54 protein-coding genes, 1 tRNA gene and 1 other annotated feature (2 of these 56 cut by a window edge) are annotated in these 57,671 nt (G+C 46.9%); of the genes, 35 read left to right on the forward strand and 20 right to left on the reverse strand.

Annotated features, from left to right (window positions below; translation table 11 throughout):
- A protein-coding gene (locus tag KNP91_RS12750) for a GNAT family N-acetyltransferase (protein ID WP_214850320.1) crosses the window boundary here: on the reverse strand, positions 1-121 show its 5' end (the start). The gene continues 722 nt to the left of window position 1, outside the view; only the first 121 of its 843 coding nucleotides appear in the window; it begins with the start codon at positions 119-121; its stop codon lies beyond the left edge, outside the window.
- 110 nt (positions 122-231) lie between these two features.
- On the opposite strand from KNP91_RS12750, the gene KNP91_RS12755 reads away from it, so the two are divergent.
- A complete protein-coding gene (locus KNP91_RS12755; protein WP_012369463.1) occupies positions 232-495 on the forward strand; it encodes a hypothetical protein in 264 nt (87 codons plus the stop codon).
- Positions 496-562: 67 nt separating this feature from the next.
- On the opposite strand, the gene KNP91_RS12760 is transcribed toward KNP91_RS12755, so the two are convergent.
- Positions 563-1,474 carry a hypothetical protein gene (locus tag KNP91_RS12760; RefSeq protein ID WP_214850322.1) on the reverse strand — a complete coding sequence of 304 codons (912 nt, stop codon included), beginning with the start codon at positions 1,472-1,474 and terminating at the stop codon, positions 563-565.
- Positions 1,475-1,661: 187 nt separating this feature from the next.
- Here KNP91_RS12760 and nfsA point away from each other — a divergent pair, with 187 nt between their 5' ends.
- The 5 genes from nfsA (at position 1,662) to KNP91_RS12785 (ending at position 5,607) form a co-directional block, all read left to right on the forward strand.
- A complete protein-coding gene (gene nfsA, locus KNP91_RS12765) occupies positions 1,662-2,408 on the forward strand; it encodes an oxygen-insensitive NADPH nitroreductase (protein WP_214850324.1) in 747 nt (248 codons plus the stop codon).
- Between the two features lie 14 nt (positions 2,409-2,422).
- On the forward strand, positions 2,423-3,640 hold the full coding sequence (locus tag KNP91_RS12770) for an LCP family protein (RefSeq protein ID WP_214850326.1): 1,218 nt from the start codon (positions 2,423-2,425) through the stop codon (positions 3,638-3,640).
- 79 nt (positions 3,641-3,719) lie between these two features.
- A complete protein-coding gene (locus KNP91_RS12775; protein WP_012369467.1) occupies positions 3,720-4,430 on the forward strand; it encodes an SDR family oxidoreductase in 711 nt (236 codons plus the stop codon).
- Between the two features lie 177 nt (positions 4,431-4,607).
- Entirely contained in the window at positions 4,608-5,153 is a 546-nt protein-coding gene (locus tag KNP91_RS12780) for a TlpA family protein disulfide reductase (protein WP_012369468.1), read from the forward strand.
- A 4-nt stretch (positions 5,154-5,157) separates the two neighbouring features.
- Positions 5,158-5,607 (forward strand): hypothetical protein, encoded by a 450-nt coding sequence (locus tag KNP91_RS12785; protein WP_012369469.1) that lies wholly within the window; start codon positions 5,158-5,160, stop codon positions 5,605-5,607.
- An 87-nt stretch (positions 5,608-5,694) separates the two neighbouring features.
- Here KNP91_RS12785 and KNP91_RS12790 read toward each other — a convergent pair whose 3' ends face one another.
- Complete coding sequence (locus KNP91_RS12790) at positions 5,695-5,904, reverse strand: DUF3006 domain-containing protein (RefSeq protein WP_012369470.1); 210 nt, start codon at positions 5,902-5,904, stop codon at positions 5,695-5,697.
- Between the two features lie 257 nt (positions 5,905-6,161).
- On the reverse strand, positions 6,162-7,535 hold the full coding sequence (gene nhaC / locus KNP91_RS12795) for a Na+/H+ antiporter NhaC (protein WP_214850329.1): 1,374 nt from the start codon (positions 7,533-7,535) through the stop codon (positions 6,162-6,164).
- Positions 7,536-8,037: 502 nt separating this feature from the next.
- On the opposite strand from nhaC, the gene argC reads away from it, so the two are divergent.
- The 7 genes from argC to argF are packed head-to-tail and all read left to right on the forward strand — an operon-like array spanning position 8,038 to position 17,185.
- Positions 8,038-9,069 carry an N-acetyl-gamma-glutamyl-phosphate reductase gene (gene argC / locus KNP91_RS12800; protein ID WP_214767338.1) on the forward strand — a complete coding sequence of 344 codons (1,032 nt, stop codon included), beginning with the start codon at positions 8,038-8,040 and terminating at the stop codon, positions 9,067-9,069.
- 14 nt (positions 9,070-9,083) lie between these two features.
- Positions 9,084-10,301: a bifunctional glutamate N-acetyltransferase/amino-acid acetyltransferase ArgJ gene (gene argJ / locus KNP91_RS12805; protein ID WP_285801108.1), complete on the forward strand. Its 1,218-nt coding sequence runs from the start codon at positions 9,084-9,086 to the stop codon at positions 10,299-10,301.
- Positions 10,298-11,071 (forward strand): acetylglutamate kinase, encoded by a 774-nt coding sequence (gene argB / locus KNP91_RS12810; protein ID WP_214850336.1) that lies wholly within the window; start codon positions 10,298-10,300, stop codon positions 11,069-11,071. The genes argJ and argB overlap by 4 nt, the downstream gene beginning before the upstream one ends.
- Entirely contained in the window at positions 11,037-12,179 is a 1,143-nt protein-coding gene (locus KNP91_RS12815; protein ID WP_214850340.1) for an acetylornithine transaminase, read from the forward strand. Before argB ends, KNP91_RS12815 begins: the two co-directional genes overlap by 35 nt.
- The gene (locus tag KNP91_RS12820; RefSeq protein WP_214850343.1) at positions 12,176-13,231 is read left to right on the forward strand and encodes a carbamoyl phosphate synthase small subunit; all 1,056 of its coding nucleotides are present in this window, start codon (positions 12,176-12,178) and stop codon (positions 13,229-13,231) included. The genes KNP91_RS12815 and KNP91_RS12820 overlap by 4 nt, the downstream gene beginning before the upstream one ends.
- Entirely contained in the window at positions 13,218-16,250 is a 3,033-nt protein-coding gene (gene carB, locus KNP91_RS12825; RefSeq protein ID WP_214850345.1) for a carbamoyl-phosphate synthase (glutamine-hydrolyzing) large subunit, read from the forward strand. Before KNP91_RS12820 ends, carB begins: the two co-directional genes overlap by 14 nt.
- Positions 16,247-17,185 (forward strand): ornithine carbamoyltransferase, encoded by a 939-nt coding sequence (gene argF / locus KNP91_RS12830; protein WP_214767349.1) that lies wholly within the window; start codon positions 16,247-16,249, stop codon positions 17,183-17,185. Before carB ends, argF begins: the two co-directional genes overlap by 4 nt.
- A gap of 52 nt (positions 17,186-17,237) precedes the next feature.
- Here argF and KNP91_RS12835 read toward each other — a convergent pair whose 3' ends face one another.
- Together KNP91_RS12835 and KNP91_RS12840 are read right to left on the reverse strand one after the other, a co-directional pair.
- Positions 17,238-18,047 carry an MBL fold metallo-hydrolase gene (locus tag KNP91_RS12835; RefSeq protein WP_012369480.1) on the reverse strand — a complete coding sequence of 270 codons (810 nt, stop codon included), beginning with the start codon at positions 18,045-18,047 and terminating at the stop codon, positions 17,238-17,240.
- A 171-nt stretch (positions 18,048-18,218) separates the two neighbouring features.
- A tRNA-Gly gene (locus tag KNP91_RS12840) sits at positions 18,219-18,292 on the reverse strand.
- A gap of 172 nt (positions 18,293-18,464) precedes the next feature.
- Here KNP91_RS12840 and KNP91_RS12845 point away from each other — a divergent pair.
- Together KNP91_RS12845 and KNP91_RS12850 are read left to right on the forward strand one after the other, a co-directional pair.
- Positions 18,465-19,010, forward strand: coding sequence for an imm11 family protein (locus KNP91_RS12845; protein WP_261966374.1), 546 nt, complete (start codon positions 18,465-18,467; stop codon positions 19,008-19,010).
- On the forward strand, positions 19,007-19,426 hold the full coding sequence (locus tag KNP91_RS12850; protein WP_214767353.1) for a hypothetical protein: 420 nt from the start codon (positions 19,007-19,009) through the stop codon (positions 19,424-19,426). Before KNP91_RS12845 ends, KNP91_RS12850 begins: the two co-directional genes overlap by 4 nt.
- Before the next feature lie 41 nt (positions 19,427-19,467).
- Here KNP91_RS12850 and KNP91_RS12855 read toward each other — a convergent pair whose 3' ends face one another.
- Both KNP91_RS12855 and KNP91_RS12860 read right to left on the reverse strand, forming a co-directional pair.
- A complete protein-coding gene (locus KNP91_RS12855; protein WP_214850347.1) occupies positions 19,468-20,439 on the reverse strand; it encodes an alpha/beta fold hydrolase in 972 nt (323 codons plus the stop codon).
- A 10-nt stretch (positions 20,440-20,449) separates the two neighbouring features.
- Positions 20,450-22,129, reverse strand: coding sequence for a formate--tetrahydrofolate ligase (locus tag KNP91_RS12860; RefSeq protein ID WP_214766441.1), 1,680 nt, complete (start codon positions 22,127-22,129; stop codon positions 20,450-20,452).
- A 167-nt stretch (positions 22,130-22,296) separates the two neighbouring features.
- Between KNP91_RS12860 and KNP91_RS12865 the strand changes: the two genes are divergently transcribed.
- The 5 genes from KNP91_RS12865 (at position 22,297) to KNP91_RS12885 (ending at position 26,523) form a co-directional block, all read left to right on the forward strand.
- A complete protein-coding gene (locus tag KNP91_RS12865) occupies positions 22,297-23,187 on the forward strand; it encodes a carbohydrate ABC transporter permease (protein ID WP_214850349.1) in 891 nt (296 codons plus the stop codon).
- Positions 23,184-24,071 (forward strand): carbohydrate ABC transporter permease, encoded by an 888-nt coding sequence (locus KNP91_RS12870; protein WP_012369486.1) that lies wholly within the window; start codon positions 23,184-23,186, stop codon positions 24,069-24,071. The genes KNP91_RS12865 and KNP91_RS12870 overlap by 4 nt, the downstream gene beginning before the upstream one ends.
- 142 nt (positions 24,072-24,213) lie before the next feature.
- Positions 24,214-24,473 (forward strand) — a binding site (T-box leader).
- 67 nt (positions 24,474-24,540) lie between these two features.
- Positions 24,541-25,515, forward strand: a complete 975-nt coding sequence (gene asnA, locus KNP91_RS12875; protein ID WP_012369487.1) for an aspartate--ammonia ligase — start codon at positions 24,541-24,543, stop codon at positions 25,513-25,515.
- A 175-nt stretch (positions 25,516-25,690) separates the two neighbouring features.
- On the forward strand, positions 25,691-25,912 hold the full coding sequence (locus tag KNP91_RS12880) for a hypothetical protein (RefSeq protein ID WP_214850368.1): 222 nt from the start codon (positions 25,691-25,693) through the stop codon (positions 25,910-25,912).
- 17 nt (positions 25,913-25,929) lie between these two features.
- Entirely contained in the window at positions 25,930-26,523 is a 594-nt protein-coding gene (locus KNP91_RS12885) for a DedA family protein (protein ID WP_012369489.1), read from the forward strand.
- 40 nt (positions 26,524-26,563) lie between these two features.
- On the opposite strand, the gene KNP91_RS12890 is transcribed toward KNP91_RS12885, so the two are convergent.
- Entirely contained in the window at positions 26,564-28,027 is a 1,464-nt protein-coding gene (locus tag KNP91_RS12890) for a potassium/proton antiporter (RefSeq protein ID WP_214766438.1), read from the reverse strand.
- A gap of 190 nt (positions 28,028-28,217) precedes the next feature.
- On the opposite strand from KNP91_RS12890, the gene KNP91_RS12895 reads away from it, so the two are divergent.
- The gene (locus KNP91_RS12895; RefSeq protein WP_012369491.1) at positions 28,218-29,504 is read left to right on the forward strand and encodes an ABC transporter substrate-binding protein; all 1,287 of its coding nucleotides are present in this window, start codon (positions 28,218-28,220) and stop codon (positions 29,502-29,504) included.
- 49 nt (positions 29,505-29,553) lie between these two features.
- Here KNP91_RS12895 and KNP91_RS12900 read toward each other — a convergent pair whose 3' ends face one another.
- The gene (locus tag KNP91_RS12900) at positions 29,554-30,846 is read right to left on the reverse strand and encodes an NCS2 family permease (RefSeq protein WP_012369492.1); all 1,293 of its coding nucleotides are present in this window, start codon (positions 30,844-30,846) and stop codon (positions 29,554-29,556) included.
- Between the two features lie 208 nt (positions 30,847-31,054).
- On the opposite strand from KNP91_RS12900, the gene KNP91_RS12905 reads away from it, so the two are divergent.
- From KNP91_RS12905 to KNP91_RS12955, 10 genes are all read left to right on the forward strand, one after another.
- Positions 31,055-32,812 (forward strand): sensor histidine kinase, encoded by a 1,758-nt coding sequence (locus KNP91_RS12905; RefSeq protein WP_214850387.1) that lies wholly within the window; start codon positions 31,055-31,057, stop codon positions 32,810-32,812.
- Complete coding sequence (locus tag KNP91_RS12910) at positions 32,812-33,516, forward strand: response regulator transcription factor (RefSeq protein ID WP_012369494.1); 705 nt, start codon at positions 32,812-32,814, stop codon at positions 33,514-33,516. Before KNP91_RS12905 ends, KNP91_RS12910 begins: the two co-directional genes overlap by 1 nt.
- A gap of 25 nt (positions 33,517-33,541) precedes the next feature.
- Positions 33,542-34,249 (forward strand): purine-nucleoside phosphorylase, encoded by a 708-nt coding sequence (deoD, locus tag KNP91_RS12915; RefSeq protein WP_012369495.1) that lies wholly within the window; start codon positions 33,542-33,544, stop codon positions 34,247-34,249.
- Between the two features lie 101 nt (positions 34,250-34,350).
- Complete coding sequence (locus KNP91_RS12920) at positions 34,351-35,733, forward strand: aldehyde dehydrogenase (RefSeq protein WP_012369496.1); 1,383 nt, start codon at positions 34,351-34,353, stop codon at positions 35,731-35,733.
- Positions 35,734-35,802: 69 nt separating this feature from the next.
- Entirely contained in the window at positions 35,803-37,020 is a 1,218-nt protein-coding gene (locus KNP91_RS12925) for a CDP-glycerol glycerophosphotransferase family protein (protein WP_214850390.1), read from the forward strand.
- Complete coding sequence (gene tagD / locus KNP91_RS12930) at positions 37,017-37,406, forward strand: glycerol-3-phosphate cytidylyltransferase (protein WP_012369498.1); 390 nt, start codon at positions 37,017-37,019, stop codon at positions 37,404-37,406. Before KNP91_RS12925 ends, tagD begins: the two co-directional genes overlap by 4 nt.
- Positions 37,407-37,476: 70 nt before the next feature.
- Positions 37,477-38,604 carry a CDP-glycerol glycerophosphotransferase family protein gene (locus tag KNP91_RS12935; RefSeq protein WP_353048733.1) on the forward strand — a complete coding sequence of 376 codons (1,128 nt, stop codon included), beginning with the start codon at positions 37,477-37,479 and terminating at the stop codon, positions 38,602-38,604.
- A 162-nt stretch (positions 38,605-38,766) separates the two neighbouring features.
- Entirely contained in the window at positions 38,767-39,474 is a 708-nt protein-coding gene (locus KNP91_RS12940; protein ID WP_012369500.1) for a Crp/Fnr family transcriptional regulator, read from the forward strand.
- A gap of 443 nt (positions 39,475-39,917) precedes the next feature.
- Positions 39,918-40,388: a cytochrome c oxidase subunit II gene (locus KNP91_RS12950; RefSeq protein ID WP_012369502.1), complete on the forward strand. Its 471-nt coding sequence runs from the start codon at positions 39,918-39,920 to the stop codon at positions 40,386-40,388.
- Entirely contained in the window at positions 40,389-42,080 is a 1,692-nt protein-coding gene (locus KNP91_RS12955) for a b(o/a)3-type cytochrome-c oxidase subunit 1 (protein WP_251136044.1), read from the forward strand.
- Between the two features lie 102 nt (positions 42,081-42,182).
- On the opposite strand, the gene KNP91_RS12960 is transcribed toward KNP91_RS12955, so the two are convergent.
- From KNP91_RS12960 to KNP91_RS12980, 5 genes are read right to left on the reverse strand one after another with little or no spacing between them, the layout of a single operon-like run.
- The gene (locus KNP91_RS12960) at positions 42,183-42,812 is read right to left on the reverse strand and encodes a response regulator transcription factor (RefSeq protein ID WP_012369504.1); all 630 of its coding nucleotides are present in this window, start codon (positions 42,810-42,812) and stop codon (positions 42,183-42,185) included.
- Positions 42,809-43,834, reverse strand: coding sequence for a sensor histidine kinase (locus KNP91_RS12965; protein ID WP_214766421.1), 1,026 nt, complete (start codon positions 43,832-43,834; stop codon positions 42,809-42,811). The genes KNP91_RS12960 and KNP91_RS12965 overlap by 4 nt, the downstream gene beginning before the upstream one ends.
- Positions 43,831-44,550, reverse strand: coding sequence for a cell wall-active antibiotics response protein LiaF (liaF, locus tag KNP91_RS12970; protein WP_214766419.1), 720 nt, complete (start codon positions 44,548-44,550; stop codon positions 43,831-43,833). The genes KNP91_RS12965 and liaF overlap by 4 nt, the downstream gene beginning before the upstream one ends.
- A 59-nt stretch (positions 44,551-44,609) precedes the next feature.
- Positions 44,610-45,233 (reverse strand): PspA/IM30 family protein, encoded by a 624-nt coding sequence (locus tag KNP91_RS12975; protein WP_012369507.1) that lies wholly within the window; start codon positions 45,231-45,233, stop codon positions 44,610-44,612.
- A gap of 58 nt (positions 45,234-45,291) precedes the next feature.
- The gene (locus KNP91_RS12980; RefSeq protein ID WP_012369508.1) at positions 45,292-45,672 is read right to left on the reverse strand and encodes a lmo0954 family membrane protein; all 381 of its coding nucleotides are present in this window, start codon (positions 45,670-45,672) and stop codon (positions 45,292-45,294) included.
- A gap of 271 nt (positions 45,673-45,943) precedes the next feature.
- Here KNP91_RS12980 and rsgA point away from each other — a divergent pair, with 271 nt between their 5' ends.
- A complete protein-coding gene (gene rsgA, locus KNP91_RS12985; protein WP_214766415.1) occupies positions 45,944-46,993 on the forward strand; it encodes a ribosome small subunit-dependent GTPase A in 1,050 nt (349 codons plus the stop codon).
- A gap of 75 nt (positions 46,994-47,068) precedes the next feature.
- Here the strand turns inward: rsgA and abc-f are convergent, their stop codons facing one another.
- The 3 genes from abc-f to pflB form a co-directional block, all read right to left on the reverse strand.
- Entirely contained in the window at positions 47,069-48,739 is a 1,671-nt protein-coding gene (gene abc-f, locus KNP91_RS12990) for a ribosomal protection-like ABC-F family protein (protein WP_214766413.1), read from the reverse strand.
- Between the two features lie 271 nt (positions 48,740-49,010).
- Complete coding sequence (gene pflA, locus KNP91_RS12995) at positions 49,011-49,733, reverse strand: pyruvate formate-lyase-activating protein (protein ID WP_041261815.1); 723 nt, start codon at positions 49,731-49,733, stop codon at positions 49,011-49,013.
- A 24-nt stretch (positions 49,734-49,757) separates the two neighbouring features.
- Positions 49,758-52,007 carry a formate C-acetyltransferase gene (pflB, locus tag KNP91_RS13000; protein WP_214850401.1) on the reverse strand — a complete coding sequence of 750 codons (2,250 nt, stop codon included), beginning with the start codon at positions 52,005-52,007 and terminating at the stop codon, positions 49,758-49,760.
- Positions 52,008-52,354: 347 nt separating this feature from the next.
- Between pflB and KNP91_RS13005 the strand changes: the two genes are divergently transcribed.
- From KNP91_RS13005 to KNP91_RS13015, 3 genes are read left to right on the forward strand one after another with little or no spacing between them, the layout of a single operon-like run.
- Positions 52,355-52,786: a hypothetical protein gene (locus KNP91_RS13005; RefSeq protein WP_214766409.1), complete on the forward strand. Its 432-nt coding sequence runs from the start codon at positions 52,355-52,357 to the stop codon at positions 52,784-52,786.
- A gap of 28 nt (positions 52,787-52,814) precedes the next feature.
- Positions 52,815-53,990: a DEAD/DEAH box helicase gene (locus KNP91_RS13010; RefSeq protein WP_012369514.1), complete on the forward strand. Its 1,176-nt coding sequence runs from the start codon at positions 52,815-52,817 to the stop codon at positions 53,988-53,990.
- Positions 53,987-54,628 carry a hypothetical protein gene (locus KNP91_RS13015; protein ID WP_012369515.1) on the forward strand — a complete coding sequence of 214 codons (642 nt, stop codon included), beginning with the start codon at positions 53,987-53,989 and terminating at the stop codon, positions 54,626-54,628. Before KNP91_RS13010 ends, KNP91_RS13015 begins: the two co-directional genes overlap by 4 nt.
- 58 nt (positions 54,629-54,686) lie before the next feature.
- Here KNP91_RS13015 and KNP91_RS13020 read toward each other — a convergent pair whose 3' ends face one another.
- A complete protein-coding gene (locus KNP91_RS13020; protein ID WP_214850409.1) occupies positions 54,687-56,480 on the reverse strand; it encodes a GGDEF domain-containing protein in 1,794 nt (597 codons plus the stop codon).
- A 135-nt stretch (positions 56,481-56,615) separates the two neighbouring features.
- Positions 56,616-57,671 carry the 3' portion of an ABC-F family ATP-binding cassette domain-containing protein gene (locus KNP91_RS13025; RefSeq protein WP_012369517.1) on the reverse strand. Its footprint extends 840 nt past the window's final position, so only the last 1,056 of its 1,896 coding nucleotides appear in the window; its start codon lies off the right edge, out of view; its stop codon occupies positions 56,616-56,618.

The following is a 57,671-nucleotide window of genomic DNA, read 5'->3' on the forward strand; positions in this document are numbered from 1 at the left end:
GCTGGTGTTCGATCGGTGGGTAGGAAAATGATGACGGGGAAGACGGAGTGGTACGGAGTAAGCGATGGACCAAACGCCGTTGTGGATGAGATAATTGGTCGTACGATAAAATGTTCAACACGTGCACGTCCTTTCAGAAAAAATGAAAGCCAGTGCATTTAGTATAACAAAAAATATGGTATTTTAATGTATTAAATTGAAATTAAAGGTAAATAATCAGGTGGTGATGAGATGACGAGACTACTGATGGCGACAGGTCTTTTTTTGATCCTGATCGGTATGAATCCTGTTCACGCACAGGAAATTGAAAAAAAAGAAACGACAGTCCGGCAATCTACCACATACGGCAGTTACGGGACGATGGATGAGATTATCACGGATCAAAAGGAACCGACATATGACGGATTCGACTCTCCAAACGATATGGCTTTTTTATTCGCCTGCATTGCTTTGCTTGCGACAGTTGGATTAGGAATCGTAAATGCGACAGATTAAAGAAAAAGACGATTAGTTCTCAGGACTTGCCGAAGAACGTTTCGTCTTTTTTTGCAGGGATTTCAGCTTAAAAGTGAATATGTTTACGTCGTCCGACCCGTTCAATCCGATCATGTTCATCCTTTAATCCGGCTTGTTCAAGCAAACTAAGATAATACCGGAAGGGCGTCGAACGATGTGAGAAATAAGGAATATACTCCGTAAACAACATCGTTTCAGCACGTTCGAGTTCACGTAAAGCGATCAGCGCATGCAGTTCGGCAAAACGGATTTCTTGATACAAGACCAGCATGTCCGCATCGACACGAACTTTCGCCCGGAGTTTTTTGGCATGCGTGTTTAATAAGGCAACATAAGCCTCCCGTTCACTGACGTCCGTACAATGTGTGAGGACGGCGAGGAAGAGGTCGCTTCGTTCCGTGTCGACATCGATCGGTACCTTGACGGCAGTATAGATGGCGCGTTGCATCCAAGTCTGATCCGATGCGTCCAGTTTGTAATAACCGACCAGTTCTTCGAACAGTTCGACTTGTGTGACCTTAATCAATCGGAAGGGATCGTTACTTAAAAAAAGCGGTTCTTCTCCGGCGGCTGAAGAAAGTAAAAAAAAGAATTCTTCAAAAGCAACCCGTGTTCCGTTTTTTCGACCGATATAATGGCGTAAATGTTTCAGCAGGCGTTTCGCCGTCACGTACCAATTTTTTTGTTCGCGGACGGAGACCAGCTCATTCGGCTCCAAGTACTGTAAATCATATGCGAGTTGAATGAATTGTTCTGTTTGCTCGATCGCCTGTTCGACAGTCGGTTGATCTTGTTCTTTCTGTAATCCTTTATACTTCGCAAACTGGGATAACATCAAATCAAGATCTTTTTCTTCGATGACTTGTTTCGGAAGTTGACGATAGATTTCTACGATGATGTCGCGAAGGGTCGTATCGCCATATTGTTCAAGTAAAAGACGCAGTTTACGAATTCTCATGATCGCCCTCCTTCGACAAAAAAGACACAATAGTAGTTCTATCCTTTTCCCGATTTTTTTAAGAAGTAATCGGCAGTGCATGGAATTCAAAAATGATTGTTTCGGAACACGGGTAGCTAACATTTGCACTTCCGGAAAGGTTTGCCTATCGTTAAGAGAATCATTAACAAAAAGGGAGCGATTATTCATGAATGAAACAATCGAACATTTACTTAACCACCGGTCTATCCGTAAATTCAAGCCTCATCAATTAGATCAAGAGACAGTCGAAACGCTCGTCCGTTCGGCCCAGTCTGCCTCTACGTCTTCTTATCAGCAGGCCTATGCCATCATCGGCGTGGAGGACGAAGCACTGAAACGACAATTGGTCGATGTAGCGAGCGGTCAATCTTACGTCGCTGAGAACAGTTACTTTTTCGTTTTTTGTATCGATTATCATAAACACATCCTGGCAGCGAAAATCGCATCCGGTTCCGTGGACCGGACGGTCGAAACGACGGAAGCCTTGATTGTCGGTGCGGTCGATGCCGGTTTAGCCGCCCAAAATCTAGTCATTGCAGCGGAATCGTTAGGATACGGCACCGTCTATATCGGTTCATTACGAAATGACGCTGCCAAAGTGAGTGAACTGTTGGGCTTGCCGGATCATGTCGTTCCGTTATTTGGAGTCGCAGTCGGTATTCCCGACCAACAGCCGGGGAAAAAACCCCGCCTTCCGATGGATGCGGTCTTCCACCGGAATACGTATACTAATGACGACACGATGCGTGAATTGTTGTCGCAATATGAAGGAGAAACGTCTACGTATTATGGAGAACGAACAGATGGACGCCGGACGGAAGGATGGGTCTATCAGATGGCTGCTTCGATGAGGGAGCCGAAACGGACATATATGCATGACTTTTTACAGGAAAAACACTTAGCCCGAGATTGATACGGAGGTAACCTATGGAAGAATTTCATTCAGGACGTTCCCGTTTAGAGCGCAGACGTCAGGAAGAATTGCGTGAATCAGAGAAGATGGAGCAGGGGAAAGCATCCCGCGAATCCATGGATCAAAATCATGAAAGAGAACAATCTGCCAGTCAACGGTATTTAGATGAGCCGTCGGAAAGAACGCCTGCCCGGAAAGAGGTATCAAGACCATCTGCAAAGCGCTTGCAGGCCGGAGCCGGAATCATCGTGCGTTCAGGAACAAGACTGGCGAGTATGGCCTTGAATCGTTTCAGCCAACGTCGTGCTTCAAGGAGCAACAGAACGAAAGAGCCGGTGCGTGAAGCAGAAGCTGAACAGCGGTTGAAAAAACAGCCTGTTCCGAAAAAGAAACGTCGCTTCAAGTCAAAGCTGTTCGGTTTATTATTACTCGTCCTGATTGCAGCCGTTCTTTTTAGTTCACAACCGTTTACGTTTCTTCTGATCGGAAGTGACGCCCGGCCGGGAGAATCATTACGCGGTTCGAGATCAGATTCACTGTCCGTCATGCAATTCGTACCGCTCTCACGGACGATTCAATTGACGTCGATTCCTCGTGATACGTATACGCCGATTGCCTGTGAAAACGGCAAAAAGGATAAGATCACCCATGCCTTTGCATACGGCGGCGAAGGTTGTACGAGCAGTGCAGTCAGCGGACTTCTCGATCAAGACATTGACAGTAAAATCGTCATTTCATTTGACAGCTTCATCGGATTGATTGATGAAATCGGAGGAGTCGATTTAGTGTCGACAGGAACGTTCTCGGAACAAGATGCGAGTGGAAAAGCCAATCAGTATTCGTTCCAAAAAGGAAAAGAATATCACATGGATGGGGCAATGGCGTTAGCCTATTCCCGTCACCGTAAAACGGATACAGACGTGGCACGGGCAAACCGACAGTCGGAAGTCATCCAAGCCGTGGCGACACATTTGATGAAACCGACGGGATGGTCGAGTATTCCCGGCGCACACCGGTATATGAAGGAAGAAATGAATCTCGATGTCAGCGTCCGTCAGATGATGACGGCGGGGCTATCGCTCGCGTTGTTCTCGAAACGGGAACACCTTGAAGTCGAAGGTGTCAGTGAGCGGATGAATGGTATTTTCTATGACTTCCCTAAGGAAAAAGAATTGAAGGACTTGCGTGCGAAACTCGACACGACGTTTTATGGGACATTAAAAAACGATTAATTTTTCAAAACGGGTTTGTTCTTTCTCGAACAGTGGAAATTAGTAAAGGTGACTAAACTATCGAGGAGGGACCTATCATATGAAAGTATTAGTTGTAGGTGCATCAGGTACAATCGGAGCTCGTGTCGTCAAGTCGCTCGCTAAAGGTCATCAAGTCACGGTTATCGTCCGCCATCAGCATTTAGTGGAACGATTTGAAAAACTTGGTGTTAAAGCGCACTATGTCGATATCGAAACAGAACTCGAAAAAGTCATCGAACAGGGTGTTTCCGGTCAAGACGCTGTCATTTGTGCAGCGACAGCCGGTGTTGACGGGGAACCGACTGAAATCGAGTTACTGGACCGGACGGTTGCTTTAAAAACGATTGATGCTGCGAAAAAGGCGCGTGTTCGTCATTTCGTCCTCCTCAGTGCCTATGGTGCTGATCGTCCGAACCAATTTAAAAAAGAGATGTATCCGTTCTACGCTGCCAAAAATGCAGCCGAAGAACAGATTGAACATAGTGGACTCACATATACGATCATTTGTCCGGTTAACATCGTTGACGGAGAAGGACGCGGATTGATTGAGGCCGATGAAGACTTGAAGGATGTCAAGGAAGCCACGATTTCCGAAACAGATGTTGCCTCTATCCTCGTCGCTGCCGTCGACAATCGGGCGCTCTTTAATCGCCGACTGGAAGTCAAAGAAGGTAAAACGACATTAAACGAAGCACTTGGCGGAGATGAGGCGGTTGGCAGCGTTAAAGATAACCGTCAGGTCAAAAAACAATTGCCGCGTTATAATTAATGAACGAAACGATGTGAAAATCGTTGACAGGAGTTGGAGAACATCCGACTCCTGTTTTTTTGTACGTCAAATATATTTCATCCGAGCGGAAAAAAAGTCAGCACCAGTCTGCCTTTTTTGTCACAAATCAAGCGGGCGATTCTGCTACACTACATACATAGAGGAGTGACGAAATCAGTGAAAAAATATGTAGTGTATCTGATGGCAGCAATCATCATTTCGGGAATTGCCTATACAAGTTACAGCGCCTATCAGACGAAACAGGACCAACAACAAATGAAAGCAAAACAACAAGCAGAGGGTGGACTTGAAACAGGAATGAAAGCGCCTGACCTCGAAATAGAACAAGACGGTCGAATGATTCATTTGTCTGATTTAACGGATCAGCTCATCGTCATTAATTTTTGGGCAACCTGGTGCCCCCCTTGTCAGCAGGAAATACCGGAATTAAATGCCTTTGCCAAATCGACATCAATCCCGGTGTACGGTATCAACGTGACGACTGCGGAAAGACGGTTGAGTGATGTAAAACAGTTTTTGAAAAAAACACCGATTACGTACTCGGTACTTTATGATACGAAAGGACAATCGGAAAAAACGTATCAGTTAGTGGCGATGCCGGCGACTTACATTATTGATCAAACAGGGACGATTGTCGGAAAACATGTCGGACCCGTTACGCAAGAGATGTTGAAAGAGATGGTGCGGAAGATCGGAGGATAACCGGATGGAATTATATTGTGCGGTATGTACGTATCGTCAAATCATTGAAATCGGTCAGCAGGAAGAGTGGAAAGGATTTCCGTCGGTGTTGACGTATGGAATGGAAAGTTACGCATCAGCATTGCCTTTTTTATTTGTTCCACCGTATCAAGAGCCGCTCGTCAGTCGCCAAAAAATTGATGACCGGATACGGGCCGAGTTGATTCGGACGTACCATGCCCATATTGAGGAGATTGAAGACGGATGGGTACCGCATCAATATGATGTCTTTCAGTGTCCGACCTGTCAGCAAATCTCCACCCGGTTTTGGTGCGCCTTGTTTTTGAAAGGGGCAATCATTGAACCGGTCCATCGCTGTGAACAAGATAATTCTGTTTTGGTTCGACTTTCTTTGGATGAGCTCACCCAAACGCCCTGTCCAAGCTGCGCTGAACAGACGCTCCAGATTCGTTAACAGACAAAAGCCATCTGTCGCAAGAAACGACTATTCGAGACAACGTGTCTGCTAGTCATTTTAAGCGGTCAGATGGCTTTTTAAGTGTCAACCCATTTGCCGAAACGAAAACGTTTGAAAGGAAGACTGGGTAGAGTTAGTTGCATCAATTGAATAATTAGATCCGTCGAATAATATTGTATCACCAAGCCTTGCTTCAGTAGGCAAATAGCGGCGTGGGATGAAACTTGAACCATTCTCCCAGAGAAGAACAGCATATTTTCCATCAAGCCGTTCCAGTGTGCCACGTTTGATCATAATCGAACTCCTCCTACAAAATTACATCGAACGCATCCTTAGGATCAGGTGCAAGTTTCTCTTTTTATAATTCGCTGTAATTTTTTAATCTTATGTTTGGTATATTCCCATTTCCTTTTGAATTTACACATGTTTATTTGTAATTGCTGAATTCTGTACAATATTTGTTAAACAAAGTGAAAAGAAATATATTTTCAAGTAATCTTCAAGAAAAAAACAGAACTGATTGTTCAGTTCTGCTTCAGGAAATCCGTCGATTAAGCTGCCAAATCTTTTGCAGCTTGTTTGGTAGGGCGGGTAAAGGCAAAAACGAAAGTGAAGAAAGGCGACAGTAACAAGAAAAAGGCGAATGGAACATACGCAGTAACTGGGACACCGAGTGTCGAGGCGAAGAACGCACCGGATACACCCCAAGGAATCAACGGATTCACAAGAGTTCCACCGTCTTCGAGAGCCCGTGAGAGAAAACGCGGATCAATCGAACGGTCTTTAAAGATCTGTTTAAACGCTTGACCGGGTAACAGGATAGACAAGTATTGTTCACCGGCCATGAAGTTGACGCCGATTGAAGCGAGTGCAGCCGATGAGATGATGCTGCCGTCCCGTTTTAATTTTGAAACCGTGTTTTCGATAATGACATCGATGACGCCAATTCCACGAAGGACACCACCGAAAGCTAGGGCAAGCATGACAAGTGAAACGGACCACATCATCGACTGGAGACCACCTTTGCTGACGATACTTGCAACGGTGTCATTGGCTGTTTCAATCTTTAATCCGTTTTGGATGACGCTCATCCATTGTCCGATGTTCCAGTTGCCTTGTGTTAATCCAGTCAACAGGAGACCGCTCAGGACGCCGACAATCAGAGTCGGAACGACGGGTGTTTTACGTAATGCAAGAATCATTACGAGTAACGGTGACAGCAGTGTCCATGGCGAGAGATTAAACAGACGCGTCAATTCCTGTTGGGTGGAGCCGATAGTTTGTGAATCAATCGAACCGTCTCCCCGTCCGAAGATAAAGAACAGAATGAACGTGATTGTAATGGCAGGAATTGTTGTGCCCATCATAAAACGAATATGATCAAAGACCGAGACATTGATGATTCCCGGTGCAAAATTCGTTGTATCGGATAAAGGGGACATCTTATCTCCGAAACAGGCACCGCTGATGATGGCACCGGCGGCAAGGGCCGGATTAACACCAAGTGCGACTGCGATTCCCATCAAAGCAACACCGACCGTTCCGATTGTTGTAAAGGAACTCCCGGTAAACGTCGAAACGATCATCGTAATGATTAAAGCACTTGGTGCGAACCATGTTGCAGAAAGTGTTTCCAGTCCGTAGTAAAGGAGTGTCGGAACAGCTCCGCTCATCATCCAGACGGCAATCGTCATACCGACAAGCAACATGATTAAGATCGGTTTGATGGCTTCACGAATTCCGTTAATCATATGTTGTTCCAGTTGTTCATAACGGAAGCCGCGGACAGCGGCATAGGCGACGACAAAAATCAAACTGGATAAGATAGCGAGATGCGGTTCGGCTTTAGCACCGAATATAACGGATAATAAGATAATGATACTAATTCCTAGGACAGCTGCGGATTCACGAAAAGACATACGCATGCTTCCACCTCCTTAAATTCTATGTTGCGTTTATGCTTGTTTGCTTTTACGTACGAAAGTAAAATGAAGAACAGTTGTTATGTTAAAGGATATGAATTCATTCGTCAACTATCTGGATTCCGTTCTAAATGACAGGATAAATAGAAAATGTGACGAAAATTTGTCGTAAACGCTTTCTTTTTCGGCAGAAATCTTGCACAATAGGAAATAAGAGATGTCGATTTTGTGAACAGGAGGAGATACATATGTTTACTGCAATTTTTGTCGTAGTCATTGCGTTAATGGGAGCCAGTGTTTACGGAATTGATCACATGGTCGCTCAACGGGCGGAAAAAAGATAATTTCATTTCGGATAAAAAAAGGCTTTAATCAGTCACATCTATTGAGATGTCATTGATCAAAGCCTTTTTTCTATGTTTAAAATAAATAAAAATTCATTTGACAGTATAAATATACATATGTTTAAATCGAATTATCATTTAAGGGCAAAGGGGTTTCGACGATGAAATGTACGATTGTAGGTGCGACCGGATATGCTGCGATTGAGCTGATACGCCTGATTGAATTACATCCTCATTTGGAAATCGTCTCATTGATCAGCGATTCGCAAACCAATCAGGAAATGAATGATTTATACAGTTTCATGAATAATAAACAATTTCCTGTACTGACAGCATTTTCACTGGAACAAATTGAAGCGGTGGAAACAGATCTTTTATTTTTAGCGACGCCGAGCGGAATTTCCACGAAATATCTGAAACAGCTGGATGACTGGAAAGGAACGGTCATCGATTTGAGCGGAGACTTGCGTCTTGAAAAATCATTGTATGAAAAATGGTATCCCCATGAAGGCGTCGATGCGGTTCTCCAGAAAAAAGCAACCTACGGACTGACGGAATGGAAGCGGGAGCAAATCAAGGACAGTCGTTTAATTGCCAATCCGGGTTGTTATGCTACGGCTGTCTTACTTGGGTTATTACCGTTATTAGAAGAGCGGGTGATTGATCCGTCGCAAATCATCATTCATGCGAGCTCCGGCTTGTCGGGAGCAGGAAAAACATTGACGGAACAAACACACCACGTTCGATCAAGCGAAAATGTCCGATTGTACAAAATGAACCAACATCAACATATTCCGGAAATCGAATCGATTGCTGAAGACATCACCGGACAACAGATCACCGTGTCACTTGCTACGTATCTCGTGCCACTCAACCGTGGCATCATGGCGACGATGACGTTGCAGCCCCTCGTTGAAAAAACGGAAGCCGAGTGGCGGACATGGTTCATTGAAAAATATAAGCAGGAATCCTTTATCCGTGTCGGACAAACGGATCCGGAAATCAAATCGGCAGCCGGAAGCAACTATTGTGACATTTCGGTCTATCTGGATACACGTACGGGAAGACTGACGGTCGTATCCGTGCTGGATAACATGCAAAAAGGCGCAGCAGGACAAGCGATTCAAAATGCCAATGTCATTGGCGGATATCCAGAAACACTAGGTCTGACACAACAGCCATTCTTTATATAGAGGGGACCATGAATATGTTAAATATACAACTGACATCACCATTGACCGTGACGACACCAAAAGGATTCAAGGCGACGGGAGTTCATGTCGGGCTCAGACGCAAACGGAAAGATTTAGCTCTTTTATTATGTGAAGCGGGTGCCGATGCGGCAGCTGTCTACACGACCAATCAGGTCCAGGCTGCACCGATTACTGTAACGAAAGAGGCGATGGCGAAATCGGGTGAAAAAGTCCATGCCGTTTTAGTCAACAGCGGGAATGCCAATGCCTGTACAGGTCAGCTCGGACTCGAACATGCCTATGCTTCCCAACAAGCCATTGCCGATCAGTTTCAATTGGCACAGGAACATGTCGTCATCGCTTCGACCGGCATCATTGGACAGCCGCTCGCAATCGATACGTTACTTCAAGGAATTGAACAGTTACAGCCGGATGAAGGTGAAGAACAAGCCGATGATTTTGCCCTGGCTATTTTAACGACCGATACCGGTACGAAGACGGCCGGACGTCAAATCTGGTTAAACGGCGAGTTGGTTTCGGTCTGCGGAGTGGCCAAAGGTTCGGGCATGATTCATCCGAATATGGCGACGATGCTTGGTTTTTTAACGACGGATGCCTCAATTCCTTCACCGTTACTACAGGACATCTTGAAGTCTGCGGTCAACCGGACGTTTAACTGTATCACCGTCGACGGTGACAGTTCGACGAATGACATGGTGATGATTCTTGCAAGTGGAGCCGCACAAACACAGCCGCTTCAACCGGAGACGGACGAAATCGAGCAGTTCCAACAAGCGGTCGAGGAAGTATGTCAAGATTTAGCGAAACAAATTGCACGTGACGGAGAAGGGGCGACGAAGCTGATTGAAGTCAACGTCCATGGTACGGCGAACGAATGGACTGCCCGGAAAATTGCCAAACAGATTGTAGGGTCTTCCCTCGTGAAAACAGCGATTTTCGGTGAAGATGCGAACTGGGGCCGGATCATCGCAGCGGTCGGCAGTATCGATGAACCGATTGATGTCGGACAAATTGATATCCGGATCGGTTCCCAGTGGGTTCTGCGTCACAGCATGCCGGTTTTATTCGACGAATCGTTGGCTTCCCGTGAACTGGCGCAAGAGGTTGTGGAAATCGAAGTGAATTTAAATCAAGGACCTGCCAGCGGTCATGCGTTCGGTTGTGACTTGACGTATGACTATATCAAAATCAATGCGAGTTACCGGACATGACGAAACGTAAATTGATCAAACTGGGCGGAAGTGTCTTCGAACAGCTGGACCCGCGTTATTACGAAGAATGGAGTCAGTGGCTTGCCGAGAAAAATGAATTGATCATCCTCCACGGTGGTGGACCGGCTTTATCGGCTTATTGCCGGGACATGAATATTAAAGCGGAATTCAACAACGGGATCCGGGTGACGACAGAGCAGGTTCTGCTGGGAGCGGAACGGGTGCTTGGAGGAGAAGTGCAATCAAAAATCGTCTATGCATTGAATGAAAACGGGCTGCCGGCAATCGGCTTGACGGGAATTGACGGAGCCAGTATTCGGGGGGAGCAGCAACCGACGTTCGGAGCAGTCGGAGAAGTGACACAGATTAATCCGAAGTTATTTACGACATTGATGGCATCGGGATTCCTTCCTGTCGTCACCTCCCTGATTACAGGGACGGAAGGGACGTTGAATTGTAATGGGGACACCTGTGCGATTGCTGTAGCGAAAGGACTCGCTGTCGATGAATTCGAACTACTGACGGATGTATCTGGTGTCCGGCTGAATGGCACCTTCCAGTCAGAGGTGACGGTCGCGGAACTGGAGGAGGGAATCGAATCAACGGAAATCAACGGAGGAATGATTCCGAAAGTCGAAGCCGTCATCGAAGCGGTCCGACAAGGGATACATCAGGTCAAGATTCGTTCCGGACACGACGTGACGAGCCAAGGGACACGGATCAAGGAGGAAACCAATGAGCGCTTTACTACCGACGTATTTACGTCATGACATTGAATTGGTCGAAGGGAACGGATCGTTCGTACAAGACAAAGCAGGCAAAAACTATCTGGATTTCGTGATGGGAATTGCCGTCTGCAACACCGGTCATCGACACCCGCATGTGGAACAGGCGTTACAAGAACAACTTCAAAAATTATGGCATACGTCTAATTTATTCATGAGCAGTAAACAGGAACGTGTTGCCGCGATGTTGACGGAAAACAGTCATTTGAGCCATGTGTTTTTTTGTAACAGCGGGACGGAAGCGAATGAAGGGGCATTTAAGCTGATTCGGAAATGGACACAGAAAAAAGAAATCCTGACGTTCAGTCAGTCGTTTCATGGAAGAACCTTTGCCATGATGGGAGCAACGGGTCAAGACAAGATTAAAGCCGGGTTCGGAGAAATGGTTCCGGATTTCAAGCATCTGACCTTTAACGATTTTGACAGTCTTGAAATGATTACGAATCAGACGGCTGCCGTTTGGCTTGAAGTGATTCAGGGAGAAGGCGGTGTCATCGTAGCGGAAAATGCCTGGTTGGAAGCGTTGATGGAGAAAGCTCGACAGTATGATGTGAAGGTAGTCATCGATGAAGTCCAGACAGGAATCGGAAGAACCGGATCCCGTTTCGCTTTTGAACAGACGCCGCTAAAGCCGGATATCATTACCGTGGCAAAAGGTCTCGGAAGCGGATTCCCGGTCGGAGCCATCATTACAACACCGGAAGCAACGGCTGTTTTCACACCGGGTACCCACGGATCGACGTTCGGAGGGAATCCGTTGGCAATGGCAGCGGCAGAAGCGACACTGGACGTCTTGCTAAACGAGCAACAAATGAAACAAGTTCAACAAAAAGGACTTTATTTGATGCAACAACTGAAGCAATTGCCGGAGACGATGGTCGTTGATGTGCGGGGACGCGGACTAATGATCGGAATTGAATTTCATGAACCGGTTTCATCCCTGATTACAGCGTTGCAACAAGCCGGAATGCTCGTCGTCAGCGCGGGACCGAATGTCATTCGGTTGTTACCTTCATTGTGCGTCACGGAACAGGAGCTTGATCTCGCGGTCGAAAAAATCAAAACAGTATGTCAACAGGAGGTCATGATGTGAAAGGAACAGGGGCATTAACATTAGCGGATGGACACGTATATCCAGGTGAATTGATTGGTTCCTCGTCCGTTCAAGGAGAAGTTGTATTTTTCACGGGAATGACCGGTTATCAAGAAGTATTGACCGATCCTTCCTACCGGGGACAAATCATCGTTTTTACCTACCCGCTCATTGGACAATACGGAATTTCAGAACAGGATTCAGAAAGCCGTCAGATTCAAGTATCCGGTGTAGTCGTTCAGACCTTAGCGAACAACGGATTACGGTCAGACTTGGCGGATTGGTTGGCAGCATCGGATATCCCAGTTTTAACACAAGTCGATACACGGGCATTGGTCCATCATTTACGCAATCAGGGGGATCAGATCGGTATCCTCACATGCGGGACATCATCTGTTCAGGAACAGTCGAACTTGATTGCCACTGTCTCGACCAAACAGCCGGAGATTTATCCAACCGATTACGAGGCCGGACATATCGTGTGTCTCGATTACGGGGTGAAAAAATCGATGATTGAAGCCTTGCAGGAGCGTCAGATGAAAGTGACGGTCGTGCCGTTCGATACACCGAAAACAGTCATCGATGAATTAAAGCCTGACGGGTTACTTTTTTCGAATGGACCCGGAGATCCGAGCCAACTCGATCACTTGATTCCAGAAATCAAGAAACTGGCACTTGCCTATCCGACGCTTGGCATCTGCATGGGGCATCAACTGATTGCCAAGGCCTTCGGATGTCGAATCGAAAAGCAACACCATGGTCACCGCGGGGCAAATCATCCGGTCCGTCAGTTGAAAACCGGACGTGTCTTCATGACATCACAAAATCATGGTTATGTCGTTCAAGCGGACAGCGTGCAAAATTCTGAACTGAACGTCGCTTATGAACATATCAATGACGGCTCGATTGAAGGACTGCTTCATCCGACGCATCCTATTTTGACGGTTCAGTTTCACCCGGAAGCTCATCCCGGTCCACTGGAAGCGATGGTGATATTTGATCAATTCGTAGCGGGCATCTTAAAGCAGGAGGTAGCATATGCAGGAAGTTAAAAAAGTCCTGGTCATCGGATCAGGTCCAATCGTGATTGGTCAAGCAGCGGAATTTGATTACTCGGGTACACAGGCATGTCAGACACTTCGGGAAGCGGGATGCGAGGTCATGTTGATGAATTCGAATCCGGCTACGATCATGACGGATCCCTCAACAGCGGACCATATCTATATCGAAGCAATGACGCTTGAAAAAGCGACAGCCATTATCAAACGTGAACGCCCGACCCATTTACTGGCAACAGTCGGCGGCCAAACCGCCTTGAACCTAGCACTATCGCTCGAAGAAGCAGGAGTACTGGATCAGTATCAAGTCAAACTGCTCGGGACATCCCTTGAAACGATCCGAGACGGGGAAGACCGTGAACGATTTAAACAGCGGATGCTGGAACTGGATCAACCGCTCCCGATCAGTCAGACGATCGAGACGTTGGAGGAACTGGAAGGGTTCATGGAAAAAGCGGGCGTCCCGCTTGTTGTCCGTCCGGCGTTTACGCTCGGTGGAACCGGTGGCGGGATTGCTCAAACAAAAGAAGAAGCCCGTAAACTTGCGGCGAATGGACTTCAGGCCAGTCCGATTTCACAATGTCTCGTCGAAGCCAGCATTGCTGGTTATAAGGAAGTCGAGTACGAGGTGATGCGGGATGCCTTTGATACGACAATCATCGTCTGCAATATGGAAAATATCGACCCGGTCGGCGTGCACACGGGAGATTCGGTCGTCTTTGCACCGATCCAGTCGATCTCTGATAAAATGAATCAAATCTTACGGACGGCATCGCGGGAAATCGTTTCTGCGCTCGGTGTCGTCGGTGGCTGTAATATCCAATTTGCAATCCATCCGACAGAACAGACCTACTATGTCATTGAGGTCAATCCCCGCGTCAGTCGGTCTTCTGCTTTAGCCTCCAAGGCGACGGGATATCCGATTGCAAAATTAGCGACCCGTCTTGCGCTCGGTGAGCGTCTTGATGACTGCATCAATCCGGTGACAAAGGAAACGATGGCCAGTTTCGAACCTGTCCTGGATTATGTCACGGCTAAAGTGCCCTGTTTCCCGTTTGATCTTTTCCCGGGAAGTGACCGGTCGCTCGGTACACAGATGAAGGCGACCGGAGAGAGCATGGCAATGGGCAAGACACTCGAGGAAGCCTTGCAAAAAGCATGGCGGGGTGCCGGAATCGAACAAGCGCCGTTATATCCGAATTGGATGAAGCAGGCCGATACGGAGGTCTTGTGGCAGGAAGTCAATCAAATCACGGATCGCCGGTTATTGGCCATGCTGGCATTGCTCGATCGAAAAGCGGCGACGCACGAAGAATTGGCTGAAAAAACGCAGATCCAGTCTCTGTTCCTCACGACGCTTGAGACATTGATCCTGATGCAGGAATCATTGGATCTGGAATCCAAAGAATCGCTTCAACAGGCAAAGCGATTCGGATTTACAGACCAGCAGATCGCACAGATTACCGACGTTCCACTTGAAGTCGTGCAACAGCAACGGAATACTTTTTTAATTCAACCAAGTTTTCAAATGATTGACACTTGTGGGGCGGAATTTTCAAGTCTGACACCGTATTTTTACGGCAGTTGGTCCGGCCGAACGGAAGTGACTCCGTCGAGCCGGAAAAAGGTTGCCGTTCTCGGCGCCGGACCGATCCGGATCGGACAGGGAATTGAATTCGATTATTGTTCGGTTCATGCTGTTCGTGCTTTACAGAAAGCCGGTTATGAAACCATCATGATCAATAACAATCCAGAAACCGTCTCGACCGACTTTGAAGTGGCGGACCGTCTTTACGTTGAACCGCTGACGATTGAAGATGTTGTTCATGTACTGGAAGCAGAACAATGCCGGCAGGTGCTTGTCCAGTTTGGTGGACAGACAGCCATTACGCTGGCTGCAGAACTCGAACAGTTAGGATACCAGCTCTTAGGAACGACAGCCGACACGATTGACGAAATGGAAGACCGTGATCGTTTTTATCAATTCTTGGATCGACTTCAGATTGACCGTATACCGGGTCAGGAAGTGTCGAACGAGGAAGAATTGACGGCAATCGTCAAGGAACTGGGGTATCCGCTGATGATCCGTCCATCGTACGTCATTGGTGGAAAAGGAATGCACCGGTTAACGACAGCAACCGATTTAGAAAAATTATTGCCGGAAATGGCGTTTCCGATTTTGGTGGATGCCTATATCGAAGGACACGAGTTCGAAGTCGATTGTATTTCAGACAAGACGACGACCTACGTACCGGTCATCATGGAACAAATCGAAGCCGCCGGTGTTCACTCCGGCGACTCCACGATGATTTTGCCGCCTGTCTCAGCTCCGGCAAGCTTACAGGATGAAATCGAACAGATTGCGCAAACAATCGGTCAACATCTGGATTACCAAGGTGCCTTCAACATCCAGTTCGTCGTAAAAGATCAAACCGTCTATGTTCTCGAAATTAATCCACGGGCTTCGCGTACCTTGCCGATTGTCTCAAAGGTGACGGGACAACCGTTGCTCGAGTGGGCGGTTCAAGCCGCCATCGGGATGAAGGTTGAAGCCTTGCCGGCAAACCGGTTGACGTTACCGTTCCATGCGGTCAAGACACCGGTATTCTCGACGCTGAAGCTGCGTGGTGTCGATCCGATGACCGGTCCGGTCATGCGTTCGACCGGGGAAACATTGCAGTGGACGGAAGCGGGACTTGCCAAAGAACGGTTCGTCTTCGACCAGACGACTAAAACAGCGATGGCCAAGCGAACGCTTCGAATCTGTGGAGCGGGAACAGACGCGTGGTCAGAAGGAGCGGCAGTTCAGCCGGATACCGAGTTTGATACGTGTCTTGTGTTCTTCTCGAAATCAGAATCAGAACGGGAACAACGGGAAAAAGCGCTGGCCCAAGGAGCGATTGTCATTACTGAAGAACATCTTGCCCAATACTTCGAATCCGTCCAAACGATACCGATGTGTACCGTTAAGCCATTATCCGAATGGACGACACAAAAGGAGCGAATCCAATGACGACTACACAACGATTAAAGCATTTGCTGACACTGGAAGAACTGACAGCAGAAGGACTGACCGATCTATTGGAACTGGCGAAAGACGTTAAAGCTTCTCCAGCGACATATGCCCAAACACTTGCCGGAAAAAAAGTCGCGTTGCTGTTTGAAAAAGCATCGACGCGGACACGGATTTCTTTTGAGGTCGGTGTCGTCGAATTGGGAGGATATCCGGTCGTCTTAAACGGATCGGATATGCAGATTGGTCGCGGAGAGTCCCTCAGCGATACGATTCAAGTCATGAGCCGTTATGTCGACGCCTTGATGATCCGGACATTTGCACATGAAACGGTCGAGACGTTGGCAGCGCACGGAACGATTCCGATCATCAACGGATTGACGGACCTTCATCATCCGTGTCAGGTCTTGGCTGATTTACTGACGATTGAGGAGCATTTTGGTCAACGGAAGGGAAAGATATTGGCTTATATCGGGGACGGAAACAACATGGCTCATTCATTGCTGTTAGGCGGCGCGTTAAGTGGAATGACCGTTCGAATTTGTAGTCCGGCTGCTTATGCACCGGATCAAACGATTATTGACCAGGCGAAGATGCTGGCACAACAATCCGGAGGACAGATTGAACAATATACGGATCCTGTTCAAGCGGTTGCCGGTGCTGATGTCATTTACAGTGATGTATTCGCCAGTATGGGTCAGGAAGAGGAGTCGGAAGCACGTCTCAAAGCATTCGAAGGCTATCAAGTGAATCAAACGTTGTTGTCGTCAGCAGCAACGGATGTGATTTTCCTGCATTGTCTTCCGGCGCACCGCGGGGAAGAAGTGACAGCGGAAGTCATTGACGGCAGTCACTCCCTTGTATTTGATCAGGCGGAAAACCGCCTTCATGCGCAAAAAGCTTTAATGATTGAACTGATTGGAGTAATGGATTAACAGAAAAGACAGGCTCTGTTCCTTTGTGGAAACAACAGCCTGTCTTTTTGTTTTAATCGTATTGCCGCCGGGCGAGTTGCTCGGTCTGTTCTTTCGTAATCTGGCGTTTATTTTTTTCGTGCAGACGTCCCATGAAGGACGTGCGTTGCCACGACGGCGACCAGTCCGACTCTTTGTGTGCACGTAAGGCCAAGATGTAGTCGTAACTCAAATGAAGCCGCTCAATCATTTCCGTGCGAACGTCACAAATATGACCATGTCCCGGAATAAGTAACTTTACCTCATATTCATAAATAAAGGATTCGAGTAATTCAAGGGTCGTTAAGTATTCACTCGAATCATGTTCAATCAACGGAATTTCGACGTCGGAGGCATAGTCACCACAGACAAGGAGATGAAGCGGCATGACGACAAAAGACAAATGGGTTGATTCATGACCGGGAGTCAGGAAAAAAATCAGTTTGGTTTTACCGATCGTCAACGTCGTTTCGGATTCTTCGATGACATGTGTGATATCCGGAAACAGAACGGGAGACTCGATGTAGTACTCGTCATTAAAGTTCTGCACTTCTTCAAGCGCTGCTGTCCGGTCGACATCCACGAAACGACGGGAAGCAATCGCAATTGCATCTTTAAAAGCGTAAGCTCCTAGAATATGATCAAAATGAGCATGCGTATACACGATATAGAGAGGCCGATCGTGCCGGATGATTTCCACATCACGGCGGATCGTTGCGATCTCGTCCGGTAACCAACCCGGATCAACGACGATCAGACAATCGGGAGTCTCAATCAAAGTCGAGGTCGTTTTCATTAATGTACTTTGGTAGACCATGACGCCGGGCATCTTCATTTGAATCATGAGAGTCCTCCTCTTTTCAGGATGTAACGTTTTATATCGAACTATACCCGAAAGCAGGGGAAATCTATCCTGGAGACAACAAAAAAGACGACTTGCAAGTTGCAAGCCGTCTGCCCTCGAAGGCATAAAAGTCATTGACCTATGTGTCGTGACCTATGTTATGTCATAAATTGGAGCGGGTGAAGAGAATCGAACTCTCATCATCAGCTTGGAAGGCTGAGGTTTTACCACTAAACTACACCCGCAAGAGTTGCTACATGAAATATAGTAGCATAGCAAAGCGTTTATTTCCATAACTTTTATGAAAAAAGGTAATTCTTTTGATTTTATGTGTACAATAATAAGAGCTAAATCGTTTACATGGGCTTCCTGTAACGAAAGTGAGTGGCTGAGGATGGAAAGAGGAGCGAATGACTGGTGAACAAAGTTCGAGTTTGGAGCGAACAGCTGATGGGAAAAGGATGGATGGCGACATGTCACCATCAAATCGATCGTTATCGCTTCACGACAGGAGAGTGGTTTCTGAACGCAAGCTTACTTGCCTTTTCAATCGAACAGGATGCAGATATGCTACCGGACGTGCTTCCGAACGAATTGAGGATCCCATTAGTATCTGAACGGATGAAACAGATGTTGGAGCGGCTGACACCGTTTTCCGTCCAATGTCTCCGTGTCCAATTGAAGACACGAACGGGACTCGTCAATTACTATCTCATCAATATTCTAGCGGTAAGACGGGTGGAACATCTACATAAGACGGAGATTTTCCGCACGCTTCGGAAAAAACAAGTCTACTTCATGACGGAGCGAATCATCAGTACCTCGCTTGGTCCCCACCACATCTTACGGGATGAACGTACGGAACGTATTTTCCTCTCGGATACGCTAGCACGGTGTTTCCAGCAACTGGCCGTGACCGGCATACATTTTGACGAGATAAATCGAATGGAGGAAATCATATGAAACAGTACACGGTCGATAATTGGATTACACTGCAATATCCAAAAACGTTTGAATATCAAGAAGAAGAAACATTCGTCAGTTTTTATTCGACAGAAGAAAACGCGATGGGAACATTACAATTATCCATCTATGAGTCGGATGCAGAAGAACTCACACCTTTTGAAGCGGCGGAACAGGAAATCAATTTACTGGTGGAAGAGTTTGGAATTGAACTTACGGGACCACTCGAAGCACGTCGGAACTCATCTAAAGAAGCACTTCTTGCTGTAGACGGAAAAGAAGAAGGCGTCTTCATCCGGATTTATGCCTACTCAGACGGAGAGCGACTTGTTCTATTGACGTATTCTGCAGATCGGGAATCGTTGGAACTAGAAGAAATCGAAGCGATGATTTTATCATTAAGCTGGATCCATTAAGGACAAAACGGGGTGTCTCTCAACTGAGAGCACCCCGTTTCTTATTGATGTCCTTGTTGGCGCATGGAAGAAAGCGGATGTGAGCCGACCTGTTTGTTCAGCCAGCCCGCGATATCTGCAAAGACGCGGATCCGTTCGAACTCATGGAATAACTCATGCCGCAATCCACGGTAGACGGTGAGTTGAACGCCTTCGACACGGACACGGTTGTAAGCGTCAAACAGCGTGTGGATTCCTTTACCGTCAAAGGCAACCGGATCATCTTCCCCGGCGATCAGCAACAAAGGCAGATGGCGCGGGTGTTGGTACAGATAAGCTAGTGAGTTGACGGATTTGGTCGCCGCCAGCAACTCATGGAAAAAACCGAGAGTTACGGTTTGTCCCGATAAAGGATCTTCGTCGTAACGTAAGACCGATTGAGGATCGGAAGATAACCAGGCATTCGATGAGAGTGCCGGGAAGAAACGTAAGTTGTACCGGCCGAAAATCAGCTTACTGATTCCTTCAGCAGGATGCTGAGAAGAAGTTTGTTCGATGAGACGTCCGACAATTTTTTGACTGACGGTTCCAAGTAAACCGCTGTCCGTCGGAGGACCGCTTGCAATGATACCTGCCAGCTCATGACCAAGTGTCTGACCGAGGCGTCTTGAAATAAGCGACCCGAAACTGTGACCGAATACGAAAATCGGCAAATCCGGATAACGGTCCTTGATATCGTAAACCAGTTCTTCAGCATCCTGTATCAGTTGCGCAAAACCATGATTCGGCTCCAAATGCCCCAGTGACTCCAGTTGCTGCGCACGTGCACCGAAACAACGTAAATCCGGGATGATCGTGTGATAATGGTGGGCATAAAGAAATTCAGCAAACTCTTGATAGCGCGCGCCATGTTCCATCATGCCGTGGAAAACAATGACGACCCCTTTCGGAGCAGTAGCTTCTAACAGATGCATCGTCGTCGTATAGCCGTCTGATGCAACCCAGTGTGTATGGTCGATTGTCACATCTATCATCCTTCCCTGATTAAGAAAGTCCGTATATCGTTCCGTCTTCAGAAATTCCCATCTTATTGGCAGCCGGTATTTTCGGTAAACCCGGCATGGTTAATACATTCCCGGTCAAGGCGACGATGAATCCCGCACCGATGGATGGTTTGATTTCACGGACAGTAATCGTAAATCCTTCGACACGTCCGTACTTGCTTGGATCATCCGTCAACGAGAAGGGAGTCTTTGCCATGCAGATCGGCAGATGTCCGAGTCCCTGTTCGGTGCAACGTTCAAGCTCACGTAATGCCTTTTCTTCGAAGTGGACATCTGCTGCACCATAGACCCGTTTGGCAATCCGTTCGATTTTTTGTGTCAGCGGCAGTTCAGCCGGATAAAGCGGTGTAAACTGACTCTCTTCCTCCAAAGCCTCAAAGACCTGTTCAGCCAAAGCTTCTCCGCCGGCTCCCCCTTGGCTGAAGACTTCGCTTTCCGCTACACGGATGTTCCGTTCACGGCACCATTCAAGCACTGTCTCGCGTTCCGTATCGGTATCGGTTGCGAAACGATTCAAGGCGACGACGGCCGGGACACCGAACAGATCCATTGTCTCGACGTGTTTCTCGAGCAATGCCAGCCCTTCGACTAAAGCAGCTAAATTTTCTTCCGCCAATTGATCTTTTGCCACCCCGCCATGCATTTTCAATGCACGGACGGTCGCGACGACAACAACGGCGTCCGGATGTAAATGACCAATCCTTGATTTGATGTTAAAGAACTTTTCCGCACCGAGGTCGGCGCCAAAGCCGGCTTCCGTAACGACATAATCACTCAATTTCAAAGCAGTACGGGTCGCGATCAGCGAGTTACAGCCGTGGGCAATATTTGCGAACGGACCGCCGTGGATCAAAGCCGGTGTGCCTTCGACCGTCTGGACAAGATTAGGACGGAAGGCTTCTTTTAAGAGTAATGTCGCAGCACCGGAAGCTTTGATATCCTTGACTGTCACCGGCTGTTGGTCGTACGAATAGGCAACGACAATTCGGCTGATGCGTTCCTCTAAATCCGTGATGGAATCCGCTAAGCAGAGAACAGCCATGATTTCCGAAGCGACCGTGATATCAAACCCGTCCTGACGCGGAACGCCGTGGGCCGGTCCGCCGAGTCCAATCGTGATTTGTCGCAAGGCGCGGTCATTCAGATCAAGGACACGTTTCCACGTGATGCGACGCGGATCAATCCGTAAGTCGTTGCCTTGATGAAGATGATTATCGAGCAGGGCACTGATTGTGTTGTGGGCTGAAGTGATGGCGTGCATATCACCTGTAAAATGAAGGTTGATTTCTTCCATCGGCAAGACCTGGCTGTATCCGCCGCCGCATGCTCCGCCTTTTAATCCCATCGTTGGTCCGAGTGACGGTTCGCGCAAGCAAATCATCGTCTTATGATTGAGTCGGTGTAACGCTTGACCCAGTCCGACCGTGACTGTCGATTTTCCTTCTCCGGCAGCCGTCGGATTGATTGCCGTGACAAGAATCAGTTTTCCATCTGCTTTCGTCGCCAATCGTTTCACCAGTCCATCTGTCAACTTTGCTTTGTATTTTCCGTACGTGTCATAATCCGCGTCAGTTAATCCGATATGTTCGGCGATTTCGGAGATGGGGCGTAGGATGGTTTGCTGGGCAATTTCTAAATCAGAACGAATCGTTTTTTCCATGGCGTAATCTTCCTCTCAAGATGAGTTTCTCTATATTTCCTTAATAGTAGCTTATCTGAAACGGACACGCCAAATAATCGTTCAATATATTCCACCCAATGGGTCAAATGGTTGCGTTTTCATTTTATGGAAAGTTGCGTAGTCTAGGGATAGAGGAGGGATGAGCAATGGCAGTAAGCAATAAGAAAAAAGTAAAGCGCGGACTTGAATTTTGGATGTTTGTCGGACCCGTCTTTTTGGTGTTCGCAGTAATCGTTCTCGTACCTTTTTTTAATGGTGTCATGTATTCATTCACGGATTGGAACGGAATTACCGGTGAGTTAAATTGGATTGGGTTTGACAACTATGCCCGGCTGTTCACGGTGGACGAACAGTTCCAACAGTCCTTCTGGCTGACGACGAAATACACCGTCGTAGCCGTGGTTTTAACGAATCTGGTTGGATTTATCTTAGCGTTTTTACTCACGCAAAATATTCGGACTCGAAATTTCTTACGGACGATTTTCTTCATGCCGAACTTAATCGGCGGATTGATTCTCGGATTCGTCTGGCAGTTCATTTACGTTAAAGGATTTGCTTCGATTGGAGAACTGACAGGTTGGAGTTTATTCGAACTTCCTTGGCTTGGTGACGCTCGAACCGGTTTCTGGGGTATTGTCATCGTTTCGATTTGGCAAGGCGGGGGATATATCATGGTCATCTATATTGCGGCCTTGCAAAATGTCCCGCAGGAACTGATCGAAGCAGCCAAAATTGACGGAGCCAACCGCCTGTCGACGTTACGGAACATTACGATTCCGCTGATCATGCCGTCGGTCACGATCTGTCTGTTCCTGACGATTTCCTGGTCCTTCAAACTATTTGATACGAACTTATCGCTCACGAACGGCGGTCCGTTTAAATCAACGGAAATGCTGGCGCTGAACATCTATAAAGAGTCATTCACAAACAATAATCTGGGTCTCGGTTCCGCCAAAGCCATCATTTTCTTTGTGGTCGTTGCCGCGATTACCGTCACCCAAGTGTACTTGACGAAAAAACGGGAGGTGGAAGCATGAGTACCGCACAACCTTTACCGAAACCGGAGCTCAAGCCGGAGCAACCGGCACCGAAAAAGCGCGGCCGTTATTCCGTACGACTCGGAACTGTGGAGATTGCCGCTTTGTTGATGGGTTTGTTGTATATGATTCCGTTTTATTATGTCATTTCGAACTCGTTTAAGACGCAAGGGGATATCTTTACGAATACATCGGGTCTTCCGAAAGAATGGATTACGGAAAACTATACGAATGCCTGGGAAGCGATGAATTTCGGGAAAGTGTTCCTGAACTCCGTCATCATCACGGTCGGTGCCAACGCCGTCATCGTGATTTTCTGTTCGATGGCCGCCTGGAAACTCGTTCGGACCAAAAGCCGTCTGTCGACGATTATCTTTTTCCTGTTTGTCGCCGCGATGATCATTCCATTCCAGTCGATTATGATTCCATTGTCGAAACTGTCAGGGGATCTCGGACTGCAAAACAGTTATTGGGGTCTGATTTTAATGTATCTCGGCTTTGGTTCCGGTCTATCGATTTTCTTGTATCATGGATTCATGAAATCGATTCCGGAAGAGATTGAAGAGGCAGCCATTATCGACGGTTGTTCGCAGTGGGGTGTCTTTTGGCGGATCGTCTTCCCGTTGCTTAAACCGATCACGGTAACGATTGTCATCCTGAACACACTATGGATTTGGAATGATTTCTTGTTACCATCGCTGATGTTACGTGATGTCGAACTGCGGACGATTCCGCTTGCGACATTCTATTTCTTCGGCCAATATACAAAGCAATGGGATTTGGCGTTAGCCGGACTGATTCTTGGGATCATTCCGTTGTTACTGTTCTTCTTCGCCATGCAAAAGCAAATTATTCAAGGAATTACGAGTGGTTCCATCAAGTGATATGTAAGCGCGTTCTCGCTTCTGCGGGAACGTTTTTGTTTTGATTGGTTAATCTGATTAGTCAGATTATTTTATTTTTTTTTGAAAAAAAGGCTTTTCAAATACTTGCCGGATGGTGTACGATGTTCTCAATTCAATTGTAACAACGACGTTGAAGGGAAGAGTAACATCTTGTAAAACCGGATTAGCGAGCTGGGGGCGGTGAGAGCCCAGTCGGAAACAAGTTGCGAAGAACATCCCGGAGTCGCTACCCGAACACTGAAGTCAGTAGGCGTAGCCGGAGTTGCCTGTCCGTTATCATATGGCCGAAGATTGAGATGATAATTGATCATCAGTCTTTTGAGTGAGCAGCTGAGCTGTTAACATGGGTGGTACCGCGGAACCGAGTCTTTCGTCCCATATTCTTGGGAGAGAAGGGCTCTTTTTTATGGCTTCTTTTTCAAACACACAATTGAGGAGGAAGATTACCATGACAACACTCGTATCGATGAAACAGACACAGGAAGCTATCACACTTGTAAAAAAACGCTTTGAGGAGCAATTCTCAGCCCAACTCGGATTGACACGCGTCGAAGCACCGTTATTCGTCGAAAGCACACTCGGAGTCAACGATCACCTGAACGGAACTGAACGCGTCATCCGCTTTGATGCGATTGATCATCAGGCAGAACTCGAAATCGTTCAATCGCTTGCGAAGTGGAAACGCCAGGCACTCCACACATACGGATTCGCAAAAGGCGAAGGCTTGTACACATTGATGCATGCCATCCGCCGCGACGAAGTATTGGATGAAACGCATTCGATCCATGTCGATCAGTGGGACTGGGAACGTGTGATTTCAAAAGAAGAGCGGACAATCGACTACTTGCAGAAAACGGTGCAAGCGATTTACGCATCGATTCGTCAAGTGGAACGTGAAGTCGAAGAACAGCTCGCGATTGAAGCGATCTTACCGGAAACAATCCATTTCATGACGACACAGGAACTGGAAGATGCGTACCCGACGCTTTCGACGAAAGAGCGTGAGACGGAAGTGACTAAAGAATACGGGGCTGTCTTCTTGATGCAAATCGGTGGAGCCTTAGCGTCCGGAGAAAAACATGACGGCCGAGCGGCTGACTACGATGACTGGACACTCAACGGCGATATTCTAGTCCATCATCCGGAAATCGGTGCATTTGAACTTTCATCGATGGGCATTCGTGTCGACCGTGAAACGTTACTCGCACAAATCGAGACGACAGGCGAGCATGCGAAACTCGATTTCCCGTTCCATCAAGGGGTACTGGCAGAAACACTTCCACTGACAATCGGCGGCGGAATCGGACAATCCCGGATGGCGATGTTCCTCTTGAAGAAACGTCACATCGGTGAAGTTCAGGCGTCGGTCTGGTCGGAAGAAACACGCGCGTCGTACCGTGAGCAAGGTGTGCACCTGCTGTAAGAACGAGTGATGTACTGATAGATATAATGACAAACCGTACTGCTGACCATGACTTTATGGATGGCAGTACGGTTTTTCTATGTGTCAAAATAAGTTCATCCGACCTCAGACTGAGGAAAGACGTGTGAAAACACGTTATAATGGGCATATGAACTAATAAGAGAGAGGTGAAGACATGTCAGCGATACTCATTACAGGATTAGTGCTTGCCTTGCTGTTCGTCGCGTTCCTTTGGTTTAACATCAAAGGATTGCGGACGATGTGGCGTGATTACAAGCGTACAGGATCAATGATGGCACTGGGCTTCTTTATCGTCGGAATCATCGGGATTTTTACAGGAGTCTGGACGACGCTCGTCGTCATCATTTATTATCTTCTTCGTCCTGCACGAGGCTGATTTAGAGGAGTGGTTGGATGCTGGAATGGTTATTCTCAGCCGGAGAGTCGAATCTCTGGCTGTTTTTAGGAATTATGATTCTTGGACTCGGGACGGAATTAATTCCGGCTGAAGTCGGTTTGCCGTTACTCGGTCTGTATGTTTCAAACGGAACGATCAGTTGGACGGCAGCTGTCCTAATCGGTTTCATCGGCAGTCTGATGGGCGCGACGCTATTTTACTTTCTCGGTCGTTACGCCGGACGTCCGATTTTGGTTCGCTACGGAAAATGGTTGATGATCAAGGAACGGGAAATCATTCAGGGAGAACGAATCGTATCGAAATACGGTTCATGGTCTGCCTTGTTCGGTCGTTTCTTCCCGGTCGTCCGTTCGGTCGTCTCGATTCCGTGTGGTCTGTTTAACTTGTCGTTCAAACGATACGTCCTCGCCTCGAGCATTGGTTTGTTCCCGGTTTCGTTTTTTTATGTTTGGCTGGGAGAGAAGTTCGGGGTGGAACGGGCAGAGTCCATGCTGAAGGGGCTTGAACAGGAATTATGGTGGATTCTCGGCATCATTGTCGTTGGAATCATCGGCTACATCATGTATCGCCGCTTGAAATCGAAGCGTTAAGAATACAAAAAGGGACTGACTATTTAAGTCAGCCCTTTTTTCATGGAGTTTTAGGGAATAAAAATCGTTTGAGCGTTTTAATCCGGTGTTTCGGAGTTAATAGAAGCAACTGATCCCGACCTTCAAAAATCGTGTCTCCACGAGGTGTCACGATTTGGTCGTCCCGGATGATTGCCGTGATTAAAAATTCCTGCGGAAGATCAATATCCATGATGGCTTTCCCGACGAATGGATGGGAATTCGGAATCGTCAATTCGATGATTTCCGCATTCGGTTTACCAATCGACATGAACTCGATAACCGTTTGAATGGCGGAAGAACCCGTGTCGTTCAAATGAAGGCGATCGGCGAGGAACGTCAGCATGCTCCCTTGAATTAACGTCGATAACAGAACGGTGAAAAAGACGATATTAAAAATCATTCCGGCGTTGTCGATGCCGGCGACAAGCGGATACGTCGCAAGAATGATCGGAACTGCTCCTTTTAAACCGGCGAAGGAAACAAACACTTTTTCCTGCCAAGAATATTTAAAGGGAAGCAGACTGAGCCAGACCGACACCGGGCGGGCGATGAAGATTAAAATCAATGCAAGGGCAATCGAGGATAGAATCACCTGCGGATCAAGCAACTGCTTCGGGAAGACGAGTAATCCGAGCACGATAAACATCCCGATTTGGGCCAAGTGCGCCATACTCATCGTAAAACGGACAAGCGTCTGACGGTAAACCAATTCATGATTGCTGATGTAGATGGCGGTCACATAGACGGCTAAGAAACCACTGGCATGAATCGTATCGGCAATACCGAACGAAAGAAAGGCGAACGACATTAAAAGAATCGGATAAAAGCTCGAGGAACTGAGATCAATCCGGTTAAGTAGTGTCGAAGCAATCCAGCCGATGAACAGACCGAGCAGTAGACCGATCACCATTTCCCAGACTAACGAAGTTAAGCCGGAAACGAGTGAAGCCTCTTTTGGATTCGTCACGAATTCCAGGAAGAAGACTGTCAAAAAAACAGCCATCGGATCATTGGTCCCGGATTCGAGTTCTAACGTTGAACCGACTTTTCGCCGGACGGATTGCCCGCTGAGTACTGAAAAAATCGCGGCAGCATCCGTTGATCCGACAATGGCACCAAGGAGAAAAGCATTAGCCCAGCTGAAGCCGAGAATGTAGTGGGACGCCACGGCAACGATTGTCGTCGCAATGAAGACACCAAACGTGGCAAGTGACAGAGAGGGTGAGAGTTCGGTCTTAACTTCTTTCCAAGCCGTTTGAAGACCTCCCTCGAATAAGATGATGATCAGCGCCACCGTACCGAGTAACTGTGCCAGCTCGGCATCATCAAACCGGATGAACCCGGTAATGTCACTGCCGGCAATCATGCCAAGGGCAATGAAAATCAGGAGAGCCGGAATATTGAGACGACTCGACAATTTCGTCGTCCAGACTGCTGTAAACAACAATAAGCCAATTAATAAAATCGTGAACTGTAGGGACATTGCATCAGACTCCTTCATGGAATATCATAACTACTTTCATCATACACTAATCCCGAGTTTTTTTGTCGGATAACGATTGTTCAATATTTTCCACCGCACCGGACAAAATTATCCGTTTTTATTGCAAGCGTTTTCATTTATTGTAAAAGCGTAGCACGATTATCAACTCGAAAATCAGGGAGGTATCCGAATGCGTAAACGTAAATGGGCAGCACTACCAGTTATGACGACCGCAATGGTCGTAGCACTTGCAGCATGTGGTGGCGGTGGAACACTCAATAGTGATGACTCAAAGGACAGTGGCTCTTCTAAGGACGGGAAGACCCTCAACGTATTCCAATTTAAAGCTGAAATCGCAAAAGACATGGAAAAGATGGCAAAGGCGTATGAAAAAGAAACGGGCGTAAAAGTCGTCGTTCAAACAGTCGGCGGCGGATCGGATTATGGCGCCGCCTTGAAATCTCAGTTTGCTTCGGGTAACGAACCGGATGTTTTCAACAACGGTGGATTTACAGAAGCGAAAACATGGCAAGATAAGCTGGAAGATCTTTCGGATGAAAAGTGGGTCAGTGATTTAACAGACCTATCAAAAGAACCGATGACAATTGACGGGAAACTGTATGGTATGCCGATGAACTTGGAAGGTTACGGTTTCATTTACAACAAAGAAATCTTCAAGAAAGCCGGTATTACAGAGTTGCCGAAAACGTTAACAGAATTAACAGAAGCGTCCAAGAAGCTGAAAGCGGACGGCGTGACACCATTCTCGATCGGATACGGCGAGTGGTGGATTCTTGGAAATCACTTGATGAATATCCCGATGGCCCAACAGGATGATCCGGATCAGTTCATCGCCGATCTGAATTCCGGCAAAGGGAAGTTCGAAGACAATAAACAATTTAAAGAGTTCATGAATCTGTTTGATTTAACGATCGAGTACGGAAACAAAAATCCGTTGACGACAGATTACAATACACAAGTTTCACAGTTTGCTGAAGGAAAAACAGCAATGATCCAACAAGGAAACTGGGCGCAACAATTGATTACGGATGTCAATCCGGATATCGAGATGGGCTTCATTCCGATGCCGATCAATGATGACAAAGAAAAAATGGATCGACTTCCGGTCGGCGTACCGAATAACTGGGTCGTCAACAAAAACTCGAAAAATAAAGAAGAAGGTAAAAAGTTCCTCGAGTGGATGGCGACATCTGATACAGGAAAAGATTATATGGTCAACAAATTCAAGTTTATCCCGGCGTTCAAATCAATCGAAGCAGCCGATCTTGGACCACTTGCTGACGATATCATCAAGTACTCTAAAGAAGATAAAACCATCTCATGGAACTGGTTTAAATATCCGGACGGTGCTGTTAACGAATTTGGTGCCATCATGCAGGCATACGTAGGAAAACAAAAAACATCAGAAGAGATGTTACAAGACTTTACGAAGACTTGGCAAAAAATGAAGAAATAATAAAAAACGTGTTGTTTCCAATAAATGGAATCAACACGTTTTTTATTATTTAATGTAAGAAAAACAATTGAATGAAGAAGAGAACAGCGAACAGATAAATCAAAAAGTGAACGCGTTGCTTTTGGACAGCTTTCATAATCGGATAGATGATGAATCCGAAGGCGATCCCTGTTGCGATACTGCCGGACAGCGGCATGATGATGATGATCATGAACGCTGTAAAGGCTTCGCTGAAATCTTCCCACTGGATTTGTTTAATATTTTGAAGCATCAAGGCACCGACCAGGAGTAATGCAGGTGCTGTAATAGCAGGAACACTTGAAATCGATTGAACGATTGGACCGAACACTGCCGAGAGCGCAAATAAGATGCCGACCGTGACGGATGTCAATCCGGTTCGTCCACCGGCTGCGACACCGGAAGCAGATTCGACGTAAGCCGTCGTTGGACTGGTTCCAAACATCGATCCGACAATCATTGCCGTTGAATCAGACAACAGAGCACGTTCGCTGTTCTTAAGAGAACCGTCTTCTTCGATCAGTCCGGCCTGTTCGCCGACTGCGACCATTGTTCCGGTCGTATCAAACATCGTGACGAGGACAAACGAAAGGACACCACTGAATAGACCATATTGAATGACGTCTTGAACCGCAGAGAGGGGATTCGCGACAAGAATGCCTTCCGGTAAAGTCGGCAAAGCAATCAAGGTTTTTGAGAACGTCAATTCACCTGTTAAGAAAGCGAGTACTCCGGACAGGACCATCGCATACAATAGACCACCCGGAACACGTTTCACCGTCAGAATGGCGGCTACGAGTAATCCGACCAGCGTAATCAGGGCTTCCGGTGACGTCAAAGAGCCGATTGTAATCAAGGTAGCCGGATCGGCCACAAGAATACCGGACATCTTTAAACCGAGGGAAGCAATGAATAAACCGATTCCTCCGGTGATAGCTAACTTAATCGTAGTTGGAATGACTTCGATTAATTTCGTCCGTAAAGGAGACAAGGATAACAAAAGGAAGATGATTCCGGCGACAAAAACGACGGATAAAGCTGTTTGGTAAGGAATTTTTTCGCCGATGACGAGCGTATAAGTGAAATAAGCGTTTAAGCCCATTCCCGGTGCCACCGCAATCGGCAGGTTGGCATAAAAGCCCATCAACAATGTCCCGATCAAAGTAGCGACGATCGTTGCCGAGAAAGCTTGATCCTGCGGAATGCCTGCTTCCGATAAAATAGTCGGGTTGACGAAAAGAATATAGGCCATCGTGATGAACGTAATAAAACCAGCTTGAATTTCACGTTTGACCGTTGTATCGTGTGCTGAAAGTTTAAACATGAGTCAAAGACCACCTTAATCTCAAAAGTTTGTTAAAAACGAACATTAACGATGTTATATCAATATTCATTCGGAATCAAGTATTGTTTTTCGGTTAATCTAAATTGGAGTAAATGACAACGGGTATAAACAAATAAAAGACATACATGTAAGCGGATACAGCTATGCTATACTACTTATTAGAAGAAAAAGGATGGAGGAGACGGCGATGAAGAGCATCCGAACACGTTTGATCCGACTTGTCGTCTTAGCAATTCTGATTCCGACGACGCTTGCTACATCAGCTTCTTATCTCTATGTGCGCCACCAGAACATCGAGCAGGCGGAACGTTCGAGCTTGAGCGGTTTGAAAAGAGGAAGCAACCAAATCAGTCATTATATGGAAGATGTAAGACGGTTGCCGACAAGTTTGTATGCCAATCGCTCCTTACTCAATATTATGAACGTCGGTGCAGATGCCGAGCTCAGTGAATCGGAAGGTGTGATTTCACGGGCGTTGCTCGGACTTTTTTTATCAAGACAAGACATTGAGCAGCTTCATTTTGTCATCTTAAAAGGAAATTCGGAGTACTCGGTCTATAACATGAAAACATCAAGCCGGGGAAAGTTTGATTGGCTACAGGAGACCGATTATTTTCGTTTGATGAAACAAAAAAACGGATGGCTGATTGATCCGGCACATCAGATTGCCGCCTATAATACACATACGATGATTTTGGATGAGAAAGAAATCGTCAGCTTCCGTTACCGGATCAATCGGGTGGAAACGGATGAACCGCTCGGTTTTCTTTCAGTCGACATTCCGACGAGTGTCTTTGAACAACAATTGAAGCTGTTCGAAAATTTTCCCGGTGAATCGCTTTGGTTGTTGAATGGAAACCAACTGATTGCGAAAACAGGCAAAGAACTTCCGGTCACGAATGACCGATTGACGGGCAAGAGTGGGAGCATGCGCGTCGGAGACTCCTTTATCGTGTATGCCAAAACGACAACACAAGGAGTTCCCATTACACTGATCAAGACGACCCCATATGCATCGGTCGTCAAAGGTGCCAATGAAACAGCGCTGATTTTAATTTTGATCGGAATCGGCTCGTTAGTCTTGATGATTATCGCGGCCAGTCTTGCAGCCCTTAAAATCACGAAGCCGATCAAACAGCTGACAGCAAACGTTTGGCGTGTCGAACAGGGTGATTTATCGGCACAATTCGTTGCGACGACCAACGATGAGATTGGGTTGCTGAATCGGCAATTCCAGCGGATGATTCAACGAATCGACCGGCTGATCAAACGGGAATACCGTCTGGCACTTGAAAACCGGACAAACGAATTGCGGGCTTTACAATCTCAATTAAATCCTCATTTCTTGTTTAATGCCTTGCAATCGATCGGAACGACTACATTACAGGGTGACCGGAAAATCGCATATCGTTCGATTACAGGATTGTCGCAGATGATGCGTTATTCCATGAATAATGAACAGACGATTGTCACGCTGAAGCAGGAAGTCGATCATCTTCAATCCTACATGCGTCTTCAGCAGCAACGTTTTCCGGATCGGTTCCGTTATATCGTCGATGTGCCGTGGCACATGAATTCGATTGAGATCCCGAAAATGATTTTACAACCCTTTGCTGAAAATTATTTTAAGCATGCGTTTAATCAACAGGCAGATGCGACGGAAAATTACCTCGCCTATAAAGTCAGAAGCGATGGTGACCAACTCATCATTCAAGTCGAAAACAGCGGTTCAGTCATGGAAGAAGCAAAACTAGAAAGTATTGATCAAACGATGCGGATGCACCGCCGACCGGAAGACCGTCAAACGTCCGGGATCGGTCTTCACAACATCTACGAACGTCTATTAATCTTTTATGGAGAAGAAGCCAGCATGATCCTGCAGTCTCCGGCTGAAGGTGGTTTTAGAATCGTCATTCGAATTCCCGTTGAACAGGAGGAACTATGATGAATGTATTGATCGTAGACGACGAAAAACATGTGCGCGACGCGGTGAAATTGCTTGGAGAATGGGATACCTGGCAGATTGGTAATATCTTTGAAGCGGATGACGGGGTCACTGCCAAACGTTTCTTGGAACAGGAAAAAATCGATTTGATGTTGACGGATGTCGAAATGCCCGGACTCGACGGACTAAGTTTACTCGAATGGACAAAAAATCATCATCCAAAGGTCGTCACGATTGTATTGACAGGGTATGATGATTATACGTATATGCGTCGGGCGATTTTGCACCAATCGTTTGATTACTTACTTAAGCCGATTGATCCTGATATTTTGAATGATGCTCTCGGGCGCGCGATGGAATTGATCGGTCCTGTTCAAGAACAAGGCGAAGCGATTGATCAAATTGCAAAATACATTTCGACACATTATGCGGAAGAACTAACGCTTCAACTCATGAGTGAACGCTTTTATCTAAGTCGAGAATACATTTCAAGACGATTCAAACAGCGTTTTTCCGTTAATCTATCGGATTATATTCAAACCATCCGTTTAAATCGGGCAAAAGAATTGCTGGGTGAGACGGATGCCCGGATTTACGAGATTGCGCTTGAAGTCGGATACCATGATGATAAATATTTTCGGAAAGTCTTTAAAAAGCAATTCGGAATGACTCCGAATGAGTTCCGAGAGTTGTTGTCGGTTTAGTCACTATTTAGAGGAGGAATCGTACATGAGCGTACACATTAACGCAGCAGAAGGTCAGATTGCAGAAACCGTATTACTTCCAGGAGATCCACTTCGTGCAAAATATATTGCCGATACATTTTTAGAGGATGTCGTTCTTTATAACGAAGTCCGCGGAATGTATGGTTTTACAGGAACGTATAAAGGTAAAAAAGTTTCGGTCCAAGGAACTGGTATGGGCGTTCCTTCGATGTCGATTTACGCCAATGAACTCGTTCAATCATACGGCGCAAAAAACCTGATTCGTGTCGGTACTGCCGGCGGAATTACACCGGACGTCAAAGTTCGCGACGTCGTCATCGCCATGAGTGCATCACACGATATGGCACAAAACCGCGTCCGCTTCAACGGACTCGATTACGCGCCGACAGCATCGTTTGACTTATTGCACAAAGCGTATATGACAGCGAAAGAGCACGGAATCGACGCAAAAGTGGGTCAAATCTTTACGACAGATCAATTTTATCAAGATGATTTCCACCACTTCAAAAAATGGGCGGACTTCGGTTGCCTCGCAATCGAGATGGAAGCGGCAGGCCTCTACACACTTGCGGCCAAACATAAAGTCAACGCCTTGACGATCTTGACGATTTCCGATCACTTGTTGACGGGTGAAGAGACAACAGCAGAAGAACGTCAAACGACGTTTAACGACATGATGAAAGTCGCACTTGAAACAGCAATCCAACTGTAAACGAAAGGCGGAGAAAAGACTCTCCGCTTTTTTTATTTGCCCTGACAGCTATGGTAGAATGAGAAGGTAGAAATGAATGAGCTCACAAGGGGGATTTAAGGATGGGATTGACGACAACGGGATTGGATGTAGCACGCCAGATTGAAGTACAACGGGGTTTCTTTAAGACAGGCGCGACACGAAGCATTGCTTTTCGTTTAAGTATGTTGACGTTCTTGAAACAAGCAATTGAAACACATGAAGAAGCCATTTACGATGCCTTGAAAGTCGACTTGAATAAAGGACGTCAAGACGCGTTTACGACAGAAATCGGTTTTGTCTACGGCGAAATCAATCGGATGGAAAAACAATTGCGCCGTCTTGCAAAACCACGGCGAGTCAAAACGCCGTTGTTGCATTTCGGATCAAAAAGCGAAATCCGTTTTGAGCCTTACGGAAACGTGCTCGTCATCGCACCTTGGAATTATCCTTTCCAACTGGCCCTTGCCCCTGTCGTAGGTGCGATTGCAGCTGGGAATACCGTTGTTCTAAAACCTTCGGAATTGACACCAAACGTCTCGCGTGTGTTGCGGGAAGTGTTTGAGACGGCGTTTCATGAGCGTTTTGGTGTCGTGATCGAAGGCGACGCGGAAGTAAGTACAGCTGTGTTGGAAGAGAAGTTTGATTATATCTTCTTTACCGGCTCGACTCGTGTCGGTAAAATCGTTCATCAAGCAGCTGCCAAACATTTGACGCCGGTCACGCTTGAACTGGGCGGCAAGTCTCCGACGATTATCCACAAGGATGCAGACTTAAGACTCGCGGCCAAACGGATTGCCTGGGGAAAATGGTTAAATGCCGGGCAAACATGTATCGCTCCGGACTATGTTTTTGTTCATCGGGACGTCCAGGAAACATTTCTTCGTTTGATTGAAGAAGAGGCGTTCTCCCAGTATGGCAATGGAGTCGGCGTGGGGTCCTATGTCAAAATCGTTTCGGACGGTCACTTGGAACGATTGACAGGATATCTCGAGCAAGGAAACATCGAATTCGGCGGACAAGTCGATCCGGAAACAAGAAAAATGGCTCCGACCGTTATGACGAACGTTCCTCTTGATTCGAAATTGATGCAGGAAGAAATCTTTGGTCCGATTTTACCGGTGCTCGTATATGACGAAATCGAAGATGTCATCACCTTTGTCACGGATCGTGACAAACCGTTGGCCCTTTATCTGTTTACAGAAAATGAATTCGTGAAGGAACGTGTCTTGAACCGGATTTCCTTTGGCGGCGGATGCGTGAACGATACACTCATGCATGTCGCACAGCATAATTTACCGTTTGGCGGTGTCGGTGCCAGTGGAATCGGCGGATATCACGGCAAATACAGTTTCGAAACGTTCAGCCATCGAAAAGGGCTGGTGCACAATACGACGAAGTTTGATTTACCATTCCGTTATATGCGTTCAAATACTGATTCCAAATGGATGCGCTTTTTGTTATGATGGTTGAGGTTTGATTTATATGAAATTCTATAAAAAGTAAATTTTTTGTTAAATTAAGGGGTATAAGTTTTGAAACGTCAATTACGTCAGTGGATTAAGAGAACGAAGCTGGTCGAAACGGGATTGCATCTCGTGATGCGGGTATTTGCGTGTTTACCGGTTCATCCAAATCGTTTCCTGTTTGAAAGCTTTTTAGGGAAACAATACAGTGACAATCCACGTTCGATCTACGAAGCGCTGAAAAAAGACCATCCGGAATATGAATTGATCTTCAGTAAAGATCGACACCGTGTCTTCGATGATCCAAGTGTTCGGACCGTTAATCGGATGACGATTCGTTGGATTTATCTGCTCGCCACGTCGCGGGTCTGGGTTTCGAACAGCAGGCTTCCTTCCTGGTTGTTCAAACGTAAAGGGACCATCTACTTACAAACGTGGCACGGGACGCCGCTTAAAAAACTGGCGCTCGACATGGATGATGTACAGATGGCCGATACGACGACCGAACGCTACAAGCGGGACTTTGCACGTGAAGCATCCAAATGGGATCTGTTGATTTCACCGAATGCTTATTCGAGTCGGATTTTTCGACGGGCATTTGATTTTTCCGGTGAATTGCTCGAAATCGGTTATCCGCGGAATGATTTGTTTTACGAGACGAAACGGCATCCGGAAATACGCGAACGGGTCTATTCCCGTTACAACATCGACCGGACGAAGAAAATCATTTTGTATGCGCCGACATGGCGAGACAATGAGTACGTGGCGAAAGGGTCTTATTCCTTTAAGCTGCCGTTTTCGCTGGAGCAGTTTGAGAAACAATTTGGTACTGAATATACGTTATTGATCCGGATGCATTATTTGGTAGCGGATCAAGTCGATACGGCGGGTTATCCTTCTGTCCGTAATGCTTCGGATTATCCGGATATTTCAGAACTGTACATTGCGGCAGATGCCATGGTCACGGATTATTCATCCGTCATGTTTGACTATGCCCATCTGAAACGACCAATGATTTTTTACACGTATGACTTAGAACACTACCGGGATCAACTGCGCGGATTTTATTTTGACTTTGAGCAGGAAGCCCCGGGTCCGCTTGTTTTACAGCAATCACGGCTATTTGAAGAGATTGACCGGTTGCACGAATGGAGCGATCGATACGGTCCGGCATTTGACGCATTTGAAAAGAAATTTTGCCAGTGGGATGACGGAACCGCGTCTGTACAAGCCTATCAACGTCTGTTACAACCTGTCAGCAATCAGCATAAAGGAGAATCATCATGAAAAAAGTCATCACGTACGGCACATTTGATTTACTGCACTGGGGACATATCAACATCCTCAAACGGGCAAAGGAAATGGGCGATTATTTAGTAGTTGCGATTTCTACGGACGAGTTCAATCGCTTAAAACACAAAGAGTCATATCACAGTTTCGAAAACCGCAAATTGATTTTGGAATCGATTCGCTACGTGGACGAAGTCATTGCCGAAAATAACTGGGATCAAAAAATCACGGATGTACAAGAGCACCAAATCGATACATTCGTCATGGGTGACGACTGGGCCGGCGAATTCGACTTCTTGAAAGAATATTGTGAAGTCGTTTACCTTAGCCGGACGGAAGGCATTTCGACAAGCCAGATTAAAACGGAGTTAGGAAAAGGTTGATGAAAAAAGACCACACCTCGCGTGCGGTCTTTCTTCATGGAAAGGGGGGAGTAACGTGAGAGAGAGTATCGTGCAAATCTATTTGCTGCTTTTTCGGATTTTCTATCGAATCTTCTGCTTGTTACCTCTGAGACCGGTAACGCTCTTTTGGGTCACTTACGGTGATAACGTGAAACCGATTAATGATGCGCTCCTCACGGAATTCCCGAAAGAGAAAAGGTATCTGGTGTATGATAAAAAATTTGTGAAAAATCCGGAAGCCTGGTCGGCAGAATATGCTTTGCCTTACCGCAGACTGCGTTTTATTCGACTGGCTTATCTTCTCGCGACATCGAAACACCTATTCATCGATAACTATATCGGTGAATACAGTGTCGCTCCGATCCGTCAGGGGACAAAACGGATTCAGTTATGGCATGCTGCAGGAACGCTAAAAAAATTCGGACTGACGTCATCGAGGAGTTTGATGGTGCCGAAACATGTCCTGCGACGTTTCAAACGGGTGTATCAACGTTATGGGGATTTCATCGTACCTGGAGAAGCATGTGCGAAACAATTCATGGCACCGCACGATCTTCCCCGGACAGTTTTTAAAACATTGGGTGTTCCCCGGACGGATTATTGGTTTAACGAGCAACATCAGACCGTAAAAAAACAACTTTCCGACATCTATGTCAAACCGAAGCGGCGTATTCTATTATATGCACCGACTTACCGGGAATATAATGGGATGGAAGGACAGACGGTTCGTCAACTCGAACAATTGACTGATCAAGGATGGACGATTCTCGTCAAATTACATCCGACGGTCCGTTCCATGTTCACGCATCAAAAAGCGCATGTCCATTTCGTGACAGATGAATATTCAATCAATGATTACTTACTAATTACCGACGTATTGGTAACCGATTATTCCTCGATTCCTTTTGAAAGTTGTCTGCTCGGTGTTCCGACCGTTCTGTATACACCGGACATCGACACGTATCGGCAAATTCCTGGTATCATCGATTCCTATCCGGATCCGTTACCGGTGACTTGCACCGATCAGTTTGAGATCATGTTGAACTGGATTAATTCGGATGTATCATTGCAGGAAAGTCGAATGGCGATGGAACAATTCAAAACGATCTGGTATACGGAACAACCTGGTCAAGCAACGCGCCGGATTGTCGATCATTATTATCGAAAAGTACGCTGAAGCTAAAAATGACCTCCGTTTTTAAACAAACAGAGGTCATTTTTTTATCTATCTTTTTTTGTGAAAAAGTGAACAATGTTTGACAATCTTTTGAAAAAACGTTTTTTTGAACTGTGATGTTTTATACTAAGGACAGAAGGAATCAGGAAAGGAGAATGCGAAATGCTTGCTTGCGGAACGACTGAAGCCAATACGTTTGTCTTATCGGCAGAAACACGAATGATACTGGAAGACTTCATGACAGAGGTGACGTTTAAAAAGGATTCCATCGTTTGTTGGGAAGGTGAGTTAAACGATAAGTTGTTTTACGTGAAGCAGGGTGGTGTCAAACTATCGAAACTGACGAAAAAAGGCAGTCCTTTAATGATGTTTTTATACTTTAAAGGAGATTTGTTCGGTGAGTTTGATGTCGGTGAAGCATTTCCCAGTTCTTATAGTATTGAAACGATGGAAGACAGTATACTGGGTGTCATTTCGAAAAGTAAGCTTGAGGAATTGATGAAGCAGGATGGTGTGTTTGCCTTGGAAATCATGCGCTGGCAAGCCTTGATGCGGAAGCAGTCCGAAACGAAATTGCGTGACTTGTTATTGTTTGGGAAACAAGGGGCACTGGCTTCGACCTTACTTCGTTTGATTGCCATGCATGGGAAACAAGTCGGGGAAGATTACGTCATATCCAAACGACCGTCCGACAGCGAACTCGGTCAGTTGATCGGGGCACCACGTGAAACGGTCAATCGTATGTTTTCCCAGTGGAAAAAAGACAAGGTCATTTCATCGACGACAACCAAAATCATCGTCCATGATGCGAACTATTTAAGAGATTTGTGTCATTGTGAAGGATGCCCGGTAGGGGTGTGCCGGATTTAATAAATGAACCGAGGGACTGACTCAGTCTCTCCGACAAAAAGGGTGGCAGATGACAATTCTGCCGCCTTTTTTCGTTTACACAGGAATCACTCTTTTGACGCGACTCTTACAGGATAGAGCGGAAAAGAACGGGTGATTCCTGTTTGAGTCGATTCCTTTTTCGTTTCTGCACTAATATGTGAACTTTATGTGTGTTTTTAGAAGAGAAAGCGCGAAATCGTCACAAATGGTGTGACATTTATCACGTTCTCGATGGATCTGTCTTTTCTAGAATAAAGACAAGACATCAAGTTGAAATGAGAAGGGAGCCGGACATTATGAGCAGTAAACCAGAGCCGAATTTATCAGGAACGATCGTCGCCGTCTTTATGGTTGCTTCAGTCATCATCGGGATGTGGGGATCGATTTTTCTATTATTTAGTTCGAGATAAGGAGGAAAGACAATGCACATTCATCGTTTGGAGAAAATTTGGTTGGTGTTTGGCTGTGTGATGTTAGCCGTTTTTTTAGTCATCATCGGTATTTCTGCTTTCGCCTCCGGCAATCAACCACCGTCCGATGCGACGTTGATTGATCCGACTCAAGTGGATCAGACCAAACCATTTGATAAACCGGGCTTAAAAAAAATTGACGACAACCGCTATGAAGCGGTCATGGTATCACAAGCATTTCAGTTTACTCCGCAGGACATGGTCATCAAAAAAGGAGCGACAGTGGATTTTCTCGTGACATCAAAAGATGTCGTTCACGGCTTTGAAATCGTCAAGACGAACGTCAATATGATGGTCGTACCCGGTCATATCAATTCGATTGAATACACCTTTAAAAAAGCCGGAGACTATTTGATTGTCTGTAATGAATATTGCGGAAGCGGTCATCATATGATGTCAACAAAAATTAAGGTGGTGGAGTAAATGAATGCCATTTCCAAGAAGTTAAAGGAGTTTGAGATGGAGCGTGGTCTTCCCGCTACAGCCATTGGATTGAAGGAAGCTAAACTGGCCTTTGCCCATGTCAGCTTTTCGCTGGTGGCGTTGCTGATCGGTGGATTGTGCGGGTTGTTGCAAACCCTCGTCCGGACAGGTGTCATCCCGGAAATTGCAGGCATCGGTTATTACGAATTGTTGACTGCTCACGGGTTGATGCTGGCGATTGTGTTTACGACCTTATTTATTTTTGGATTATTATTTTCCTTTTTAGGTCAATCGTTTGGTCGTTTTGAGGAATTCCCAAGACGTCTCGGTTGGGTCGGCTTTTGGTTCATGATGCTTGGTGTCGTCCTTGTCACATGGATGGTCCTTGCAGGAGAAGCTTCGGTTTTATATACCTTTTATGCACCGCTAAAAGCGCATCCGGTGTTCTATATCGGACTCGTCATCTTCGTTGTCGGGACGTGGATCTCTTCAGGTGCGATGTTCCGGATGTACGCGGATTATAAACGGGAGCATCAGGGTGTCCATCCGCCGCTGCAGGCCTACATGAGTATCATGACAGTGTTATTGTGGGTGGTTGCGACGCTCGGTGTCGCTGCAACGATTCTATTTCAACTGTTACCGTTATCACTTGGTTGGACGGACAAAGTCGGGATTGAGTTGTCCCGGACACTCTTTTGGTACTTCGGGCATCCGCTAGTGTATTTTTGGCTGTTGCCGGCGTATATCGTCTGGTATACCGTCATTCCGAAAATCGTCGGCGGAAAGATTTTTTCTGATGCCTTGGCCCGGATGTCCTTTTTACTATTCTTATTGTTTTCTTTCCCGGTAGGATTTCATCATCAATTGCTGGAGCCGGGTATCTCGGCCTTTTGGAAATACATTCAGGTCGTTCTCACATTTTTGGTCATCATTCCGTCACTCATGACAGCATTCTCGATGTTTGCGACGTTTGAACTGGCGGGGCGCCGTCAAGGTGCAACCGGACTGTTCGGCTGGATCAAGAAGATGCCGTACCGGGATGTCCGCTTTTTAGCACCGTTTGTCGGGATGTTATTTTTCATTCCGGCCGGAGCCGGCGGGGTCATCAATGCGTCCCATCAATTAAATATCGTCGTCCATAACACACTGTGGGTGACAGGACATTTTCATATCACGGTCGGAGCGGCCGTTGCACTGACGTTTTTTGGAACGGCCTACTGGCTGGTTCCGTTGCTCAGAGGGCGGACATTGACGAAACAAATCAATCGGATCGGACTGGTTCAAACGATGTTATGGACGATTGGTATGCTGTTCATGTCGACAGCGATGCACATCTCAGGACTACTCGGTAACCCGAGACGGACCGGTCCTGCGGCTTACTTCAAGGATTCTCTTGTCGCCGACTGGATTCCGTACCACGTGGCGATGGCGATCGGCGGAACGATTTTATTCCTGTCGATTCTGCTGTTCTTATTTGCGATGTTCCAGCTCGCTTTCCGGGCACCGAAAGGGACGGAAGAGTTTCCTGTCGCTGAAACAGAAGAAGCGGCAATGCAGACGCCGTTATTCTTCGAGAATTGGAAACTCTGGATTTTCGTGACGTTTGCGTTAATTGCGTTTGCCTACACGGTTCCGATTTGGCATATGATTGAAAATGCGCCGCCTGGAGCACCGGGGTGGAAACTCTGGTGATCAAACGAAAATAAATGACCGGATTCCTCTTGTGATACAGAAGGAATCCGGTCATTTTCATTGAGTATGAGAGCAAATATAAGTATAGGAAAATGCTGAAGATTACTTAACGATATTGTGTTTAAAGGCATAAACGACAGCTTGCGTCCGGTCAACGACATCGAGCTTCGACAGGATGTTCGACACGTGGGTTTTGACGGTCTTCAAAGAGATGAACAGCTCATCGGCAATTTCCTGGTTCGCCATGCCGCGTGCCATCAGTTGCAAGACTTCCTGTTCGCGTTCCGTCAAATCATCATGCAGATGACTGGTCGGTTTCCGTAATCGTTCCATCATCTTGCCGGTGACCTGAGCCGCCATGACGGATTGACCGTCTGCTGTTTTACGGATCGCTTCCGCAATTTCAAAGGCACTTGCTGTTTTTAAGACGTAACTCATGGCACCGGCTTCGATGACCGGATAGACTTTTTCATCATCCAAGAAGCTTGTGACGACTAAGATCTTGGCTTCCGGCCATTCTTTTCGAATCAACCGTGTTCCTTCGACCCCGTCCACCGGTTCCATAACTAAATCCATTAAAACGACATCCGGACGATGTTTCAGCGCAAGCTCGGCACCTGCTTGTCCATCCGATGCTTCTGCGACGACCTCGATATCCGGTTGAGTGGACAAAAAGGCAGAAACACCCGCACGGACCATTTCGTGATCATCGACTAATAACACTCGTATCATACTTGCACCATCCGATCTTTTCTTAATTTTACTTCAATTTGTGTTCCTTGTCCCGGAACACTGACAAGGCGGATTGTTCCGCCCATCTCAGCCGTTCGTTCCCGCATTGAGTTGATGCCGTAAGAAGCCAGTTTTTTCTCGTCGACGACGAAGCCGACACCGTCATCATTCATGCTTAAGATGACCGTATCATTAAATTGACGCAACTCGATGTCCATATGTGACGCTTTTGCATGGCGCAACGCGTTGGTCAAACCTTCTTGAACAATCCGGAACAATTCGTTTTCAATCGGGCGGGGCAGTTCAATGGCTTCAAGCTTCCAGCTGAGTTCGGTTGACTGCTTTCTCGATAATTCTTCCAGCAATTGAGTCAGACCTTGCTGAAGGGTCATCCCTTCCAGTTCTACCGGGCGCAGCTGCAACAATAAAGAACGCATTTCTGACTGTGCCGTCTGGGCCATCGTTTCGACCAAATCGATTTGTTTGGCTGCTGTTTCCGGTTGCGTCAGAATCGTCTGTTTGGCTGCAGTCGTCATCATCGAGATGGCATACAGTTGCTGGGAGACGGAATCGTGTAAATCACGGGCAAGGCGCTTGCGTTCTTCTGTAATGGCCTGAACACGGACTTGTTCGATATGTTGCGGACGGGTACTGATTTTTTGAACGGTTTCAACCTGTTCATCAATTCGTTTCCCGATGCGTGACAGACGTGTCAGCGTATGGAAATAGGGACCGTTGACAATCGTCACTTCTTTTCCCTGCTCCAGTTCAATAATGGCCGTAGTGACTCTCTTGAAATCACGCCGTAAAAAGAAATAATGGATACTGCCAACTGCCAGGGGCAGCAGAAGCGATAAGCCGATGACCAGCAGGAAAACAGGAAAGTCTTGTTGACGGACGAAAAGTACATGCCAATTGACTTGGCGTGTACTTAGAAATAATAACGTCGTCATCACGGCCGTCAAAAAACCGGTCATCACCTGAAGTGCGATGACACCAAGCGGAAATTGATCGCGTTTCATATCGAGGTCACCTCCACATTCCCGATGCCGAGCATGACATGAATCCGGACTTTCCGGACAGCCTCGTCATATTCGGGGGCCCGGTATTGGATCCGGCGGTTGAAGAAAGTAGGAATACGACGGACATCGGTTTTGACACTCCCGAAACCGATCGATGTGTCGAGCGTGTAGTCATAACCGGAAGGCAATAAAATCCGGACATCGCCGACGACACCGCTGACGACGATCAGCGTCTCACCTTCCGGAACATACGCATGCGTCAAGTCGATTTCAAGATCACGGACGATGAACTGTTCGCTTATATCCTTTAAGACATACGGAAGTTCTTGTTGGGTCGCAAACGAATAGGCCGGCTGGATCTTGATCCCTTCCTCTTCATAAAGACTCGGGGAAATTTTTGAGAAAAAGAATTCCCGGACAGAATGGCGTGTCACGAGAATGATTCCGAGATACAGCAGGATGCCGGCGATGACGAAGCCGATTGCTGCTGAACTAAGAACGACACCGGCTAAGATGATTGTACCGACGATATAAAACAGGATGGCCAGTTTTTCATGATTTCTTTTTCGGAAATGAATCCCGACATAGTACAGGAGGAAGGGGAAGAGAACCCCGAATAATACATTCCCCGCGCCTGTCATCAAATCATAGAATAGTCCGAGAGCAAACAGGATCGACACGTAGCCGACTAGTTGTTTTGTACTTAATCGTCGCACGGGCAATCTCCTTCCTGACATGACAAAGGGAGGCAAGAATGCCTCCTTCGTCCAAATACTTATTTTTGGAATCGACGTTCGAGATCGGCGATCCGCGCATCGATATCATCTTCTGCGATCGGAGCTTCCTCTTCATTCGATTCAGGTTCTTCTGTTGTGAATGGATGTTGTTCTTGTTTAATAGTAGCATTTGGTTCGCGTTCTAGCACCTGGTTCATCTTTGATTTTAAATTTGACACGTTTTCCCGCATCATCCATTCATACCGTTTGTTTTGCAAGTCTTCAAGCTTCAGTTTCAATTCCAGTGCTTCCCGTTCGAGCTGATTCAATTCACGTTTCGTTTCAACGATCAGTTCTTCGAAGAAGCGGAACTGTTCCCCGTAATGTTTCGACTCGATGGCAGCCCGTTCCGCCAGTTCCTGTTCGCCTGCTTCTTTGGCGATTTCGACCTGTGCAAAACGTTTGTCCGCAAGTTCCTTCGCTTCATCCTGCTTTTGTGTTAATTCGGCGAGTAATGTCCGTTGACGTTCGAGTAAACGGTCGATTTCTTTTAAATCTGATTCGGTTGTCCGGATGTGACGGACGAGCTTTTTAGCGGGTGCTTCCCCTTGATCCGCTGCTTTCTTGACTTCTGTCATCATCTGATTCGCAAATTCGTTTAATTGATCAAATACATTTTTCATCAAAAATTCCTCCTTGGATGTTGAATCTACGTAATATGTTTAAATAACACGGAATGACTCAGTAACGGTTTTTATCGAGATCTTTCCAGTCAGCTTCAAAGTGTGCCGATGAGGTCTTGCGACGACGGGCGAACAGTTGGTTTAAATCGACCCGTTGCATTTTCATACGCATGTATCCGATGTAAAGTGCCAGTGCGGCGGCGATTCCTAAAACGGCCCAAATGTTCGATAAGGCAAAACCGATGCCGATTGCTGCGAGCAGTCCAAATCCGATTTTCGCAAAAACATTTGAGGTTTGGATAAACTTACTGATGGCATAAAAAGCGAGCAGTGCACCGAGCCCGAGTCCGATCATATGCGGTAATGTACCGATGACGACAGCGAGAAGGGCGAGACCGGCAAGTGCCATCAAGACCTGTTTCCCTTTTGATTGCTTCATGATGAAGCCTCCTTTTTCTTGATACTCTTATCTTAAGGGAAGAAGAGAAGAGGCACGACGCCCTTCGGACCGGAATCGTCTCCGACTTGAGGCGGAGTAGGGAAGTCTGACTTTAACGATTCTGCTAGGTCGGCAAAATAAGATATGGTAAAATACGGCTATAAGAAACGAGAGGAGTGGTGTTTTTATGTATGCAATCAGCCACGAGAAAGAAAACCGTATCGGAACACAGGGAGGGGTTTCCCTCCCTTAAATCAGAGGAGGAAACCATTTGAACGAATGGGGTAAAGTACCGGCGTATGAGACCGGAACAAATGAACAGTTAGGCCGTGTAACGGCAGTCTTTCAAAAACAGTACCGTGTGATGACGACTGACGGGGAAACGCTAAGTGAATTATCCGGAAAGCTGCGGTTTGAAGCGTTAACGAAAGCTGAACTGCCGGCCGTCGGGGACTGGGTGATTCAGAGCGGACGAGAAGCCGGTAAGGGACGAATCGAACGTGTTTTGCCGCGGAGTACGCAATTTTCCAGAAAAGCAGCCGGAACGGAAACCGAGGAACAGGTGATTTGCGCGAATGTCGATATTGCATTACTCGTCATGGCATTCGGGCACGATTTTAACGTTCGTCGCCTGGAACGCTATTTGACGGTCGCATGGGAAGCAGGCGCCACACCCGTGATCGTCTTAACGAAAAAGAGTCTGACGGCGTCCGCTGACGAATTCCTGTCCGAGGTGGAGGCAGTTGCCTTTGGGACACCGTATTTTGCTGTCGACTCGCTGACCGGAGAAGGATTAGATGATTTACGTGAAGCATTGCGACCAAACGAGACGATTGTTCTCGTCGGATCATCCGGTGTCGGGAAGTCAACGCTCGTCAATGCGTTGGCGGAAGAACAGTTGATGGAAACGGGCGGTGTCCGCGAAGATGATGAACGGGGCCGGCATACGACGACACACCGGGAGCTGAAACGGTTGTCGAGCGGATTGTTACTCGTTGATACACCGGGGATGCGGGAACTTGGATTATGGGACGGAACGGACGGATTGACGTCCACCTTCTCGGATATCGAGGAGCTGGCGGAATCCTGCCGTTTCCGGGATTGTCAGCATGGCGAAGAACCGGGCTGTGCCGTCCAAGCGGCGCTGACAGAAGGCACGCTGTCACATGAACGGTGGGGCAGCTTCCTGAAACTGAAGCGCGAAGTTGCCTATGCAGAACGAAAGCAAAACGCAGTTCTTCAGGCGGAGGAAAAAGAAAAGTGGAAGAAGATTCACAAACAGGCACAGGCACGGACGAAATTAAAATATCAAAAGCGATGATGGAATGTAGTAATGAAACGAACGACGCCTTTCTGATAAATCAGAGAGGCGTCGTTCGTTTCATTGAATCAGCTGTTAATCAAAATAAATTGTTCCCGTCAAATCATCAAGACGCTTTAAATCGTGTTGAATGGCTTGAATGTCACTGGGCTGCTGTTCCCGCAATGGTTTCGTACCGATCGGATGAACGCTCGCATCCCCATCTAAAGTAATAGTCCGGTTCGAAAGACGATCATTAAAATAACGATCATGCGAAACAAATAACAGTTCACCCGGAAAGACGTCAAGGGCGGCTTCAATTTGTTCACGGGTCGTCAAATCAAGATAGTTGGTCGGTTCATCCAAAATCAACAAACGGGCACCGGAAAAGTAAAGTCGTAAGAAAGCAATCCGGCATCGCTCTCCCATGCTGGCTTCAGCAATCGGTTTATACACCTGATCCCGGCGAAACAGAAAACACGCAAGCAGCGTCCGGGCATCGGTTTCGGAAATCGTCGTCTCCTGCAGTAACGCATCGAGCAGGGAACCGGAAACCGGTAAATTGGAAAGAGCCTGTGAAAAGTAGCCGACTGTCAGCTCGGGATGGCGCGTGATTGTTCCTTCCATCGGATCGAGCTCCCCTTGAATCAGCCGGAGCAGGGTCGTCTTGCCGGATCCGTTCCGGCCGATGACAGCAATCCGGTCGCCTTGTTGCATGGAAAAGGTCAGTTTTTTAAATAGCGTCCGACCGTCATACGAAAAAGCGACTTTGTCTAACGTAAACAGTTGTTTGGCGGCAAAGGATGCTGCTTCGAATGCCACATGAACGGAGGCTGGATGTTCCGGTTTGGCGACCCGGTGATCGATTGTCTGTTCGAGTTGTTTTTCTTTTGCCTTAAATTTCTTGGCTTGTTTCGCTGCTTTTTTCTTGGCGTAAGGATCCCGTTCGCTGGCGTGGGCAACAGCCTGTTGATGCCAGTTTTGATACTGGGTGATCATCCGTTTGAGTTCCTTCCGTGTTTTTTCCTGCTTTTCATACTCGCGTTCCTGGGTCAGGCGTTCCTGTTCTTTTTGCTGACGATATGCTTGATAATTACCTTTGTAGCGTGTCGCTTGATGCGGTGTCAGTTCGATGACAGCATCGGCTGTTGCATCGATGAAAGCCCGCTCATGCGAGACATACAAAATAGTGATCGCTGTCTGATTGATCCAGTTGATCAACCAATCAAGCGTCTCCGAATCCAAATGATTGGTCGGTTCATCGAGCAGAATGAAATCGGGTTGCTTGACCAACAGACAGGCCAGCTGAATCCGGGTCTGTTCACCGCCGCTGAGTGTGTCAAACGAATGAAGCCAGACATGTTCAGGTAACTGGACTTCTTTTAAAGCCCGTGCCGCATCCGCCTCAAGAGAAAACGCATCGAGATCGAGTGCCGTTTGGTAGATTTCAAGTGAAGAGGCATGCAGCGCCGCTTCCCGCGCCTGATACCGGAGTCGGTCGGCTTGTTCGACGAGCCGGATGGCAGGTGCACTTGAGGTGAGATGCTGGGCGACGTGACCGATCGTCGTGTAGCCGCGGAAGATGTTTCCCTCCGTCGGTTGAAGCTGTTTTAAAATCAGCTGGAAGAGTGTCGTTTTACCGACACCATTGGCACCGACTAAAGCAACATGTTCACCGGGACGGATCGAAAATGAAATGTGTTGAAACAGCGTCTGCTCTGGAAGATCAAAGCGGACATCATGAATGGATAAGATTTCAGCAGGCATAGGTTCAGCTCCTTTGGGGTTCATTTCAAATTGTGATGAAATGAAAACACACCATCCGAAAGCGAGCGGATGGTGTGCAGGAGTGCAAATCAAAGAAGGTATATCCCGCATGACGGAAATACCGAAAATGAGCAGACTCGTAGCGTCAGTCATCCGCAACTCATTGCGAAAGTGATGAATTCTTTCATCATTAGACAGTAGCGAGTAAATGCTTCATTTCGGTATTGTACCTCCTGTTCATAGACTATGTGTTCAGTGTAGCAACTTGTCGTCAGCAAGACAAGTAAGAATCGAGCAATTCTTGAGCCGCAGCGGCTTCTTCCGGATTCGGTGGCAGAACATCCGCCAATGGATAGTCGAGACCGAGTGCTTCCCATTTGTAAACGCCAAGCTGGTGATAAGGGAGTACTTCGATCCGTTCGACATTACCGAGTGTCCGGATGAATTCGCCGGTCTGGCGCAGGAACGTCTCCGTCATCGTCAAACCGGGCACGAGAACGTGACGGATCCAGACGGGAATGTTCCGTTCTGCCAAGCGTTTGGCAAAGGCAAGTGTATTGGCATTACTGCGCCCCGTCAGAATCCGGCAGGTCGCATCATCGATATGCTTAATGTCGAGTAACACGAGATCCGTGTAATCAAGAATCCGGTCGATATTTTTAGGAACGACCGAACCGGCTGTATCGATGACGGTATGCATGCCTTTTTGTTTTGCTTCCCGAAGTGCCGCTTCCAAAAATTCCGGTTGGGCAAGGGGTTCTCCACCGGAAAATGTGATACCACCGCCTGTTGCTTCGAAAAATGATCGGTAACTTTCCGCTTCTTCAATGATTTCCGTTGCCGAGACGGAACGACCACACCCGAATTCCCACGTATCCGCATTGTGGCAGTATTGGCAACGTAAAGGACAGCCTTGTGTGAAGACGATGAAGCGAATACCCGGTCCGTCGACCGTGCCGCAGGATTCAACAGAATGAATCGTTCCGTGTGTCATAGCCATTTCAGTCCTTTCTTTCAGTTAAAGTGCACCGTGGAACGTCCGGTTGATGACGTCAATTTGCTGTTCGCGGGTCAACTTGATGAAGTTGACGGCGTAACCGGAAACGCGGATCGTCAATTGGGGATAAAGTTCCGGATGTTCCATCGCATCGAGTAATGTTTCCCGGTCGAAGACATTGACGTTTAAGTGATGACCTTTTGAAGTGGTTCCGCCCATGTAGCCGTCAAGCAGTCCGACTGTATTACGGATTCGTGTCGGTTCATCTTTCCCGAGTGCTTTCGGGACGATGGAGAACGTGTAGGAAATGCCGTCAAGGGCATGTTCATACGGTAATTTCCCGACGGAAGTTAACGCGGCGACGGCTCCCTTCGTATCCCGGCCATGCATTGGATTGGCTCCCGGTGCGAATGGTTCACCAGCCCGTCGTCCGTCCGGCGTATTACCGGTTTTTTTGCCGTAAACGACATTCGAAGTAATCGTCAAGACGGATTGAGTCGGTAAAGCATCACGGTACGTCGGATGTTTCCGGATTTTTTCCATAAACAGTTTGACGAGATCAACCGCCATCTGATCGACACGGGCATCATTATTTCCGAATTTAGGGAAGTCACCTTCGATTTTAAAATCAACCGCGATTCCATCCGCATCACGAATCGGTGAGACTTTAGCGTAACGAATGGCGGACAGGCTGTCGGCCACGACGGACAGACCGGCGATACCGCAAGCCATCGTCCGTAAGATTTCCGGGTCGTGCAACGCCATTTCGATGCGTTCGTAACTGTATTTATCATGCATGAAGTGAATGACATTCAATGTATTGACATAGAGTTCCGCCAACCAGTCAAGCTGACGGTCGTAAGCAGCCATGACCGTTTCATAATCCAGGACATCATCTAAAATCAGGTTCGTCTTTGGAGCAACTTGAATTTTAAGTTTTTCATCGATGCCGCCGTTTAACGTATAGAGCAACGCTTTTGCTAAGTTCGCCCGTGCTCCGAAAAATTGCATCTGTTTCCCGATTTTCATGGCGGAAACACAGCATGCGATGCCGTAGTCGTCGCCGTAAATCGGCAACATCAAATCATCATTTTCATACTGGATCGAACTGGAGAGAATCGACATCTTGGCACAGAATTCTTTAAAGCCGCGCGGTAGTTGTGTGGACCAGAGGACCGTCAGATTCGGTTCTGGAGCCGGACCTAGATTGACAAGTGTCTGCAGGAAGCGGAACGAACTTTTTGTCACGTTGGAGCGACCGTCCTCACTCATCCCGCCGATTGATTCCGTGACCCAGGTCGGATCACCGGAGAATAAATCATTGTAGTCCGGGGTCCGGAGGAATTTAACGATCCGCAGTTTCATGACAAAATGATCGACCAGTTCCTGGGCAGTCTGTTCCGTCAAACGTCCTGACTGCAAATCCCGTTCGATATAGATGTCAAGGAACGTCGAGACGCGGCCGAGTGACATCGCTGCCCCGTTTTGTTCTTTGATTGCAGCGAGGTAAGCGAGGTACACCCATTGGAACGCTTCCTGGGCGGTTTCAGCCGGACGGGATAAGTCGCAGTCATATCGTTGACCGAGCTCGGTCAGTTCCTGTAACGCCCGAATTTGTTCGTTCATCTCTTCACGGTCGCGAATCATCGATTCCGATAAGAAGCCGCCACGGTCCTGTAAATCCTGTTTCCGCTGTGCGATCAGGAAGGAGGTACCGTACAGGGCAACACGTCGGTAGTCACCGATGATCCGACCGCGTCCGTATGCATCGGGAAGACCGGTGATGATTCCGGCTTTACGGGCGGCACGCATTTCAGGAGTATAGGCATCAAATACACCTTGATTATGTGTTTTCCGGTATTCACTGAACGTTTTGGTGACGAGCGGGTCCGCTTGAAAACCATAGGCTTCCAAGGCATCATTGACCATCCGGATGCCGCCGTTCGGGTGAATCGACCGTTTGAACGGTTCGTCGGTTTGCAGACCGACGATTTGTTCGAGCTCGCGGTTGAGATACCCCGGACCGTGAGACAGAATCGTTGAAGGTGTCGAGGCATCGACAGCGTAGACACCGCCGCGTAAACGTTCTTCACTTGTTAAATTCATGATTTGTTGCCACAGTGTTTCCGTAGCAACGGTAGGGCCGGCGAGAAACTGATCGTCTCCCCGGTACTCTGTCCGGTTGCGGCGAATGAAATCAGCCACGTCAATCTGATTGTTCCACGCGCCTGTTTCGAATTGTTGCCATGCTGGTGTTTTTTCAAGTAACATCATGAACACTCCTTTGGTTGTAAGGTGAACAGTGCAAGATACATCCCTTATGTGAATAGTGTAACAAACATAAAGCGGGAAGAGTTTTACATCCCGGTGAAAGCGTAGGAGACTTCAAAAACGTTGGTATAAAAGGGATTCTTCAAATGTGTACCAGTGGTCGGAAGGTGTCCGGAAAACAGAGAAAGGTCGAAATCTAGCCGTTTTTTCCAATCTGTATCACTATTTTCATCCTGTTCTGAACAAGACAGTTGGAATCGTGATAAAAGTCACACCGGGTTATCTTGTATTTTTATGACGTATCGTTGACAATGAAAAAGGGAATATAGACCGTGGAGGTGCATAAAATGGATTTTTCAATGTTGGAAGACCGTGCCGATTATAGAGCAGGTGATTGGGTGACGTTAAAGGTATCAACTGAAGGAACGCCGCGAACGGGTATGATTACGGAGTTTGAGGAAGACGGCTTTTGGATTCGTTTTGAAGATGACTTTGATTTTGAAGACTTCATCGGATACAACGAAAAATACTTGGCGAAGCTGATCCGCCGTCCGAGTGATGTCCGGTCCGATTATCCGGTACTCCGTCAGTTTCCGAAACTGGCGGATGAACTGCAAGACCGGGTCATTCAAGGGTTCGATATTTTGACGGAAGAAATAAAGAGTGACCAGGAAGTGGTCTATCACATCCGGCTCATCGACGCAGGGAATGAATATACACAAACGTTACGTGGTCTGCGTGACGAAACGACCGATCAATTTGAATATGTCACAGAATGATGCAGAAGAGAGTAGGAGAATACACGTTATGGACTTTATGAAACCTTTTATTACGGAAGCATGGGAACGCGCCCGCTTCGAAAAAATGATGCCGGTTCAAGAACAGGCAATCCCATTATTACGCGAACGAAAAGATGTGTTGGTCGAAGCACCGACCGGAACCGGGAAAACATTGGCCTATGTCATCCCGGCACTGGAATTGATTGATGAAAATGAACCGCATATCCAAGTCGTGATCACCGCACCGACACGTGAACTGGTCATGCAGATTCATCAGGTCATTCAACTGTTTTCGCAAGGAAGCGGCATTAAATCCGGTGCCTTCATCGGCGGTGTCGAACTCAAACGCCAGCACGAACGATTGAAGAAAAAACCGCAAATCATCGTCGGAACACCGGGCCGCCTCGTCGAACTGATTGATTCTAAAAAAATGAAGATGCATAAAGTGAAACTGATTGTTTTGGATGAAGCCGATCAAATTTATGAGAGCGGAATGAGTGCTTCGGCCACACGGATTGCCAACAGTGCATTGCGTGATCGTCAGCTGGCATTCATCTCGGCGACGTTGCCGGAACGAACGGCTGAATGGGGCAAAACGTTATTTGCGAACGAGCCGGAACGGATTAAAGTAGAACGTGTCATGAGTACGCAAGTGAAGTTCGGTTATATCGAGATGTCACGCCGCCTCAAACCGGAATACTTGCGCCGCCTGGCCAACATGCAGGGAGCGAAAGTGTTGACGTTCATCAACAACCGTTCATTCCTCGGACCGTTAAACGGTGAATTGAGTAAGTTCTCCTTAAAGTACCGTATTCTTGACGCCGAAAAAGGAAAACGCGAACGGATGGAGACGCTTCGTTCATATAAACGCGGAGAGTTCCCGTTACTTGTTACGACGGGGCTTGCCGCCCGTGGCCTCGACATCGAAGCGGTCACGCATGTCGTTCATTATGATTTACCCGAATCCTTCGATGATTTCGTTCACCGTTCAGGACGGACAGGGCGCGGGAACGCATCCGGTATGGTCCTTGCTCTTGTGACGGATCACGATTTGAAACACCTGAAGACATTGACTAAACAAATGGGTGTGGAACTAGAAGAAATGGAGATTTACCGTGGGGAAGTGATTCCGAAACGGGAAGAAACTGAACCAAAAACCATTAAACGCCCGGCGAACCCACACCGGAAAGGACCGACACGATGAAAAGCGAGCGAAAGATCATTCCTTTTCCAACGACCGTATCGGAAGCGGAGATGAATACGGCACTAAAAAAGATGTACCAGGAAGCCGCAACGGCCAGAAGTACGGATTGGGTCGCGTTCATCGAAGAGATTGCAACGGAAGGACGATGGTATTTAAAGGACGCTGAACTGTTCCGTGATCTATTCGTTGATTGGGCCATTTTCTATGAAACGGACGAACAAGGCAAAACACCGCACGGTCGTTTTTTAGAACAGGTCAAGGAAGACATGTCACCGAGTTTATACCGTGCTTTAAGAGGGTTGGCGGATCCGGTGCCTTCTCTGTTTCTTGTTGAGGAAGACCGGGTCGTCGACATCATGTCAAAGCAGACCTATCAGACCGATTTAGGAGAAATTGAAGTCGAACCGGGGGATTTACTGGTCGGTAAACTTCTTTATATCTCGGGGAAATGGCGTTTTGCGATTGCTTACATGAAAGTCGCCAAAGCATTAGTGCCGGAAGTCCGGATTCTTTTGGCGGATTTCGTGGATGAGGTAGGAGAAGATGCCTTGTTACGCCAATATCCTGAATTCTGTGCCGAGTTAATTGATTTATTACTCGATATTGAAGAAGGAAACATCGCCCCACGCCCGGAATGACAAAAAAATCGGCCTTTCCGTACTCATTCGGAAGGGCCGGTTTTTTGAGTGGAAATCATTATTCCATTTCGGAACGATACACACCAATCCCGTTTTTGTCTTGATGCTTCACACGATACATGGCTAAATCCGCCTGTTTGAGCCATTGTTCCAAATCGGCTTCCAAATCGTGGCGTGCCACACCGACACTGGCAGAAACACGTAACCGTTGTCCGTGATACTGGTACGGTTTCGACAACTGATTCAATAAAACTTTGCAGCGTCGTCTTAAAGATACTTCATCTTTCGCCGAGGTCAGCAGAGCAAATTCGTCTCCACCGAGCCGGTAAACCGATTCGTCAGCGGATAATTCTCCGGCAAGACGTCGTGCGACTTCTATCAGAATAAAGTCCCCGGCTTCATGACCGTACGTGTCATTAATTTGTTTGAAGTCGTCGAGATCAATCAGGGCGAGATAATTCAAGGTGGCTGTTTTTTCATGAAACGTTTTTTCCAACGATCGGCGATTGCCGATGTGGGTTAAACCGTCATGATAGGCATGGTATTCGATTTGCTGTTGACGTGCCATCCGCTCTGTTACGTCATGGAGGATCAAGAAGTGACCAAAGGCAGTATCGCCAATCTGAATCGGGATCGAAATTAATTCGAATTGTTGATTCGCTTCATTTTGATAATGATTCGACCCTATCTTCAAGGCAGTTTGAACATGGTGCAGTTCGCCCGTCACATAATCAATCGTCATGTCTGAAAGGCCAAAAATCCGTTGAGCAGCCTGATTCGCATAAGTCGGTTCCTGATTCTGATTAAAGCGAACGATTGGATCAGGATGTCCCATGAACAGCGGAATGACTTGTTGTTCACTGGCTTTGATTTGTTCAGTTCGTCGATCCACCCGTATCGCCAATTGTTCATTTCGGGTATCGAGTTGACGAACGATCGATGTATGTTGGCGCGTGATAAGAATCTGGCGAACAATCAATAAAAATAAGATGATAAAGACATCCTGTTTTTGTCCGTCCTCATCCAGGAAATAGTGAAGGAATAATGGTAAAGATAACAGCGGGAGCCAAGCACGTTGGACGATCGGCGACTTATTAACCCCTTCAGCGATATGGTCAATATGCCAAAGGATCGCTGCGCTCTGAGCCAAACGGATAAGGATGGGCGAGAAAACCAGATACTGCATCGTAAATGCCGGAAAATAAACGGACGATATTTCATACAGACCTCGAATGAAAATCGATAAGAACAGTAAAAATAGTGTCGTCCGGGATACCCAGTGGGTGTCCTGGATAAAGAAAAAATAAAAGAACACGAACAGACCGAGTGATGTATTGATGATGACGACAAGCGAATAAGGGAACGGATTGACAGCGGGATCGACCAGTTCATTCAGAATATGAAACGCAACTAAAGCAAGAAAGATGACTAAAATGATGGCATCGATAAAAGCCAAAAGGTGTTGACCGAAACTCTTTTTAGAAGCAATCCGGTAAAAAATAGCATACAAAAATAAATAATGAGACAAGGAAAATAAAGCGAGGCTGTAGAATCCGGAAAAACTTTCGGGCGGACTGAACAAATGAATTGTTTCTAAGACGGATCCGATGACGGATAGACATAAAGAACCAAGCGCAAGCAACCAGAAATTCCGTCTAGGAACGATGAGAAACTGTTCTTTTTTATAGGCGACTAAAATGAAAAAGGCAATCAAGATCATCGACAGATACTGCAGAATTTGTTCGACGACAAGGTTGGGAATCGATTCGTTTGCAGAGGAAATCACTACGAGCAGCGTAGAAATGATCAGCAACGGCGGAAACCATTTTATGAAATAGGGGGATCGTTGCATGAAACTGCCTCCTCACTTGAAGTGTGTTGTCCTTTTTTTTATCATACACTGCTTTTGTCCGGTTCATGTGAATCAAAAAAATAAATCGTATCCGTTCGTCGTGTTGACGAATGGATACGATTCTTAAGAAAAAAATTAGTTTTTATAGTTTTCGTATGCCTCGACTTTTTCGGATAAATAAGTCCAGTATTCCATCAACTGATCGATTTTTGCTTTCGCTTGTTCGATTTGCTGATAAAGATCGTTGACCTGACCTAAATCACTTCCGGAAGAAGCCAGTTGTTGCTCAAGAGATTCCGCCTGAAGTTCCGCTTCCTCGATTTGAGATTCAATCGTCTTCCAGTCGAGCTGTTCCTGATAACTTAGTTTTTTGGGTGTCTCGGCAGGCGGTGCTTCGACGGTCGGCACGTCTTTTACGATAGGTGCCTCGATGACGGAAGGGAGTTCCCGTTGCTCTAAATAATCGGTGTATTGACCGTAGTACGATACGATTTCACCGTTTTCAAATGCTAATAACCGGTTGACGACACGGTCAAGGAAATAGCGGTCGTGACTGACTGTGATGACGGTTCCCGGGAACGAGTCCAAATAATCTTCCAACACGGATAACGTTTCCGTATCCAAATCGTTGGTCGGCTCGTCAAGGAAAAGAACGTTTGGTTCATCCATCAAAATCGTGAGCAGTTTCAACCGTCGTTTTTCACCACCGGATAATTTACCGATTGGTTTATATTGTGCTTCCGGTTTAAACAAAAATTGTTCAAGCATCTGACTTGCCGTGATTTCCTGACCGTCCAGGGTCGTGATGACTTGGGCGATCCGTTCGACTTCTTCAATGACCCGGCGGTTAGGGTGACTGAATTCTGCGAATTGACCGTAAAAGCCGACTTTTACTGTTTCGCCGTGAATAACTTCACCGCTCGTCGGTTCCAGGCGTTTGGCAAGAATTGATAACAAAGTGGATTTTCCACTCCCGTTTCGTCCGACGATTCCGTATCGTTCCTTCCGGCCAAATAACCAGCTGAAATCATTGAACAACGTCCGGTCGCCAAATTGCTGACTGACATCCACCGCTTCGATGACTTTTTTCCCGAGTCGGGTGGAGCCGACCTGAACTTCGAGCGCTGCTTCGTCTTCTTCGTAAGACAGTTCTTGCAGAGCATCCACCCGTTGAATACGTGCCTTTTGTTT

Source organism: Exiguobacterium sp. s138 (assembly GCF_018618775.1).
GTDB classification, from domain to species: Bacteria; Bacillota; Bacilli; order Exiguobacteriales; family Exiguobacteriaceae; genus Exiguobacterium_A; species Exiguobacterium_A artemiae.

Excerpts from the sequence above, each read along its gene's own strand:
- KNP91_RS12755 (WP_012369463.1), top strand. The coding sequence starts at position 232 with ATGACGAGACTACTGATGGCGACAGGTCTTTTTTTGATCCTGATCGGT.
- KNP91_RS12760 (WP_214850322.1), bottom strand. The coding sequence starts at position 1,474 with ATGAGAATTCGTAAACTGCGTCTTTTACTTGAACAATATGGCGATACG.
- nfsA (WP_214850324.1), top strand. The coding sequence starts at position 1,662 with ATGAATGAAACAATCGAACATTTACTTAACCACCGGTCTATCCGTAAA.
- KNP91_RS12770 (WP_214850326.1), top strand. The coding sequence starts at position 2,423 with ATGGAAGAATTTCATTCAGGACGTTCCCGTTTAGAGCGCAGACGTCAG.
- KNP91_RS12775 (WP_012369467.1), top strand. The coding sequence starts at position 3,720 with ATGAAAGTATTAGTTGTAGGTGCATCAGGTACAATCGGAGCTCGTGTC.
- KNP91_RS12785 (WP_012369469.1), top strand. The coding sequence starts at position 5,158 with ATGGAATTATATTGTGCGGTATGTACGTATCGTCAAATCATTGAAATC.
- KNP91_RS12790 (WP_012369470.1), bottom strand. The coding sequence starts at position 5,904 with ATGATCAAACGTGGCACACTGGAACGGCTTGATGGAAAATATGCTGTT.
- nhaC (WP_214850329.1), bottom strand. The coding sequence starts at position 7,535 with ATGCGTATGTCTTTTCGTGAATCCGCAGCTGTCCTAGGAATTAGTATC.
- argC (WP_214767338.1), top strand. The coding sequence starts at position 8,038 with ATGAAATGTACGATTGTAGGTGCGACCGGATATGCTGCGATTGAGCTG.
- argJ (WP_285801108.1), top strand. The coding sequence starts at position 9,084 with ATGTTAAATATACAACTGACATCACCATTGACCGTGACGACACCAAAA.
- argB (WP_214850336.1), top strand. The coding sequence starts at position 10,298 with ATGACGAAACGTAAATTGATCAAACTGGGCGGAAGTGTCTTCGAACAG.
- KNP91_RS12815 (WP_214850340.1), top strand. The coding sequence starts at position 11,037 with ATGAGCGCTTTACTACCGACGTATTTACGTCATGACATTGAATTGGTC.
- carB (WP_214850345.1), top strand. The coding sequence starts at position 13,218 with ATGCAGGAAGTTAAAAAAGTCCTGGTCATCGGATCAGGTCCAATCGTG.
- argF (WP_214767349.1), top strand. The coding sequence starts at position 16,247 with ATGACGACTACACAACGATTAAAGCATTTGCTGACACTGGAAGAACTG.
- KNP91_RS12835 (WP_012369480.1), bottom strand. The coding sequence starts at position 18,047 with ATGATTCAAATGAAGATGCCCGGCGTCATGGTCTACCAAAGTACATTA.
- KNP91_RS12850 (WP_214767353.1), top strand. The coding sequence starts at position 19,007 with ATGAAACAGTACACGGTCGATAATTGGATTACACTGCAATATCCAAAA.
- KNP91_RS12855 (WP_214850347.1), bottom strand. The coding sequence starts at position 20,439 with ATGATAGATGTGACAATCGACCATACACACTGGGTTGCATCAGACGGC.
- KNP91_RS12860 (WP_214766441.1), bottom strand. The coding sequence starts at position 22,129 with ATGGAAAAAACGATTCGTTCTGATTTAGAAATTGCCCAGCAAACCATC.
- KNP91_RS12865 (WP_214850349.1), top strand. The coding sequence starts at position 22,297 with ATGGCAGTAAGCAATAAGAAAAAAGTAAAGCGCGGACTTGAATTTTGG.
- KNP91_RS12870 (WP_012369486.1), top strand. The coding sequence starts at position 23,184 with ATGAGTACCGCACAACCTTTACCGAAACCGGAGCTCAAGCCGGAGCAA.
- asnA (WP_012369487.1), top strand. The coding sequence starts at position 24,541 with ATGACAACACTCGTATCGATGAAACAGACACAGGAAGCTATCACACTT.
- KNP91_RS12880 (WP_214850368.1), top strand. The coding sequence starts at position 25,691 with ATGTCAGCGATACTCATTACAGGATTAGTGCTTGCCTTGCTGTTCGTC.
- KNP91_RS12885 (WP_012369489.1), top strand. The coding sequence starts at position 25,930 with ATGCTGGAATGGTTATTCTCAGCCGGAGAGTCGAATCTCTGGCTGTTT.
- KNP91_RS12890 (WP_214766438.1), bottom strand. The coding sequence starts at position 28,027 with ATGTCCCTACAGTTCACGATTTTATTAATTGGCTTATTGTTGTTTACA.
- KNP91_RS12895 (WP_012369491.1), top strand. The coding sequence starts at position 28,218 with ATGCGTAAACGTAAATGGGCAGCACTACCAGTTATGACGACCGCAATG.
- KNP91_RS12900 (WP_012369492.1), bottom strand. The coding sequence starts at position 30,846 with ATGTTTAAACTTTCAGCACACGATACAACGGTCAAACGTGAAATTCAA.
- KNP91_RS12905 (WP_214850387.1), top strand. The coding sequence starts at position 31,055 with ATGAAGAGCATCCGAACACGTTTGATCCGACTTGTCGTCTTAGCAATT.
- KNP91_RS12910 (WP_012369494.1), top strand. The coding sequence starts at position 32,812 with ATGAATGTATTGATCGTAGACGACGAAAAACATGTGCGCGACGCGGTG.
- deoD (WP_012369495.1), top strand. The coding sequence starts at position 33,542 with ATGAGCGTACACATTAACGCAGCAGAAGGTCAGATTGCAGAAACCGTA.
- KNP91_RS12920 (WP_012369496.1), top strand. The coding sequence starts at position 34,351 with ATGGGATTGACGACAACGGGATTGGATGTAGCACGCCAGATTGAAGTA.
- tagD (WP_012369498.1), top strand. The coding sequence starts at position 37,017 with ATGAAAAAAGTCATCACGTACGGCACATTTGATTTACTGCACTGGGGA.
- KNP91_RS12940 (WP_012369500.1), top strand. The coding sequence starts at position 38,767 with ATGCTTGCTTGCGGAACGACTGAAGCCAATACGTTTGTCTTATCGGCA.
- KNP91_RS12950 (WP_012369502.1), top strand. The coding sequence starts at position 39,918 with ATGCACATTCATCGTTTGGAGAAAATTTGGTTGGTGTTTGGCTGTGTG.
- KNP91_RS12955 (WP_251136044.1), top strand. The coding sequence starts at position 40,389 with ATGAATGCCATTTCCAAGAAGTTAAAGGAGTTTGAGATGGAGCGTGGT.
- KNP91_RS12960 (WP_012369504.1), bottom strand. The coding sequence starts at position 42,812 with ATGATACGAGTGTTATTAGTCGATGATCACGAAATGGTCCGTGCGGGT.
- KNP91_RS12965 (WP_214766421.1), bottom strand. The coding sequence starts at position 43,834 with ATGAAACGCGATCAATTTCCGCTTGGTGTCATCGCACTTCAGGTGATG.
- KNP91_RS12975 (WP_012369507.1), bottom strand. The coding sequence starts at position 45,233 with ATGAAAAATGTATTTGATCAATTAAACGAATTTGCGAATCAGATGATG.
- KNP91_RS12980 (WP_012369508.1), bottom strand. The coding sequence starts at position 45,672 with ATGAAGCAATCAAAAGGGAAACAGGTCTTGATGGCACTTGCCGGTCTC.
- abc-f (WP_214766413.1), bottom strand. The coding sequence starts at position 48,739 with ATGCCTGCTGAAATCTTATCCATTCATGATGTCCGCTTTGATCTTCCA.
- pflA (WP_041261815.1), bottom strand. The coding sequence starts at position 49,733 with ATGACACACGGAACGATTCATTCTGTTGAATCCTGCGGCACGGTCGAC.
- pflB (WP_214850401.1), bottom strand. The coding sequence starts at position 52,007 with ATGTTACTTGAAAAAACACCAGCATGGCAACAATTCGAAACAGGCGCG.
- KNP91_RS13005 (WP_214766409.1), top strand. The coding sequence starts at position 52,355 with ATGGATTTTTCAATGTTGGAAGACCGTGCCGATTATAGAGCAGGTGAT.
- KNP91_RS13010 (WP_012369514.1), top strand. The coding sequence starts at position 52,815 with ATGGACTTTATGAAACCTTTTATTACGGAAGCATGGGAACGCGCCCGC.
- KNP91_RS13015 (WP_012369515.1), top strand. The coding sequence starts at position 53,987 with ATGAAAAGCGAGCGAAAGATCATTCCTTTTCCAACGACCGTATCGGAA.
- KNP91_RS13020 (WP_214850409.1), bottom strand. The coding sequence starts at position 56,480 with ATGCAACGATCCCCCTATTTCATAAAATGGTTTCCGCCGTTGCTGATC.